This window comes from Nonomuraea zeae (genome assembly GCF_005889725.1).
Classification (GTDB): domain Bacteria; phylum Actinomycetota; class Actinomycetes; order Streptosporangiales; family Streptosporangiaceae; genus Nonomuraea; species Nonomuraea zeae.
On record NZ_VCKX01000007.1, the window covers coordinates 1 to 56,712 of the forward strand.

50 protein-coding genes (1 of these 50 only partly in view) are annotated in these 56,712 nt (G+C 70.5%); 20 read left to right on the forward strand and 30 right to left on the reverse strand.

The features are described 5' to 3' along the window. Positions 1 to 129: 129 nt before the first annotated feature. The 5 genes from ETD85_RS03635 to ETD85_RS03655 form a co-directional block, all read right to left on the reverse strand. Positions 130 to 588 carry a hypothetical protein gene (locus tag ETD85_RS03635; protein WP_138688144.1) on the reverse strand — a complete coding sequence of 153 codons (459 nt, stop codon included), beginning with the start codon at positions 586 to 588 and terminating at the stop codon, positions 130 to 132. Positions 589 to 670: 82 nt separating this feature from the next. After that, positions 671 to 2,062, reverse strand: a complete 1,392-nt coding sequence (locus ETD85_RS03640) for an MFS transporter (protein ID WP_138688145.1) — start codon at positions 2,060 to 2,062, stop codon at positions 671 to 673. Positions 2,063 to 2,088: 26 nt separating this feature from the next. Next, positions 2,089 to 3,090 (reverse strand): zinc metalloprotease, encoded by a 1,002-nt coding sequence (locus tag ETD85_RS03645; protein ID WP_138688146.1) that lies wholly within the window; start codon positions 3,088 to 3,090, stop codon positions 2,089 to 2,091. Positions 3,091 to 3,167: 77 nt separating this feature from the next. Next, complete coding sequence (locus tag ETD85_RS03650; RefSeq protein WP_138688147.1) at positions 3,168 to 3,431, reverse strand: DUF3039 domain-containing protein; 264 nt, start codon at positions 3,429 to 3,431, stop codon at positions 3,168 to 3,170. A 125-nt stretch (positions 3,432 to 3,556) separates the two neighbouring features. Continuing rightward, on the reverse strand, positions 3,557 to 5,152 hold the full coding sequence (locus ETD85_RS03655) for a DHA2 family efflux MFS transporter permease subunit (protein ID WP_138688148.1): 1,596 nt from the start codon (positions 5,150 to 5,152) through the stop codon (positions 3,557 to 3,559). 160 nt (positions 5,153 to 5,312) lie between these two features. On the opposite strand from ETD85_RS03655, the gene ETD85_RS03660 reads away from it, so the two are divergent. Continuing rightward, on the forward strand, positions 5,313 to 5,942 hold the full coding sequence (locus tag ETD85_RS03660; RefSeq protein WP_170246483.1) for a TetR family transcriptional regulator: 630 nt from the start codon (positions 5,313 to 5,315) through the stop codon (positions 5,940 to 5,942). Positions 5,943 to 5,972: 30 nt separating this feature from the next. Here ETD85_RS03660 and ETD85_RS03665 read toward each other — a convergent pair whose 3' ends face one another. Further along, positions 5,973 to 6,551 (reverse strand): YqgE/AlgH family protein, encoded by a 579-nt coding sequence (locus tag ETD85_RS03665; protein ID WP_138688150.1) that lies wholly within the window; start codon positions 6,549 to 6,551, stop codon positions 5,973 to 5,975. A gap of 112 nt (positions 6,552 to 6,663) precedes the next feature. Here ETD85_RS03665 and ETD85_RS03670 point away from each other — a divergent pair, with 112 nt between their 5' ends. Then, positions 6,664 to 7,182 carry a hypothetical protein gene (locus tag ETD85_RS03670; protein WP_138688151.1) on the forward strand — a complete coding sequence of 173 codons (519 nt, stop codon included), beginning with the start codon at positions 6,664 to 6,666 and terminating at the stop codon, positions 7,180 to 7,182. Between the two features lie 42 nt (positions 7,183 to 7,224). On the opposite strand, the gene ETD85_RS03675 is transcribed toward ETD85_RS03670, so the two are convergent. Next, positions 7,225 to 7,851, reverse strand: a complete 627-nt coding sequence (locus tag ETD85_RS03675) for a TetR/AcrR family transcriptional regulator (RefSeq protein WP_138688152.1) — start codon at positions 7,849 to 7,851, stop codon at positions 7,225 to 7,227. A gap of 101 nt (positions 7,852 to 7,952) precedes the next feature. Here ETD85_RS03675 and ETD85_RS03680 point away from each other — a divergent pair, with 101 nt between their 5' ends. The 4 genes from ETD85_RS03680 (at position 7,953) to ETD85_RS03695 (ending at position 12,365) form a co-directional block, all read left to right on the forward strand. Beyond that, positions 7,953 to 8,714 carry an IclR family transcriptional regulator gene (locus tag ETD85_RS03680; RefSeq protein ID WP_379507334.1) on the forward strand — a complete coding sequence of 254 codons (762 nt, stop codon included), beginning with the start codon at positions 7,953 to 7,955 and terminating at the stop codon, positions 8,712 to 8,714. Between the two features lie 71 nt (positions 8,715 to 8,785). Further along, a complete protein-coding gene (gene glpK, locus ETD85_RS03685; protein WP_138688154.1) occupies positions 8,786 to 10,261 on the forward strand; it encodes a glycerol kinase GlpK in 1,476 nt (491 codons plus the stop codon). Between the two features lie 15 nt (positions 10,262 to 10,276). Next, entirely contained in the window at positions 10,277 to 11,827 is a 1,551-nt protein-coding gene (locus ETD85_RS03690; protein ID WP_138688155.1) for a glycerol-3-phosphate dehydrogenase/oxidase, read from the forward strand. A 34-nt stretch (positions 11,828 to 11,861) separates the two neighbouring features. Then, a complete protein-coding gene (locus tag ETD85_RS03695; protein ID WP_240778926.1) occupies positions 11,862 to 12,365 on the forward strand; it encodes a hypothetical protein in 504 nt (167 codons plus the stop codon). Positions 12,366 to 12,543: 178 nt separating this feature from the next. Here the strand turns inward: ETD85_RS03695 and ETD85_RS03700 are convergent, their stop codons facing one another. The 4 genes from ETD85_RS03700 to ETD85_RS03715 are packed head-to-tail and all read right to left on the reverse strand — an operon-like array spanning position 12,544 to position 16,125. Continuing rightward, a complete protein-coding gene (locus ETD85_RS03700; protein WP_138688156.1) occupies positions 12,544 to 13,953 on the reverse strand; it encodes an NAD-dependent malic enzyme in 1,410 nt (469 codons plus the stop codon). A gap of 56 nt (positions 13,954 to 14,009) precedes the next feature. After that, positions 14,010 to 14,639 (reverse strand): cytidylate kinase-like family protein, encoded by a 630-nt coding sequence (locus ETD85_RS03705; protein WP_138688157.1) that lies wholly within the window; start codon positions 14,637 to 14,639, stop codon positions 14,010 to 14,012. A gap of 9 nt (positions 14,640 to 14,648) precedes the next feature. Next, the gene (locus ETD85_RS03710; protein WP_138688158.1) at positions 14,649 to 15,590 is read right to left on the reverse strand and encodes a tetratricopeptide repeat protein; all 942 of its coding nucleotides are present in this window, start codon (positions 15,588 to 15,590) and stop codon (positions 14,649 to 14,651) included. Continuing rightward, the gene (locus tag ETD85_RS03715; RefSeq protein WP_138688159.1) at positions 15,574 to 16,125 is read right to left on the reverse strand and encodes a MarR family winged helix-turn-helix transcriptional regulator; all 552 of its coding nucleotides are present in this window, start codon (positions 16,123 to 16,125) and stop codon (positions 15,574 to 15,576) included. Before ETD85_RS03715 ends, ETD85_RS03710 begins: the two co-directional genes overlap by 17 nt. Before the next feature lie 228 nt (positions 16,126 to 16,353). Between ETD85_RS03715 and ETD85_RS03720 the strand changes: the two genes are divergently transcribed. Continuing rightward, entirely contained in the window at positions 16,354 to 17,880 is a 1,527-nt protein-coding gene (locus ETD85_RS03720) for a hypothetical protein (RefSeq protein WP_206058061.1), read from the forward strand. A gap of 28 nt (positions 17,881 to 17,908) precedes the next feature. Then, positions 17,909 to 18,580 (forward strand): DUF4230 domain-containing protein, encoded by a 672-nt coding sequence (locus tag ETD85_RS03725; RefSeq protein ID WP_138688160.1) that lies wholly within the window; start codon positions 17,909 to 17,911, stop codon positions 18,578 to 18,580. A 170-nt stretch (positions 18,581 to 18,750) separates the two neighbouring features. Here the strand turns inward: ETD85_RS03725 and ETD85_RS03735 are convergent, their stop codons facing one another. The 3 genes from ETD85_RS03735 to ETD85_RS03745 form a co-directional block, all read right to left on the reverse strand. Beyond that, complete coding sequence (locus ETD85_RS03735) at positions 18,751 to 19,986, reverse strand: sensor histidine kinase (protein WP_138688161.1); 1,236 nt, start codon at positions 19,984 to 19,986, stop codon at positions 18,751 to 18,753. After that, complete coding sequence (locus ETD85_RS03740; RefSeq protein WP_138688162.1) at positions 19,986 to 20,639, reverse strand: response regulator transcription factor; 654 nt, start codon at positions 20,637 to 20,639, stop codon at positions 19,986 to 19,988. The genes ETD85_RS03735 and ETD85_RS03740 overlap by 1 nt, the downstream gene beginning before the upstream one ends. Positions 20,640 to 20,708: 69 nt before the next feature. After that, positions 20,709 to 22,199 carry a S41 family peptidase gene (locus tag ETD85_RS03745; protein ID WP_138688163.1) on the reverse strand — a complete coding sequence of 497 codons (1,491 nt, stop codon included), beginning with the start codon at positions 22,197 to 22,199 and terminating at the stop codon, positions 20,709 to 20,711. 300 nt (positions 22,200 to 22,499) lie between these two features. On the opposite strand from ETD85_RS03745, the gene ETD85_RS03750 reads away from it, so the two are divergent. Further along, positions 22,500 to 23,300, forward strand: a complete 801-nt coding sequence (locus ETD85_RS03750) for a hypothetical protein (RefSeq protein WP_138688164.1) — start codon at positions 22,500 to 22,502, stop codon at positions 23,298 to 23,300. Between the two features lie 253 nt (positions 23,301 to 23,553). Beyond that, positions 23,554 to 23,706 (forward strand): hypothetical protein, encoded by a 153-nt coding sequence (locus tag ETD85_RS62855; protein ID WP_170246484.1) that lies wholly within the window; start codon positions 23,554 to 23,556, stop codon positions 23,704 to 23,706. Positions 23,707 to 23,870: 164 nt separating this feature from the next. On the opposite strand, the gene ETD85_RS03755 is transcribed toward ETD85_RS62855, so the two are convergent. Next, positions 23,871 to 26,219 carry a terpene synthase family protein gene (locus ETD85_RS03755; protein WP_138688165.1) on the reverse strand — a complete coding sequence of 783 codons (2,349 nt, stop codon included), beginning with the start codon at positions 26,217 to 26,219 and terminating at the stop codon, positions 23,871 to 23,873. A 179-nt stretch (positions 26,220 to 26,398) separates the two neighbouring features. Between ETD85_RS03755 and ETD85_RS03760 the strand changes: the two genes are divergently transcribed. Continuing rightward, complete coding sequence (locus tag ETD85_RS03760; RefSeq protein ID WP_138688166.1) at positions 26,399 to 26,806, forward strand: hypothetical protein; 408 nt, start codon at positions 26,399 to 26,401, stop codon at positions 26,804 to 26,806. On the opposite strand, the gene ETD85_RS03765 is transcribed toward ETD85_RS03760, so the two are convergent. After that, positions 26,803 to 27,984, reverse strand: a complete 1,182-nt coding sequence (locus tag ETD85_RS03765; protein ID WP_138688167.1) for an acetyl-CoA C-acetyltransferase — start codon at positions 27,982 to 27,984, stop codon at positions 26,803 to 26,805. The two genes, ETD85_RS03760 and ETD85_RS03765, sit on opposite strands and share 4 nt — an antisense overlap. An 84-nt stretch (positions 27,985 to 28,068) precedes the next feature. On the opposite strand from ETD85_RS03765, the gene mce reads away from it, so the two are divergent. The 3 genes from mce to ETD85_RS03780 all read left to right on the forward strand — a co-directional run bounded on the left by mce (position 28,069) and on the right by ETD85_RS03780 (position 31,379). Further along, positions 28,069 to 28,491 (forward strand): methylmalonyl-CoA epimerase, encoded by a 423-nt coding sequence (mce, locus tag ETD85_RS03770; protein ID WP_138688168.1) that lies wholly within the window; start codon positions 28,069 to 28,071, stop codon positions 28,489 to 28,491. A 193-nt stretch (positions 28,492 to 28,684) separates the two neighbouring features. Beyond that, positions 28,685 to 29,977 carry a DivIVA domain-containing protein gene (locus tag ETD85_RS03775; protein WP_138688169.1) on the forward strand — a complete coding sequence of 431 codons (1,293 nt, stop codon included), beginning with the start codon at positions 28,685 to 28,687 and terminating at the stop codon, positions 29,975 to 29,977. Between the two features lie 181 nt (positions 29,978 to 30,158). Then, entirely contained in the window at positions 30,159 to 31,379 is a 1,221-nt protein-coding gene (locus ETD85_RS03780) for an AI-2E family transporter (RefSeq protein ID WP_138688170.1), read from the forward strand. Here ETD85_RS03780 and ETD85_RS03785 read toward each other — a convergent pair. Further along, positions 31,339 to 32,133, reverse strand: coding sequence for an alpha/beta fold hydrolase (locus tag ETD85_RS03785; protein ID WP_138688171.1), 795 nt, complete (start codon positions 32,131 to 32,133; stop codon positions 31,339 to 31,341). The genes ETD85_RS03780 and ETD85_RS03785 overlap by 41 nt on opposite strands. A gap of 194 nt (positions 32,134 to 32,327) precedes the next feature. Here ETD85_RS03785 and ETD85_RS03790 point away from each other — a divergent pair, with 194 nt between their 5' ends. Next, positions 32,328 to 32,816, forward strand: a complete 489-nt coding sequence (locus tag ETD85_RS03790; protein WP_138688172.1) for a CAP domain-containing protein — start codon at positions 32,328 to 32,330, stop codon at positions 32,814 to 32,816. A gap of 12 nt (positions 32,817 to 32,828) precedes the next feature. Here the strand turns inward: ETD85_RS03790 and ETD85_RS03795 are convergent, their stop codons facing one another. The 6 genes from ETD85_RS03795 to ETD85_RS03820 form a co-directional block, all read right to left on the reverse strand. After that, complete coding sequence (locus tag ETD85_RS03795; protein ID WP_138688173.1) at positions 32,829 to 33,587, reverse strand: SDR family NAD(P)-dependent oxidoreductase; 759 nt, start codon at positions 33,585 to 33,587, stop codon at positions 32,829 to 32,831. Positions 33,588 to 33,763: 176 nt separating this feature from the next. Next, positions 33,764 to 39,922: an RHS repeat domain-containing protein gene (locus ETD85_RS03800; RefSeq protein WP_206058062.1), complete on the reverse strand. Its 6,159-nt coding sequence runs from the start codon at positions 39,920 to 39,922 to the stop codon at positions 33,764 to 33,766. A gap of 226 nt (positions 39,923 to 40,148) precedes the next feature. Further along, positions 40,149 to 43,364 (reverse strand): LamG-like jellyroll fold domain-containing protein, encoded by a 3,216-nt coding sequence (locus ETD85_RS03805; protein WP_240778943.1) that lies wholly within the window; start codon positions 43,362 to 43,364, stop codon positions 40,149 to 40,151. A 247-nt stretch (positions 43,365 to 43,611) separates the two neighbouring features. Further along, positions 43,612 to 44,316 (reverse strand): alpha/beta hydrolase, encoded by a 705-nt coding sequence (locus tag ETD85_RS03810; protein WP_138688234.1) that lies wholly within the window; start codon positions 44,314 to 44,316, stop codon positions 43,612 to 43,614. 105 nt (positions 44,317 to 44,421) lie between these two features. Further along, positions 44,422 to 44,712, reverse strand: a complete 291-nt coding sequence (locus ETD85_RS03815) for an ATP/GTP-binding protein (RefSeq protein ID WP_138688176.1) — start codon at positions 44,710 to 44,712, stop codon at positions 44,422 to 44,424. Further along, positions 44,709 to 46,157, reverse strand: coding sequence for a 3-hydroxyacyl-CoA dehydrogenase (locus ETD85_RS03820; protein WP_138688177.1), 1,449 nt, complete (start codon positions 46,155 to 46,157; stop codon positions 44,709 to 44,711). The genes ETD85_RS03815 and ETD85_RS03820 overlap by 4 nt, the downstream gene beginning before the upstream one ends. Before the next feature lie 36 nt (positions 46,158 to 46,193). Here ETD85_RS03820 and nucS point away from each other — a divergent pair, with 36 nt between their 5' ends. The 4 genes from nucS (at position 46,194) to ETD85_RS03840 (ending at position 50,490) form a co-directional block, all read left to right on the forward strand. Beyond that, positions 46,194 to 46,856, forward strand: a complete 663-nt coding sequence (gene nucS / locus ETD85_RS03825; protein ID WP_138688178.1) for an endonuclease NucS — start codon at positions 46,194 to 46,196, stop codon at positions 46,854 to 46,856. Positions 46,857 to 46,964: 108 nt separating this feature from the next. After that, the gene (locus tag ETD85_RS03830) at positions 46,965 to 48,266 is read left to right on the forward strand and encodes a carotenoid oxygenase family protein (RefSeq protein ID WP_138688179.1); all 1,302 of its coding nucleotides are present in this window, start codon (positions 46,965 to 46,967) and stop codon (positions 48,264 to 48,266) included. A gap of 64 nt (positions 48,267 to 48,330) precedes the next feature. Then, a complete protein-coding gene (locus ETD85_RS03835) occupies positions 48,331 to 49,803 on the forward strand; it encodes an aldehyde dehydrogenase family protein (RefSeq protein ID WP_138688180.1) in 1,473 nt (490 codons plus the stop codon). Between the two features lie 102 nt (positions 49,804 to 49,905). Next, positions 49,906 to 50,490: a TetR/AcrR family transcriptional regulator gene (locus tag ETD85_RS03840; RefSeq protein ID WP_138688181.1), complete on the forward strand. Its 585-nt coding sequence runs from the start codon at positions 49,906 to 49,908 to the stop codon at positions 50,488 to 50,490. 124 nt (positions 50,491 to 50,614) lie between these two features. Here the strand turns inward: ETD85_RS03840 and ETD85_RS03845 are convergent, their stop codons facing one another. From ETD85_RS03845 to ETD85_RS03860, 4 genes are all read right to left on the reverse strand, one after another. Then, on the reverse strand, positions 50,615 to 50,932 hold the full coding sequence (locus ETD85_RS03845; RefSeq protein WP_138688182.1) for an STAS domain-containing protein: 318 nt from the start codon (positions 50,930 to 50,932) through the stop codon (positions 50,615 to 50,617). Positions 50,933 to 51,014: 82 nt separating this feature from the next. Beyond that, positions 51,015 to 52,181, reverse strand: coding sequence for a sensor histidine kinase (locus ETD85_RS03850; RefSeq protein WP_138688183.1), 1,167 nt, complete (start codon positions 52,179 to 52,181; stop codon positions 51,015 to 51,017). Further along, positions 52,182 to 53,291, reverse strand: coding sequence for an ABC transporter permease (locus ETD85_RS03855; RefSeq protein WP_138688184.1), 1,110 nt, complete (start codon positions 53,289 to 53,291; stop codon positions 52,182 to 52,184). Next, a complete protein-coding gene (locus ETD85_RS03860; protein ID WP_138688185.1) occupies positions 53,288 to 54,184 on the reverse strand; it encodes an ABC transporter ATP-binding protein in 897 nt (298 codons plus the stop codon). The genes ETD85_RS03855 and ETD85_RS03860 overlap by 4 nt, the downstream gene beginning before the upstream one ends. 141 nt (positions 54,185 to 54,325) lie before the next feature. Between ETD85_RS03860 and ETD85_RS03865 the strand changes: the two genes are divergently transcribed. Then, positions 54,326 to 54,916 carry a cob(I)yrinic acid a,c-diamide adenosyltransferase gene (locus ETD85_RS03865; protein ID WP_138688186.1) on the forward strand — a complete coding sequence of 197 codons (591 nt, stop codon included), beginning with the start codon at positions 54,326 to 54,328 and terminating at the stop codon, positions 54,914 to 54,916. A gap of 36 nt (positions 54,917 to 54,952) precedes the next feature. Here the strand turns inward: ETD85_RS03865 and ETD85_RS03870 are convergent, their stop codons facing one another. The 3 genes from ETD85_RS03870 to atpD form a co-directional block, all read right to left on the reverse strand. Continuing rightward, complete coding sequence (locus ETD85_RS03870; protein WP_138688187.1) at positions 54,953 to 55,333, reverse strand: DUF2550 domain-containing protein; 381 nt, start codon at positions 55,331 to 55,333, stop codon at positions 54,953 to 54,955. A gap of 29 nt (positions 55,334 to 55,362) precedes the next feature. Then, positions 55,363 to 55,764 carry a F0F1 ATP synthase subunit epsilon gene (locus tag ETD85_RS03875; RefSeq protein WP_138688188.1) on the reverse strand — a complete coding sequence of 134 codons (402 nt, stop codon included), beginning with the start codon at positions 55,762 to 55,764 and terminating at the stop codon, positions 55,363 to 55,365. Between the two features lie 98 nt (positions 55,765 to 55,862). Continuing rightward, positions 55,863 to 56,712, reverse strand: the 3' portion of a protein-coding gene (atpD, locus tag ETD85_RS03880) for a F0F1 ATP synthase subunit beta (protein WP_138688189.1). 599 nt of this gene lie beyond the right edge of the window; only the last 850 of its 1,449 coding nucleotides appear in the window; the start codon falls outside the window, past its right edge; the stop codon is at positions 55,863 to 55,865.

Below are 56,712 nucleotides of genomic sequence, written 5' to 3' on the forward strand. Positions count from 1 at the left end.
TTATTTCTTAAAGGAAAGTGAGTACTACATGATCTTGTCCGGTGCAGTGGGCCTTAGAAAATTTATTTTTTTTTTAGCAAAAGACAAGATGCCAGACGTCTTGTCGTCGGGTCGCGTGGGCGAGGAGATTTAAATAAGAGACAGGTCCCTGGGCACCTCCTGGGGGCGCTTGGGGCTCTGGCCGAGGCTGCGGGCCGGCGCGTACGGGACGGCCCTGCGGATCCGCGGGTTCCACGGCTCCTCGTCCTCGTCCTCGGGCTCCAGGTCCAGCGGATGCGACACCCGCCCGCGCCCCCCGGGCTCCGGACGGTCCTCGTCCTGGCGTCCCCAGCGCGGCGGCGGCGACGGCTCCGGGGGGCCGCCCCCGTCCGGTTCGAGCAGGCTCCTGCCGGGTTCGGAAGCGCGCTCCCGCGCCGGCTCCCGGGAGCGTTCCCGGTCTCGTTCGTACGGGCTCACGCGGTCGCGCCGCGCCCGCCGTGGCTCCTCGTCACGGCGCGCGCCCGACGCGGCCTCCGTGTCTTCTGGAGAGGTACGGCGATGCCTGGGCGGCCCCGGCTGAGGCGGCCAGACACGGTGATCACCCTCCATGACACCTCCCTGCCCGCTGTCCTATCACTCCTCGCCACGAGGATCCGGCGAACCGTGATCGCTGTGACAGGAGGGACGGAAATCAGCGCGTGCGCCCGGCCAGGAGTGTGGCGCACGCGCCGATGACGGCCATCAGCAGGGAGATGACGACGAACCCGGTGGCGATCTCGGAATGCCCGATCAGGTTGACCAGCGCGCCGCCCACCCCGATCGCCAGCGCCGACCCGAGCATGTCCGTCACCGAGAGCGCGGCGGAGTTCGCCCCCTGCTCGTGCAGCGGCGACTGCTTCAACGCCGTCACGCTGACCGTGGTCATGCCGAAGCCCATCCCGAACCCGGCCACGATCCACGCGGGCACCGCGATCCACCCGGTGACCCCGGGCAGGACGGACAGCAGGCAGATCAGGATCCCGGCGGTCACGCACCCGGCGCCCAGCCGGATCCTCCGGTAGGCCGCCCCGTCCTGCCGGCTCTGCAGGTACGACCCCGTGGACCAGCCGAGCGCCCCGGTCGTCAGCGCGATCCCCGCGGTCTTCGCGTCGAACGACTTCACCGACTGCAGCGCCAGCGGGATGAAGGAGTTGACCCCGAAGAAGGCGGCCGAGAACAGGCCGCGCATCAGCACGGTCGTGGGCAGCCCGCGCCCTAACCGCAGCGCCCCCGGCGGCAGCAGCCGGTAGAGACCGTAGAGCAGGAACGCCAGCCCGGCCGCCGTCTCGACGGCCCCCGACGCCAGATGCTGGTGCAGCCGGTCCACACCGTGCAGCAGCACCCCGGCCCCTCCCGCGGCGGCCGCGGCGGCCAGCGTCATCGCCACCGGCCTGGACCGCGGCCCACGCGAGGGCTGGGCCTCCGGACCGGAGTGGTGGCCGGCGCCCATCCGCAGCGCGGGCAGGAGCATGGCCAGCGCGGGCACCACGAGCGGGATGATCCCGTAGAAGACGTAGCGCCAGCCGAACTGGGTGCCCACGAACCCGGCCACCGCCGGGCCCACCATCGCGGGCACCACCCAGGCGGCGGAGACGGCCGCGAACGCCTTGGGCCGCACGTCCTCCGGATAGACCCGCGCGATCATCACCAGCAGCGCCACGATGGACGCGCCCGCGCCCAGGCCCTGCACGGCTCGCGCCACGAGGAACAGCGCCGAGGTGGTGGCCGCGCCCGCGAGCGCCATCCCGGCCACGAAGAGCAGCACCCCGGACAGGAACGGCACCGGGTAACCGCGCCGGTCGGACCAGAGCCCGGCCACCACGTTCGCGAACAGGCTGGCGATCAGGAAGGCGGAGAAGCTGATCCCGTAGAGGTCGAGCGCGTCCAGGTCCTTGGCGACGTCCGGCATGACGACGCCGACGGACATGCCCTCGAACGCGATCAGCGTGATTACCAGCAGGATCCCGACCGTAGCCGTGCGGTATTCGGGGCCGAGGATCCGCTGGGGTGTGTGGGGAGTGTCGAGTGCCTTTGGTCCTGTCACTCACACATCGTAGATTCTCGGGACATTCAGGCAGCCGGGGGCTGCCGGTAGGCCGCCCACATCGCGTGCATCCGGTCCGCCTGTCCCTTCGTGAACTCCGACATGCACCGGTCGTGTGCGTAGTCCATGAAGTTGTGCATGGGGTCGGCCCCGGCCAGCGTGCAGGTGTCCTTGTCCGCCGGGCACGCCTCGGTCGGCCGCGCCTCCGCCGGTGTGTCGTCGATGCCGTCGCCGGGCTGCTTGCAGCCGTTCTCGAACGTGTGGAACAGCCCGAGCCAGTGCCCGATCTCGTGTACGCCGGTGAAGCCGCGGTTGTAGTTGGTCAGCGCGCCGCCGGGCAGGCTGCGCCAGTCGATCACCACGCCGTCGAGCTCGGGCGCGCCCTCGTACCAGTAGGGGTAGCTGGCGAAGCCCAGCATGAGCTCGCTGAGCTGGGCGACGTAGAGGTTGAGCGTGTCGGCCCCGCCCTGGTGCAGGGCCTTCTTCATGGCCGCCTCGTTGCGGATCGGGTCGGCGAACCAGGCGGCGTTCTCCTTGACCGAGATGCCGTCGAGCTCGAAGCGCACGCCGGTGTCCACGCCGCCGAAGCCGCCGCCGTACGCGGTGTTGAGCGTGTCGATCTGGGCCTGGACCGCCTGGTCGGTGACCTTGCGCTCGCCCCGGGTGAGGAGATGCACCCGGGTGGGCACGATGACGTGGGCCGGCGGCGTGACCCCGGCGAGCCGCCTGCCGAGCTCGGCCATGACCTTGCCCACGTCGTCGGGCCTGGGCGACCGCGGCCCCGGCCCTCGCGGGACGGTGGCGGCCCTGGCGCACCCGGCCACCTCCCCGGCCTCCCCGGCCTGCGTCGTCGAGGCGGAAAGGCCGGGGGCAACGCGAAGGCCGGTCGAGGCGGTAAGGCTGGTCGAAGCGGAATGGCCGGTCAAGGCAGGGAGGCTGGTCGAGGCGGTGGCCGCCGGGTGGAGCGGCGGCGTCAGCCCGGCCGCGAGCAGGCATGCCAAAGAGACGGCGGTCGCGCGCCGGGCCATTCAGTCCCCCATGACGATATGAGCTGGTCTGGCTACCGACCGTAGCTCTACGCGGAGGAATTACCGCTCAGCAACACTCACTGCTTGTTGTTGTCGCCACCCTCGCCGCCGCCCGAGGGAAGGCCCTCGTAGATCTCCTTGCACTCCGGGCAGACCGGGTATTTCTTGGGGTCGCGGCTGGGCACCCAGACCTTGCCGCACAGGGCGCGGATGGGCGTGCCGGTCACCATGCTCTCAGTGATCTTGTGCTTGTCCGCGTAGTGGGCGAACCGCTCATGATCGCCGTCGCCGTGCGACGTCCGTGGCGTGGTCTCCTGCTCAGGGAGGATCTTCGTGCTCACCCCATTGAGTTTATGCCCGCCGGCGACCGCCTCCCCACCGCGCCGCGTAACCCCCGCCAGGGGCGCCCGGGAAAGCCGTACGGCCCCCGCCGCAGGTGGCGGGGGCCGTACGTGGGAGGAAAAGCTCAGCCCATGTGGACGGGCGCACCCTCGCTCTTCCGGCCGGCTTTGACGAACAGCGTCAGGAGGGCCGTCAGCACCGCGATGCCGGTGCTCACCAGGAAGGCCACGTGCATGCCGTCCATGAAGGCGTGGTGCACGGCGTCACCGATCTGCTGCGGCAGGCCGGGAGGAGCCGCGCCGAACGCGGCGGCCTTCTCCAGCCCCTCCATCTGCGCCGGCGGGATCGCCTGGGCCGCGGGGCCGAGGTAGCCGGGCAGCTTGCTGGAGATCTCGGAGGCCATCACGGCGCCCAGGATCGCGGTGCCGAGCGCGCCGCCGACCTGCATGGCCGACTGCTGCAGACCACCGGCGACACCGCTCAGCTCGACCGGCGCGTTGCCCACGATGATCTCCGTGGCGCCCACGAAGACCGGCGACAGGCCGAAGGCCAGCAGCAGGAACGGGATGCCGCTCTCGATGAACGAGGCGTCGATGCTGAGCTGGGACATGAGGAACATCGAGAACGCGGTGATCAGCAGACCGGCCGCCATCGTGATCTTCGGTCCGAGCTTGCCGATCGCCATGCCCGCCAGCGGCGAGGCGACGATCATGCCGGCGCTCATCGGCAGCATGCGCAGGCCGGCGTCCAGCGGGGACAGGCCGTGCACGCCCTGGAAGAAGAAGCCGAGGAAGAACATCGCACCGAACATCGCGAACGCGACCATCATCATCAGCACGGTGCCGATGGAGATCGAGGCGTTCCTGAACAGCGACAGCGGCACCAGCGGCTGCTTGGCCCTGCTCTGCCAGAGGATGAACGCGGCGATGAGCACCACGAACGCGGCCACGAAGGTCAGCGTCGTCGAGTCGCCCCAGCCCCACTCGGGCGCCTTGATGATCGTCCAGACGAGCGAGAACATCGCGCCGGACAGCAGCACCACGCCGAGCCAGTCGATCCTGGCCAGCGTCTTCGAGCGGCTGTCCTTGATCAGGAAGATGCCCATGACGAGCGCGATGACGCCGACGGGGGCGTTGATGAAGAAGACGGACTCCCAGCTCACGTTCTCGACCAGCACGCCGCCCACGATGGGCCCCGCGGCGCTGGACAGGCCGATGATCGCGCCCCAGGCCCCCATCGCCTGGTTGAGCTTCTCACCGGGGAACGCGCTGCGCAGCAGGGCCAGCGCGGCCGGCTGGAGCAACGCACCGAAGAGGCCCTGCAGCACCCGCAGGCCGATCAGGGCGCCGACCGGCGAGACGCCGGGAATGATGTCGGCCAGGTTCGCGCTGAGTCCGATGCCCACAGAGGAGATCGCGAACCCCGCCACGCCGATCAGGAAGATCCGCTTGTGGCCGAACAGGTCGCCGAGCTTGCCCGCGGTGATCAGGAACACCGCCAGCGCCAGCAGGTAACCGCTGGTCACCCACTGCAGGTCGGACAGAGAGGCTTTCAGGTCGGTCTGGATCACCGGGTTCGCGATGCCCACGACCGTGCCGTCGAGCATCACCATGATGACGCCCAGGCTGACCGCCAGCAGCACGAGCCATGGATTGCCCCCGGTCCCCGTCTTCGCCGGGCCGGGCGATGACGGCGCGTCGACCGCCTTCGCGTGAGCCATGAAGTCCCCCTAAGTACACGTACAGCCCCACACCGGGGCATAGATCTCCGTAAGCCTCAGGTAATCTATGACAGCTGGTGACTTATGACAAACGGGTTTTATTCGTCCGGCTATGACTTATGGCACACTGTGACAGAAAGGTTTCGAGGGAGTGACCGCTGTGGGTCTACGGGAACGCAAGAAGGAGAAGACGCGCCTCGCGCTTCTTGACGCGGCGCTCAGCCTGTTCCTCGAACAAGGATACGAGTCGACCACCGTCGAGCAGATCGCGGGGGTCGTCGACGTCTCCCCCCGCACCTTCTTCCGCTACTTCACCAGCAAGGACCACCTCGTGCTGTGGTTCCACGACCACGCGGAGGAGATCCTGCTCGAAACCCTGGAGTCCAGGCCACCCGAGGAGTCGCCGTTCACCGCGATGATGCACGCCATCCGCGCCGTGATCGACGACCTGGAAGGCGCAACACCTGAAGAGTCGGATAGATTCCAGAAACTGCGCCGATTGATGGACGAACATCCACACCTCGTCGGCCAGTCGGTGGCCAGAGGCGCGCACACCGAGCGCCGCCTGGCCGAGATGGTCGCCGCCCGCCGGGGCACCGAGCCCGACGCCGACCAGCTCTCCTACCTCATCGTCGCGTTCGCCATGTCCACGATGCGGGTGGGCTTCGAGTGCCCGCGCCGCGACGGCACGCTGGAGGAGGTCATGAACCGCATGAGCGAGACCATCGACCTGGCCGAGCGCTCGCTCCGGCCCGGGTGGGACCTCCAGAGCTCCTCCAGAGCCCGCTGAAGCTCCGGCCGGGTGGAGGCGCTGGACGGGTCAGTTCATCGTGGGGTCGTCGGGGCATGTCGCCACGAAGGCCAGCTCGCCGGGCTGCCGCCGCAGCACGTGCCGCCAGAGCGAGCCCGGGTCGCCGTGGAAGGTGTCGCCGACCTCGGAGTCGACGACGTACCAGGCGCCCTCGGCGATCTCGCTCTCCAGCTGTCCCGACGTCCACCCCGCGTAGCCGGCGAAGATGCGCATCTGCGCGATCTCCCCCTGCAGGATCTCGGGCGGCGCGTCCAGGTCGACGGTGCCCAGGCGGGAGACGGCCGGGGTGCCCGCGTGCAATCGGCGCCAGCCGAGCGGCTCCTCACCGCTCGGGACCGCCGCCAGCGCCAGCGCGCTGTCCGTTTGCACGGGCCCGCCCTCGAAGAGCACGGAAGGCCCGGTCACCAGCGGATCCCACACGGGCAGGACCTGCGTCACCGAGATGTCGCTCGGCCTGTTGAGCACCACACCCAGAGTGCCGCCGTCGAGGTCGTGTTCGAGAATCAGCACGACGCTACGCCGGAAGTTGGGGTCGTCGAGAAGCGGCGTCGCCACCAACAAACCGCCGACGTAGATCGCTTCCGCCATACATCCATCATGAAGGGTAATCCGGGGCGCGCGCTCCCCCCGCCCGTTCATGTTACTTTCCGTGTCCGCTTGGGCACCTTAAGTAGCAAAGATCACGCATTGGGAGGAGCGCATGCGCATCGGAACCCGTCTCGCCCTGGCCATATTGCCGATGGGCGCGGCGCTGCTCCTTCCCTCCGCCCCCGCGTGGGCGTGGCCGTGGCCGCAGCCCGACTCCGGCGACCCCTTCACGATGAAGGTGGACGACGTGGGCTGCCGCTCGGGACGGGCGGCCGTCACGCTGCACAACCAGACCCGCCAGATCGTCCGCTTCGACCTCCAGGCCGACGCGGTGAGCGTGGCCACCGGCTCGATCCCGGCGCGCAAGACGATCGTCCGCCAGGTGCCGGTGGGCAAGGGCAGCAGGGCCGAGATCGAGGCGTACTCGGTCACCGAGCACCACCCTGACACGCTCATCGACTCCACCCACGTCGAGAACGACTGCCCGTGGGGCCATCGGCGCCACGGGCACCTCCCGTTCACGGGGCCGCCCGCCGACCTGATGGGCAAGCTGGCCACGGCCGGCGGGCTCGTCGTCATGGGCGGGATCCTCTGGTGGTACGGCTCCATCTGGCCACGCTCGACCCCCTGAGACCCCCACCCGTACGGCCCTGCCGTACGGGTGCGTGCGTGCTCAGGCGTCGTCGCCGGGGATGACGAACGCCCCGGCCTTCGCGGCGGCGAGTGCGCGGGCGGCCGAGCGTTCGGCCGCCTCGCGGGTCACCGGCTCCCTCGTGACCACCAGCCGGTAGTACAGCGGGGCCGAGACCGCCCGGATCACCTCCGTGCCGTCCGTCCCCTCGGGCAGCTCACCCCGCTTGACCGCGAGGTCCACCACGTGCGCCCATTCCCCGATGCGGCGGGAGTAGAAGGTGCGCAGCGCCTGCGCGGCCTCCTCGTCGCACGTGGCGGCGGCGATCACCGCCTGGAACGTGGCCCCGAGCCGCCCGTCGGTGAGCGCCCCCAGGACCGACAGGGCGTTGGCCCGCAGATCCCCCTCGATGCCACCCGTGTCCGCGTGCGGCGACGACTGGTTGGCCAGCTCGGTCATGAGGTCGGCCACCAGACCCGCCGTACTCCCCCACCGCCGGTAGACGGTGGTCTTGCCGACGCCGGCCCTGGCCGCCACCTGGTCCATGGTCAGGCCGTGGAAGCCGTGCTCGACCAGCTCGTCCTGCGTGGCGTCCAGCACGGACGCGCGCACCCGCGCGGTGCGGCCCCCCGGCCGCACGGTTCCCGCCGAGCGGGAAGGTTGTTCCATCTAGTCTCCTCGTCAGAGCTGCCGTCCCGGACATAGTGACGGAACTCCCGCTCCAGCCGTGAATTCAGCACCCGTTCGGCAATACCGAACCAATCTGCGTTATGGTTTCGGGCGTGGGAGAGACGATTCAATCGGTCGAGCGCGCCGCCGCGATCCTGCGGCTGCTCGCCTCCGGTCCGCGCCAGCTCGGGGTCGCCGAGCTGGCCAGGGCACTGGGCCTGCCGAAGGGAACGCTGCACGGCATCCTGCGCACGCTGGTCCACGTCGGGTTCGTCGAGCAGGACCAGGCGAGCGGGAAATACCGCCTCGGGGCCACGCTGCTCCACCTCGGCAGCAGCTACCTCGACGTCAACGAGCTGCGTACGCGCTCCATCAACTGGGCCGACGCGCTGGCCGGCCGCAGCAGGGAGAGCGCCTGGATCGGCACCCTGCACGAGGGCCACGTGCTGGTGATCCACCACGTGTTCCGGCCCGACGACAGCATGCAGACCCTCCAGGTCGGCACCTACCTGCCGCCGCACGCCAGCGCCCTGGGCAAGGTGCTGCTCGCGCACGACCCGTACGGCGAGACGTCCGTCCCCCCGCTGGAGCCGTTCACCAAACGCACGATCGTCGACCCCGACGCGCTCGAAGCGGAGCTCGACCTGGTCAGGACGCGTGGCTGGGCGGCCGAGACCGAGGAGCTGACGGAGGGCGAGGTGGCCATCGCCGCGCCCATCAAGGACTCGCGCGGCATCGTGGTCGGCGCGATCGGCATCCGGGGCGCGGTCGAACGGCTGGCCACCGACGGCGCCCTGCACATGGAATACGTCTCCTACGTGCGCGACGCGGCCAGGGCCATAACGCGCGACCTGGCCCGATGACTTGTACACCACCTAGGCCACCGAATAGCATTCGTTCGGCATTGCCGAACCTGAACGAAGCGAGGAACCAAGTGCCTCGACCGGAATACGTCGCAGCCATCGACCAGGGCACCACGTCCAGCAGGTGCATCGTCTTCGACCAGGCCGGCAACATCATCTCCGTCGCCCAGCGCGAGCACCGCCAGATCTTCCCCAAGCCCGGCTGGGTCGAGCACGACGCCGAGGAGATCTGGCAGGCCGTGCAGAGCGTGCTGGACGAGGCCGTCAGCGGCGCCGGCATCGAGGACGGCCAGATCGCCGCGCTGGGCATCACCAACCAGCGCGAGACGACCGTGCTGTGGGACCGCGAGACCGGCCGGCCCGTGTGCCCGGCCATCGTCTGGCAGGACACCCGCACCGACCCGCTGACCCGCGCGCTGGCCGAGCACGAGCAGCTGTTCAAGGAGAAGGCCGGGCTGCCGCTGGCGACCTACTTCTCCGGGCCGAAGATCCGCTGGCTGCTGGACGAGACCCCCGGGCTGCGCGAGCGGGCCGAGCGCGGCGAGGTGCTGTTCGGCACCATGGACAGCTGGCTGCTGTGGAACCTGACCGGCCGCCACCTCACCGACGTGACCAACGCCAGCCGCACGATGCTGATGAACATCCACACGCTGGCCTGGGACGACGAGCTGCTCGCCGCGATGGGCGTGCCCCGGGCGATGCTGCCGGAGATCCGCCCGTCCGCCGAGGTCTACGGGCGCACGCGCGGCGGCGTCCCGGTCGCCTCGGCGCTCGGCGACCAGCAGGCGGCGCTGTTCGGCCAGACCTGCTTCGCCCCCGGCGAGACCAAGAGCACCTACGGCTCGGGCAGCTTCCTGCTGATGAACACCGGCCAGGAGCCGGTCGTCTCCAAGCACGGCCTGCTGACCACGGTCGGCTACCAGATCGGCGACGGCCCGGCCACCTACGCGCTCGAAGGCGCGATCGCGGTCACCGGCTCCCTGGTGCAGTGGCTGCGCGACAACCTGGGGCTGATCTCCAGCGCCGCCGAGATCGAGACGCTGGCCAAGACGGTCGACGACAACGGCGGCTGCTACTTCGTACCGGCCTTCTCGGGGCTGTTCGCGCCGCACTGGCGCTCGGACGCGCGCGGGGTGATCGCGGGGCTGACCGGGTTCGTCAACAAGGGGCACATCGCGCGGGCGGTGCTGGAGGCGACCGCCTGGCAGACCCGCGAGGTGGTGGACGCCATGAACGCCGACTCGGGCCTCGACCTCACCACGCTGCGCGCCGACGGCGGCATGACCGCCGACAACCTGCTCATGCAGACGCTGGCCGACGTGCTCGCGGTGCCGGTGATCCGGCCGATGGTGGCGGAGACCACCGCGCTGGGCGCCGCCTACGCGGCGGGGCTGGCGACCGGCTACTGGCCCGACATCGACAGCCTGCGCGCCAACTGGCACAAGGCCGCCGAATGGCGTCCGGCGATCGACGAGTCCGTACGCGGACGCGAATACCGCAACTGGAAGAAGGCCGTGGCCCGAACCCTCGGCTGGGTAGAGCAGTAGGGGACTGGAGCAAGCATGACGATCACGATCGGGACCGACAGGGCTGAGATCCGGGCGGAGCTTTCGAGCACCACCTACGACCTGCTCGTGATCGGCGGCGGCATCCTCGGCACCTCGGTGACCTGGATGGCCGCTCAGGCGGGGCTGCGGGTGGCCATGGTCGACGCGGGCGACTTCGCCGGCGCCACCTCGAGCGCCTCCTCCAAGCTCGTCCACGGTGGCCTGCGTTACCTGCAGACAGGCAACGTCAAGCTGGTCGCCGAGAACCACCGCGAGCGGCGCGCCCTCGCCGCCGACATCGCGCCGCACCTGGTCAAGCCGCTCACGTTCGTGGTGCCGATCTACAAGGGCGGTCCGCACGGGGCCGCCAAGCTCGGCGCGGGCGTGTTCCTGTACTCGGCGCTGTCGGTGTTCGGCGACGGGATGGGCAAGGTGATCACGCCGCACCAGGCCCTGGCCAAGGTGCCCGCGCTGCGTACCGAGGGCCTGCGCGCCGCCGCCGTCTACGGCGACCACCAGATGAACGACAGCCGGGTCGCGGTCATGACCGTGCGCGCCGCCGTGGACGCGGGCGCGGTCGTGCTCAACCACGCCGAGGTCGTCGGGCTGCGCAAGACGAACGGCAGCGTGACCGGGGCCGACCTGCGCGACCGGCTCGACGGCGCCGAGTTCGGCGTCACGGCCAGGCTCGTGCTGAACGCGACCGGGCCCTGGGTGGACCACCTGCGGCGGATGGAGGACCCGGGCGCCGCGCCGAGCATCCGGCTGTCCAAGGGCGCCCACCTGGTCATGCGCCGCCACGAGCCGTGGAAGGCCGCGCTGACCACGCCGATCGACAAGTACCGCGTGTCGTTCGCCATCCCGTGGGAGGACCACCTCCTGCTCGGCACCACCGACGAGGCGTACGAGGGCGACCCCGCCGACGTGCGCGCCACCGACGCCGACATCGCGCAGATCCTCGACGAGGCCGGGCACGCGGTACGCGACTCCCAGCTCAGGCGCGATGACATCACCTACGCCTTCGCCGGCCTGCGGGTGCTGCCCGGCGGGCCCGGCCAGGTGACGTCGGCCAAGCGGGAGACCGTGGTCACGCGGGGCACGGGCGGCATGCTGTCGGTGGCGGGCGGCAAGTGGACGACCTACCGGCACATCGGCCGGCACGTCCTCGACACGCTCGCCCACCTGCCGGGCCGGCCCCTGGGCGACGACCTGGCCGCCATCCTGCCCGCCGTGCCGCTGCCCGGCCTGGCCAGCCCCGACGCGGTGGCCATGCGGCTGTGGACCGAGCGGGACCCGGGCACGCGCATGGACCCGCTGGTGGCCAGGAATCTGGCCACGCACTACGGGACGATCGCGTTCGACGTCGCCCGGCTCATCCGTGAGGACCCGGCGCTGGGCGAGCGCATCCATCCCGACGGCCCGGACATCTGGGCCCAGGCCGTCTACGCCCGCGACCACGAGTGGGCGGCCACGGTGGACGACGTCGTACGCCGCCGCACGACCCTCACCGTGCGCGGCCTCGACACGCCTGACGTCAGGACCCGCATCGCATCCCTGCTGGCCTGAGGCTCATCTCCCTTTTCGGGGGAATGTGACAGGCATGAGCACTGCGATGAACGAAGCCCTGATCCGTCACTGCCGCGACCTGCGTGACGGCACCCACGGCCAGGCCGTCTCGCGGGAGGACAAGGAACGCCTGTTCGTCACGGCGGTCGAGCTCCTGGACCCGGTGGCCCGGACGGCTCTCGGCGAGCTGGACGCCGACCTGCTGCTGGGCACCGGGGAGGTGGTGGCCAGCGGGGTCACCAGGTCGCAGGAGGGCGGGCTCAACGCGATGTGGTCGCTGACGTGGCCGGAGCAGCGCGCGAGCCGGATCCAGCCGATCGCCGTCGTCGCCCACTACGGCACCGGCTTCCACCATCCGCACCTGCGGGGCAACACGGTCGGGGACTGGCCGCTCAACGTCTTCGACGCGGCGGACGCGGCGGCGCAGCTGGACACGCTGCGGGTGATCGCGGCGGGGGACGCCCACAACCTGGTCTTCCAGGAGAGCTATCGCCTGATGCCCGCCATCACGGCCTCCACCGGCGACCACCCCGCCTAGCCACGGCCAGGGCCAGGGCCACCCCGCCTAGCCACACCCACACCCACGGCCACGGCCGTCCACCGGCCTCCCGGTCAGCCCGCGCAGGGCACCGTCCAGACGGCCCGGGGATGCGGCGTCGCCCGCCGGAGGCCACCGGCCCTGTACGGCGGTCCCGCCGTACAGGGGGTGGAGGAATCTACGCCTCGGTGAAGCCGCGCGCCCGGCCACCGGCCGACTCGCGGACGGCGGCGGCGACGGCGGTCGCCACGTCGGGGTGGAAGACGCTGGGGACGATGTAGTTGGGGCCGAGCTCCTCCGGCGTGACCACGGCGGCCAGCGCACCGGCCGCGGCCAGCAGCATCTCCTGCGTCACCCCGCCCGCCTGCGCGTCCAGCAGCCCGCGGAAGACCCCGGGGAAGGCCAGCACGTTGTTGATCTGGTTGGGGTAGTCGGAACGCCCGGTCGCCACCACGGCGGCGTGCTCGCGGGCGTCGTCGGGCGACACCTCCGGCTCCGGGTTGGCCAGCGCGAACACCACCGCGTCCTTGGCCATCGTCGCGATGTCGTCACCGGTCAGGATCCCCGGCGCGGACACCCCCACGAACACGTCGGCGCCCTTGACCGCCCCGCGCAGGTCGCCCGCGTAGCCCTCGGCGTTGGTGTGCTCGGCGATCCAGCGCAGCGACTCGTCGAGGTCGTCGCGCTTCTGGTGCACGGCGCCGAGGTAGTCGCACACGATCACGTTGCGCGCGCCGGCCGCCATCAGCAGCCGCAGCACGGCGTTGCCCGCCGCGCCCGCGCCCGCCATGGTGATCTTGACGTTTTCGATGCTCTTGTTCACGACCCGCAGCGCGTTGGTCAGCGCCGCCAGCACGCAGATCGCGGTGCCGTGCTGGTCGTCGTGGAAGACGGGGATGTCGAGCAGCTCGCGCAGCCGCCGCTCCACCTCGAAGCAGCGCGGCGCGCCGATGTCCTCCAGATTGATCCCGCCGAACCCCGGCGCGATCACCTGCACGGTGCGGACGATCTCGTCGACGTCCTGGGTGTCCAGGCAGATCGGCCAGGCGTCGATGCCCGCGAACCGTTTGAACAGCGCCGCCTTGCCCTCCATGACCGGCAGCGCCGCCTCCGGCCCGATGTTGCCCAGCCCCAGCACCGCCGAGCCGTCGGTGACCACGGCCACCGTGTTGCGCTTGATGGTCAGGCGCCGCGCGTCTTCCTTGTTGCGGGCGATCGCCATGGACACCCGCGCCACGCCCGGCGTGTAGGCCATGGACAGCTCGTCACGGTTGCGCAGCGGCACCTTCGACTTCATCTCGATCTTGCCACCGAGGTGCATGAGGAACGTGCGGTCGGACACCTTGTGGATGACGACGCCCTCGACGGCCTCAAGCTGGTCGACGATGGCCTGGGCGTGGTCGGTGTCACGGGCCGCGCAGGTGACGTCGATGCGGAGCTTCTCGTGACCCGCGTTGGTGACGTCGAGTGCGGTCACGACGCCCCCGGCCGACTCTACGGCGTGGGTGAGCTGGCTGACGGCCTTGCCGCCGGCAGGCACCTCGAGCCGCACAGTGATGGAATACGACACACTCGGGACGGTGGCCACGTCAATCGCTCCTTCGGGACTGACCAAGAATCCATCCCATGTTAGGGGGCGTTCGGTCAATCCAGTGCCTCGGCCGCGGTGACGATCAGCTCGACGCAGGCGGGAACGGGAATCGTGGTGCTGTCGACGACCAGATGGTATTGGCAGGGATCGGAGGGATCCGTCCGGTAGAAGTGGCGGACGTAGGCCATCCGGGCGCGGTCGTTGTCCTCGATGATGCGCCGCGCCTCGCGCTCGCTCAGCTCCGCCAGCGTGGCCGTCTGCCTGATCCTGCGCTTGACCGGGGCGTCGAGGCGGACGTGCAGCGCGCCGGGGTGGTCGGCCAGCACCATGGCCCCGGCCCGGCCCAGGAAGACGCCGCCCTGGTTGGCGGCCATCTCCTTCATCATGCGCTCGGTACGGCGCACGAACTCCTCGGGCGGCAGCGGCATCGCGCCGGCGACGTACATGTCCACCCCGCCGAAGGTGACCGTCGGCAGCCGCATCGCCCCCGCGAGCAGCCTGCCGAGGCCGTGCTCGGCCCGGTCGTCATGGGCCAGCGCCTCCTCGACGCTGCAGCCCAGCTCCTCGGCGACGGCGCTGGGGATAGCCCGGTCGACGAAGGGCACGCCAAGACGCTCGGCCACGGCCGGGCCGATCTGGCTGCCGGCCGTGCCGTACGTCGCCGAGATGGTGACGACCCGCATAACCTCAGGTTAGAACAGTGCGCTCGCCAAAGCTCTACGTGCTTTGGCCAAAGATGGGTCGTCTGCCGGCAATGCTTCGAACAGGCCGAGCAAATGACGCCTGGCCTGGTCGCGCTCGTCGCCCGAGGTGCGCTTGACCACGGCGATGATCCGGTCGAAGGCCTCGTCGACCGAGCCCGACAGCATCTCCAGGTCGGCCGCGAGCAGCTGCGCGGCCACGTCGGCCGGGTCCTGCAGGCGCCGCTGCACCTCGGCGGGGTCGACGTCGGCGGTCCGCTTGATCAGGCTGACGCCGGCGAGCCCCATCTTGGCGTCCTCATTGCCGGGGGCGCGGGCCAGCAGCCGCTGGTAGGCCTCCGCCGCCGCGTCCATGTCGCCGCTGTCGATGGCCTGCTCGGCCGCCAGCAGGTCGGGGTCCACGGGGGGCGCCGCAGCGGCCGCATCCTGCTCGCCCTCGGCCGCGGGGGGCCGGGCGTCGGGGTTGGCTTCGTAGAACTGCTCCACCGCGCCCATCAGCTCGTCGAGCCAGCGGCGCACCTCCTGCTCGGGCAGGACCTGCTGGAAACCGGTCACGGCCTGCCCCTGGAAGATGGCCAGCACCGTGGGCACCGCCTGGACCCGCAGCGCCTGGGCGATCTGCGGGCTGGCGTCCACGTTGACCTTGGCCAGCACGGCTCGGCCGCCCAGGTCGCCGACCACCTTCTCCAGCACCGGGCTAAGCTGCGCGCTGCCCGGCGCCCGCGGCGACCAGAGATCGAGGATGACCGGCACGGTCATCGACCGGTCGATGACGTCGGTCGTGAACGTCTCCTCGGTGACGTCGAGGACCGTGGCCGCGTTGGCCGCCTGGGGACCCGCAGTCTCCCGCCGGGCCTGCGCGTCGAGTGCCTGCTTGCGCGCGCCCAGGTCCACCGCACCATAGAGTGACCCGGGTCTAGAGAAGTCCGCCATGCTCTTCATCTTGCCGCATGGACGGGCCGGTGAAGTCACCCGCCGCCACCCGCAGCGTGCGCAACTGGTCGAACATCTGGTGAAGTTCGTCCTCGGCGTACATCGTCAGGCCGAACTCGGCCGCCATCAGATCGCCCGTGGCCTGCCGTACGACGTCCCGGCCCGAGTCGGTGATCTCGGCGAGCACGCCGCGGCCGTCGCGGGGGTTGGGCAGGCGGCGGACGAATCCGGACTTCTCCAGCCTGTCGACCGTGTTCGTGACACTTGTGGGGTGGACCATGAGCCGTTCGCCGATCTTTGACAATGGGAGCGCGCCCGTCTTGCTGAAGGTCAGCAGCACCAGCGCCTCGTATCTGGCGAAGGTCAAGTCATATGGCTTCAGGAGCGAGTCAAGTTGCGACAGCAGGATCTGGTGCGCTCTCATGATCGAGGTCACCGCGGCCATGGCGGCGGAGGCCCCGAAGTGGGCGCGCCAGCTCTCCGCGGCGCGGTCGATCGGGTCGAACGGCAGGTTGAGCGGCTTCGGCTGCGACACAGCGCTACGGTAGCGCGGCCCTCGTCCCGGTTCGTCTGATTACTCTGTGCGACAGGCATCCTCGCTTGACCAAGAATCCGGACATCAATCATCACGCTCAGTTATGGTTCTCGTACGAATGGTGACGGTGAAGCCAAGTCCGCAGCCGTGGGGACCGGCCAGGACTGATCGCTTCCACCTCGCCGAGTGGGCACGGGGGGTGCTTGATGAACGTCAACGGGGAAAAGGGTGCGTGAGCACGCGGGCGTTTCACGAGAGGAGCTGAAGCAGAGCGCGGCGGTCACTGTGGCCGTGCTCCTGGCTCTCGGCCTGGTCGCGGCGTGGAACGTCCTGATACCTGGCGTGGACGCGTGGGAGAACATCGTGGCCGCGGTCATAGGCTCGCTCCGGCTGACCGGGCCCGTGGCCGCGGCCTTCGCGGCCTGGGTGGCGCTGCGCAAGCGCAAGGCGCTGCGCGGCCGCTCGCTCACGACGTGGCGGGCGCTGAAGGCGCCGCTGGCGATCGTGGTGGTGGTGCTGGGCTCGTTCGGTGCGACGGTGCTGGTCCTGGCGGTCAAGACGGTGCTCACCGACCAGGCGGGCCGGCTGAGCCTGTCCGGCCTGGGCATGGGCATGGCGGGGCTGGCACTCTACTCGGTGATCGGGTGGGTGGCCGGCTGGGTGCTGCCCAGGGCCTACACCCCGCCGCTCGCGGGGCTGGCCTGCTACGGGCTGTTCTCGTGGCTGGCCGACGACCGCGGCTGGGCCGACAAGCTGGCGCCGGGCACCGGCGAGCCGTACGACCTGTTCCAGGGGCTGAACGGGGCGCCGTTCTTCGACCAGACCATCTGGCTGCTCGGCATCACGGCGGCGCTGCTGCTCGGCTGGGCGGCGCTGGTGACCAGGCAGGCCCTGGTCCTGGCGTGCGCGCTGCTGGCGGTGCTGACGGCGGGCATGGGCGTGTCCAGGGTGCTGGCGCAGCCGAAGCCGGCCGCCGCCGAGGACATCGCCTACAGCTGCCAGGAGTGGCCGATCACGGTGTGCGTGCACCCCGGGATGCGGGCGGGGCTCACCGAGCTGGGGGCGGCGTTCACGCAGATCGCCTCCAGGCTGGCCGGGACGCCGGCCGCGTTCACCCGGGTGGAGCAGCGTCCGCTGGACGACGGGCTGAAGCCGTCCAGCGGGCTGGCACCGGTGCACGTGCCCGACCTCTCCGCCGGGTTCGCGGAGGAGGCCGCGTACGAGTACATCGAGTCGCTGGCCGCCCGGTGCCCCGGCACGGTCGCGGACGGCTACCGGGAGATCGTGATGGCCTGGCTGCGCGGCGAGCCGCTGCCCGGCGGGCCGATGCCGGAGCACCAGTACGCCGCGTCGTGGTTCTCCGGGCTGAGCGAGCACCAGCGGCGGGAGTGGCTGCGCATGTTCTACAGCGACTTCCAGCGCTGCTCCCTGGCCAGCACGCACTTCGGCGGCGGCCCCGCGCGGGTCCAGCTGGCGCCGTCCGCGCGCCCGACGCCGGAGTCGAGCCACGTCTACCCGGTCTATCCCGACCCCGCCGCCACGCCTTCGGCGAACTCGGCCCCTGGCACGCCGGGCGCCGGTTCAACCCCCGGGCGGGCCCCGGTCAGCATGGCGCCGGAGACTCCCACCAGGGAACTGCCTGGTGGGGAGGCGCCCGGCACCGGGTGGACGCCGGCGGCGCTCGCCGCGAATTGGGCGGCTGAAACACCCGAGACCGGCTGGGGACCGGAGATGTCACCAAACAGCTGGCACTGATGATCGACGAGCGGGTAGTCATGCTCGCATGACGACATCCCAGACGACGCTGCCCGACCTGGCTCCCGGGCGACGGCGCAGGTGGCGATATGTGGCGGGGTTCCTGGTCCTGGTGGTCCTGCTCGTGGTGGGGGGCCGCCTGGCCTGGCCCTGGCTCAACCCGATGGGCGAGCAGACCATCGACCGCAGCCAGCCCGTGCTCCTGCAGTCCATCAAGGACCTGAGCAGATTCGAGGCCGCGACAGGGAACTTCCAGGTGGTCGTGGACCTGGAGAAGGACGCGAACTTCCTGCCCGACGCGATCAAGGGCACCCGCACGCTGTTCGTCGGGGCCGGCGGGGTGGACGCGTACGTGGACTTCTCCGCCATGGCGACGGACGCGCTGACCGTCTCGGAGGACCGCAAGGAGGCGACCGTCCGCCTGCCGCGCGCCCAGCTGGAGAAACCGAACCTGGACAACAGCCGCTCGTACGTGTTCGCGCAGCAGCGCGGCCTGTTCGACCGGGTGTCGGACTTCCTGTCGGGCTCGCCGGGTGACCAGCGGGAGCTGTACCTGCTGGCCGAGAAGAAGATCACCGAGGCGGCCGTCGCGAGCGATCTGCGGGCCAGGGCCGACGCCAACACCAAGGCGATGCTGTCGGGCATGCTCAAGTCGCTCGGCTTCGCGAAGGTCACGGTGAAGTTCACCGACGAGCCCTGAGAGCCGCCAGAGCCGCCGGCCCTCACCGCGTCCGGGAAACGCAGGACGCCCGGCGCCGAGCGCGGTGCGGCGGCCGGGCGCGGTGCGGCGGCCGGGCGCGGTGCGGCGGCCGGGCGCGGTGCGGCGGCCGGGCGCGTACGGCCATCTCCGGGTGGTCCCGTGCTGGTCCGTCACGCCCCGGTGGGGGCGCGGGCCTGATCGCGCCGGGATGTGGCCCGCGGCGCCGGGGCGATCGACCGCGGGAAGGTCACCGTGAGGGTCAGGCCGCCCTCGGCCCTGGGGGTGGCGGTGACTGAGGCGTCGTGCGCGGTCGCGATGGCCTGGACGATCGACAGGCCGAGCCCCAGTCCATCGCCGTGCCGGGTGCGGTCGGCCCCGAGCCGCCGGAACGGCTCGAAGAGGTCCCGGGCGGTGTCCGGAGCGACGACGGGGCCGGTGTTGGTGACGGTGAGGACGGCGTGGCCGTTCTCGGTCCGGGTGGTGACCTCCACCCAGCCCCCGGGCGCGTTGTACCGGATCGCGTTGTCCACGAGGTTGACCACGAGGCGCTCGGCGAGTGGCCGGTGGCCCGTCGTCGGAGCGGCGGAGAGCGACTGCCTGATCTCCACGCTCCGGCGGCGGGCCTGCGATCGACGCGCTTCGGCGACCTCGCCGGCGAGCCGGGCGAGATCGACCGGGTGGCGGACCTCGATGCCGGCGTGGCTGCGGGCCAGGGTCAGGAGCGCTTCGATGAGCCGTTCCTGCTGGGCGCCGGTGACCAGGATGCGCTCGTGGGCCAGTTTGAGCGATTCGACGGTCATGTCCGGGTCGGACAGGGCGATCTGCCCAAGTGCCCGCTGGCGGGTCAGGGGCGTGCGCAGCTCGTGGGAGGCGTTCGCGACGAACTGGCGCTGGGCCTGGAAGGAGGCTTCGAGCCGGGCGAGGAGGCCGTCGATGGTGTCGCCCAGCTCCTTGAGCTCGTCCGCCGGGCCGTCGAGCGCCAGCCGCCGATGCAGGTCGGTCGCGGAGATCTCCCGGGCGGCCGCGGTGATCGTCCGCAGCCGGCCCAGGACGCGACCCGCGACCACCCAGCCCAGCGCCATCGAGAGCACCGACGTGAGGGCGAACGCGATTGCGGAGTTGACGAGGAGCTGCCGCATGGCGTCGGCCTTCTGCTGCTCCATCGCCGCCTGTATCCGGGGCGAGAGAATCTGCAGCAGGTGCTCCTGGGCGACCGGCGGCACGCCGGCCCCGCCGGGCGCCGGGATGAAGCTCTTGACGGGCTGGGCGGCGACGGCGTGGCGGACCAGGAAGTAGGTGGTCGCCAGCAGGATGACGCCGGAGAGCAGGAACAACCCTCCGTACAACAGGGTCAGCCGCAACCGGACGGTACGGCGCGGACGGGCGCCGGCCGGCGGGGCCGCCATCAGATCCGGTACCCGCTCTTGGCCACGGTCTCGATGATCGGCGGATCTCCGAGCTTGGCCCGCAGCCGGCTGATCGTGATCTTCACGGCACTGGTGAACGGGTCAGCGGCCTCGTCCCAGACTCTTTCCCGCAGCTCCTCGGCCGACACGACCCGGCCACCGGAGGCCAGCAGCAGCTCCAGCACCCCGAACTCCTTGGGCGCCAGCTCCAGCGGCCGGCCCGCCCGCCCCGCGGTGCGCCGGGCCGTGTCCACCACGAGGTCGCCGAGGCGCAGCACCGGCGGCACAGCCGGATGGGAGCGGCGGGCCAGCGCGCCGATCCGCGCGACCAGGACGGGGAAATCAAAGGGTTTGGGCAGATAGTCGTCGGCGCCCAGGCCCAGCCCGTCGACCAGGTCCTCCGTCGTTCCCGCGGCGGTCAGCATCAGCACCCGGCTCCGGCACCCGGCCGCGATCAGCTCTGCGCAGACGACGTCGCCGTGCAGGCCCGGCAGGTCCCGGTCGAGCACGATCACGTCGTAGTCGTTGCAGAGCGCGCGTTCCAGGCCGCCGTCGCCGTCGGTCGCCACGTCCACGGCCATCTGGGCCCTGCGCAGGCCGATGGCCACCGTCTGCGCCGTCTCCTCGTCGTCCTCCACCACCAGCACGCGCATCGCGCCGCCCCCTTGATCGACCTGGACCGTCCTGTCCAGGATGCGTCACCTGACGTTCGCCCTCCGCCGTCACTTGATCAGCGTGAGCGCCTTGGCCAGGCCGGGATCCTTACCGGTGGAGACGTCCTCGGCGGTCAGCGGGACGTAGTGGTCGGGTGCCACGCCGATGTCGTTGACCACCTCGCGGCCGGGCCCCCGGTGGTGCAGGGCCGGCAGCAGCAGGACGCTGTTGTCGTCGAGCAGGTACGGGATCGCCACCCCGGAGACGACGCCGGAGGTGCGGGTGCCGACGACGGGCGCGATCTCGAGGTCCTTGACGGCGGCGACGAAGTGGTCGCAGGCCGAGGCGCAGTCGCGGTCGGCGAGCACCACCAGGGGCAGGTTCAGCAGGGTGACCTGGTCGTCGGTGCGCCCGGCGGTGCAGGAGTCGTCGATGTCGCACTGGTAGGCGGTGACCTTGCCGTGGGCGAACGCGCTCAGCAGCCGGTCGGACTCGCCGGGCATGCCGCCGGTGTTGCCCCGCACGTCGATGACGACTCCCGACAGCTTCTTCGTCGCACCGAGATCGGAGATCGCCTTGAGCGCGGTGTCCGCCCGGCCGCGGCCGAAGTCGGGGACGCGTACGTAGGCGACGTCGCCCTTGAGCTGCGAGGTCACCTGAGGCGCGGTCTCCGGGTCCGGCTTGAACGAGGCGGGCGTCAGGGTCACCGTCCAGGTGCGGCCGGTGGCGGGGCGGGTCAGCCGCAGCCGGACCGGGGCGTGGTCCGGGTAGCTCTGGAAGAGCGGGTGCACCGCGCCGAGGGAGAGGATGCCGCCGGGGAACGGCGGCGCCCCGTTGATCGACCGGATGACGTCGCCCGGCCGCAGCCCCGCCTTGGCGGCCGGGCCGCCCCACAGGGTGGTGACGTACAGCGGCCCCGTGGTCTGGTGCGGCGCGCTGAGCAGCGGTCCTTTGAAGGGAGACGTGTCGAATCCGAGCCCGTACACGGTGCCCGCGGCGCCGGTCGGCGGCTCGCTGCGGTCCCATCTGACGTGGTTCTCGTGCAGGCCGGCCGCCATGCCGTTGATCGCGGCCGCGCCGGCCGCCTGGCGCAGTGCGGCGTCGGGGAGCAGGTCGATCACGCGCTCGTAGACGGCGGCGAAGGCGGCCCAGTCCTTCTGCCGGTCGCCGGTCAGGGCGGGCATCGTGGCCTCGGCCACGTCGCGTCCCCGCCGGTGCAGCTCGTGGGCGAGCCTGGAGAAGGCCGCCGCCAGCAGCAGGCGGTGGTCGAGCCTCTTGCCGCCGTAGGACTTGTCGAGAATGCAGTTGTACGCCTGCTCGACGGTGCTGACCGTGGTGGCCTTGAGCGCCTGCGGCGGCCCCGCGGGTTCGGCACACGACACGGCGGCACCCTGCACCGCCAAAACGTGCCGATCCGGCACGGCGTGCGCCTTCGTGCTCCCCGCGAAGCCCATGATCGTGCCTAAGCACACCGCCACGCCCAGGATCAGCTGCTTCCTGGCCTTCGGGAGGCGAGGCAGGCGGTAAACGCGATGGCTGAGTTCCACTCTGTCGTCCATGGTCGCCTGTTGTATCGGCAGGACGGTTTCGGGACCGTATCGCCGATTCACCAGGCCGGCGGACCCGGAAGATCGTTTCAGCTGCCTTCAGCTCGGCTTCAGGTTCGGCTGACGAAGCTCTGCGATCAAGAGCTCCGCCCCCCTCGGCATCGTCGAGGTGCGGGACGAGTCTCCGGACGGCCGCATGCGCATCGCATGGGACGACGCCGTCAAGCCGCATCGCTCCGCCTGAGCCGGAGCCACCGGGGCGCTTCCCGAGCCGTCGCCTCATCTCTCCTGTCAGAAAAGAAAGGTCTCATCATGCTGCTCAACGCCCTGCTGGCGGTCGCCGTGACCGTCTCCCCCGCCACCCCCTCCCCCGAGTACGAGCTCGCCTACTCCCATGCGGTGCAGCTGCAACAGGTGCAGGCCTCGTGCATGAAGGCGGCCGGCCTCCAGTACGCGCCGGACACCATCGTCAAGAGCGTCAGGACCGAGACCGAGCGCAAGGCGCTCAACGGCGACGTCAAGGCCATGCGCGACCAGCGGGGCGAGGACGGTTTCGGCGTCTGGTCCGAGGTAGGCGAAAGCGGGCCGAAGGAGCACCCGAACGACAAGATCGTCAACAGCCTTCCCGAGCCGAAGCGGAAGGTCTACCAGGCCGCCCAGGACCAGTGCTTCGTCAAGGCGGTCAAGACCGTCCTCGGCAAGGACGTCATCTCGAAGGAGGACTACGAGAACCAGCTCGACACCGCACTCACGAAGTCGGCGGGCGAGCTGGACAAGGACGTGAATCTGGCCCGCCTGAGCAAGTCCTACGCCTCCTGCATCAAGGTCAAGGGGAGCGACAAGCCGACAGAGGTGGCGCAGGCGCGACGTAAGGAGATCATCGAAGCGCGCACGGAGATGGCCCGCGAGCAGGGCGTGGCCACCACGGACGAGGAGCGGCTGCTGATCCCCAAGGCGACCGCGGCGCAGGTCAAGTCGCGCCTGAAGAAGGAGATCAAGGCCGCGCTCGACGACCTCGAGTGCGGTGCGGACTTCTACGCCGCCTACGAGCCCAGGCTGTGGAAGATCAAGCAGAAGGTCTACGCCGAGTTCGGCGTGCCGTTCGCCTGGTGAACCGAGGTGCGGGCCGCCCCGGCGAGGGGTGGCCCGTGCCTGCCGCGACGGGTTCGGCGGCCGTCCGCGAGCCGACCTAGGTGCCCTAGGGGTGCCCTCACCTGCGCCTTAGTCGCCCTGTGCACTCGCCTAGGTACCTCCCTAGCTGCCCATACGTCAGTAGATAAGGCATACGCCCGATGTGGCGAGGAGGGCCTTAGGAGGAGTCTTAAGAGTGCAAGGAGCAGGAAACACCAAAACAAGGGGCACTCGGATGAACGCCGAACTCGAATACACCATGATGCAGCACCACGCCTCCGAGCTTCGCCAGGCCGCCGCCGAGCAGCGGCGCGTTCGCGAGGCGCTGAAGGACCGGAAGGGCGAGCGCCGTCACCGCTCGGTCTTCGCCAAGTTCCTCGCGTCATGACCGTCCACAAGCAGCCCGGCCGCATCCTCCCTCGCGGCCGGGCTGAATCGCCTCCTTAGGGAGGCACGTTCCGGGCCACATTCCTGGTCGGCCCCGAGCGCAGCGTCACGGAGCCCCGGTCCATATTCCTGGTTGGACCGGGGCATCGCGCTGTCCGCGTACCGTCAAGTCGCCACCCGATCCCGCGACGCCTGAAGGCCCTGGTCGCTGGGCGCCGGGGCCGCGCTGACGAGCCCGGGCGGGAGGCCGGTGTTCCTTGGGACCCTCGGCACGGCCCTCGCGCCGGGATCGAGATAGCGGCGGTTGCCGACATGCCAGGCGATGTTCCCGCACATCCAGTCGCGGAGCCCCTCGACGTACGCCGCCACCTCGGCCCCGCGGGCCAGGTCGTCGCGCACGATGCGCTCGAAGCTCCGCACGCAGGCCGTGAGCTGGTCGTTGACGATGTCCACGGCCGTCTGCAGGTCGCAGCCCAGGAAGCTGCCGACGGTCAGGACCCCGTTGTTGGGCTGCCGTTCGACCTCGGTCTCCAGGCGGTAGGACACGATGTCGTTGACCAGGCCGATGTGGTCGGCCCAGGCGCGGCGCAGCTCCCGCATGGAGTCGCTGTCGAGCAACTCGTCGGGCAGCTCCAGTCGCTGGATCACCAGCAGCAGCCGCGCGCCGAGCCCGCCCGCCCCCTTCGCCGCGCGTGAGGTCTCGATGTAGTCGATGGGGTCGGGGATCCGGCGCCGCACGCTGTTGCCCAGCTGCCACAGGTTGCCGGCGCAGCACGCCAGCACCTCGTCCCTGAGGCCGGAGCGCCGCCCGGGCGGCAGGTGCGGGGCCGTCCTGGCCCACAGGTCCGCCAGCCCGCGCTCGACGCAGCCGCCGGGCTCGGGCGTGGCGCCGCCGTCGAGCGGCATGAACAGGGGCAGGCGGCCGGCGAAGAGCCGGGCCGCCACCAGGTCCGCGCGGGCGTGGTGCTCGGCGACGAAGTGGTCGCCGAGCGCCAGCACCCAGGTGAACCACAGCGCCATCAGCTCCAGCAGCTCGGCGGGGGCGCCGGGGTTGGTCATCGCGCACCACCTGGCGAACTCCATCGCCTCGAACCTGTCGCCCGACCACAGACCGCCGGTCGCGCCGACCATCCCCATCTCGTCGGCCCACGCCCGGCTGGCACGGTGGGCGGCGGCGTGATGCGGGTTCAGGCGCACTGTCCACGGCATGTGGAAATCGGGCAGGAGGAAGGGAAACCCGGGCGTCACCACGGCGCCCGGGATCGGCTGCGGCGCATCCCCCGGAGCCCACAGCAGCGCGGGCCCCTGGGCCCGCGACGGCGTGGCAGCACCGGGAGCCTGCGCCGGCACCGCACCCTGAGCCTGCGCCGGCACGGTGCCGGGCACGGCGGTTACGGCGGGCACGGCGGTTACGGCGACTGCGGCGGGCGGGACGGTCGCAGTCGGGGCGGTCGCGGACGGGACGGTCGCGGACGGGACGGTCGCGGACGGGACGGTCGCGGACGGGACGGTCGCGGACGGGACGGTCGCGGACGGGGCCGGGCGGGGCGGCTCGGTGCGACGGCCGCAGCGCTCGTGCCACTCGCGGCAACCGGCCTGGTACTCCCGCAGCCCCCGGACGAACCGGACGACCCGCATCCGCTGCTCCGCGTCGAGCCCGTGCTCCTCCATCAGCGCGGGTAGCTCGGTGAGCGCCGTGTTCTCGAACCGCCGCAACCGGGAGGTACGCAGGTCGTTCACCCGGTCGGCGGCCGTCTGCGGGTCGCAGCCGAGGAACCGCTCCAGCACCACCACCCCGTTGCCCGGCGCGCCCTCCCCCCGATAGGAGTAGAGGTCGCCGCACAGGTGCACGGCGTCGGCGAACGCGTCGAGCAGCATTCCGATCGGCCGCGTGCCGGCGATCTCGGCGGGCAGCTCGGCCGCCAGCGCGTGCTCGATCAGTCCGGCCGCCCAGGAGGCGGTGCCGGAGCCCCGGCGCAGGGCGACGTACTCGATGGGGTTGGGCACCCGCCCGCCCGCCAGCAGGTCGCGCTCGCGCAGCAGGCCCCGGACGAGGACCCGCGTCCCCGCGGCGAACCGGCGCCGCCAGCCCGGCGAGGTGCCGGGGACCGTACGCGCCCAGAGCTCGGCCAGGGCGCGCTCTCCCGGGTCCGCGGGGGCCGGGACGCGGGCCGATCCCTCGGGGGTGAACCGGGCGAGCCCGTCGAGATAGGCCCTCGCCGGCCGCTCCGGCACCAGGCGGACGTGGTCGGCGAGCCAGAGCCTCCAGGCGTGCCAGCCGGTGAGCAGATCGAGCTCCTCCGGGGAGGTGTCCGGATGGCAGTAGGCCGCCAGGAGCGCGATCCTCATGGACTCGAACGCCGGCTCGTCCCAGATCCGCGTGCCCCGGCGGTCGAGGAGGCCCATCTCCGTCGCCCAGCTCCTGGAGCGTTCGCGGGCCGTGGCGGCGTGCGGGCTCAGGCGGGCGAAGTCGGGCTGGAAGAGAAGGGGGAGTTCGTACGGGTGCGCCGCCATCGAGCCCTGCCTTTGCGACGAGTTGCTGGAGCTTATGAAGTTGTGGCGGCCTCTTGGGACGCAAGCGCCCCTTGAGTACGCTGAGTCACCATTATGCACACGGAGCGTAACGAGATCGCAACCCTACGAATACGGGCATCTCGTAGTCAGACCCCGGACGAGAGGTGATGATGACCGGTATGAGCAAGCGCGCGCTCGTGTGGACAGGGGCCGTCGTCGCGGTGGCGGCCCTGGTCGGATTGGGCGTCTACTTCGCGCGGGTGGGGCTGGCGGACGCCGACCAGCTCGCCAGCGTGATCGGGGTGTTCGTCGCCCTGGCCGGGCTGGGCGTCTCGGTGTACGGACTGATCACCGCCCGCCCGCCCGCACAGCCGGAACCGCCGGAACCGCCGGAACCGCAGACCCCACCGCAGGACCGGCGGCCCCAGCGACCGGCGCCACCGGACCAGACCCCGGCCAGGCCGGATGTGTCGGCCTCCGGGCCGCGCTCGATCGCCATCGGGGGCGACAACACCGGCATCGCCTCCACCGGAGACGATGCCGTGCACCTTCACCTGCCCCCAGAAGAGGGCGGCGAGAAGACCTAGGGAACGCGGATGAGAAGGGCGTCGCCCTGCCCGCCGCCGCCGCACAGTCCGGCCGCGCCCAGGCCGCCGCCCCTGCGCTTCAGCTCGTACGCCAGCGACAGCACGATCCGCGCCCCCGACGCCCCGATCGGGTGGCCGAGGGCGATGCCGCCCCCGTTGACGTTGACCTTGTCCAGCGGGACGCCGAGCTCCTTGGCCGACTGCAGGACGACGCTGGCGAACGCCTCGTTGATCTCCACCAGGTCGAGCTCCCCGGCCGTGACGCCCTGCTTGGCCATCGCCTGCTTGATCGCGTTCGCCGGCTGCGACTGCAGCGAAGCGTCGGGGCCGGCCACGTTGCCGTGCCGGCCGATCTCCGCCAGCCACGGCAGGCCCAGCTCCTCGGCCTTGGCCTTGGACATGACCACGACGGCGCAGGCGCCGTCGGAGATCTGCGAGGCGGAGCCGGCCGTGATCGTGCCGTCAGCCGCGAAGGCCGGGCGCAGCTTGGCCAGCGTCTCCACGGTCGTGTCGCCGCGGATGCCCTCGTCCTCCTTGACCACCACCGGCTCGCCCTTGCGCTGCGGGATCTCCACGGGGACGATCTCGTCCTCGAAGACGCCGTTCTTGGTGGCGGCGGCGGCGAGCTGGTGGGAGCGGGCCGACAGGGAGTCCTGCTCCTCACGGCCGATCCCGAGCCTGGCGTTGTAGCGCTCGGTCGACTCCCCCATCGCGCACTGGTCGAACGCGCAGAACAGGCCGTCGTGGGCCATCGAGTCGAGCACCTCGGACGAGCCGTACTTGACGCCCTTGCGCAGGCCGGGCAGCAGGTGGGGGGCGTTGGTCATGGACTCCATGCCGCCGGCCACCACGATGTCGAACTCGCCGGCCCTGATGAGCTGGTCGGCCAGGGCGATGGCGTCCAGTCCCGACAGGCAGACCTTGTTGATGGTGATGGAGGGGACGGTCATCGGGATGCCGGCCTTGACGGCGGCCTGGCGGGAGGGGATCTGGCCGGCCCCCGCCTGGAGGACCTGGCCCATGATGACGTACTCGACGGCCTCCGGGGCCACCCCCGCGCGCTCCAGGGCGGCCTTGATCGCGATGCCGCCCAGATCCACGGCCTGCAGGCCGGACAGAGCGCCGAGCAGCCGGCCGATGGGGGTGCGAGCTCCGGCAACGATGACGGAACTGGACATGACAACGGCCTCCTGTGCTCGCGTCGGGTTCTTTGACACCATACCCACGAGTAGTACGCGGCTCGCTATGGAGGTAGGCCACACATGTTCATGCGGATCGACCACATCGGCATCGCCTGCAGGGACCTTGAGGAGAAGATCGCCTTCTTCTCCGAGACGTTCGAGCTGACCGTCGTGGCCCGCGAGGTGAACGAGGAGCAGGGCGTGAAGGAGGCCATGCTGCACATCGCCGACGGCGAAGGCGGGGGCTCCTACATTCAGCTCCTGGAGCCTCTCTCCGAGGACTCGCCTGTGGGAAAATTCCTGGCTAAGCGTGGCGAAGGCGTCCATCATGTTGCATTCGGTGTACGCGACGTCACGGAAACCATGGCTAAGATCAACGAGAAGGGCGTGCGGCTGCTGGACCAACACCCCCGGCACGGGTCCATGGGCTCGGAGATCGCGTTCCTGCATCCCAAGGATGTCGGAGGAATGCTGACGGAGTTGGTCCAGGCGGCCAAGCGCTGAAACCACGCAAAATCGGTCATATGTAACTAGTCACGCAGAAAGTTGGACGGGGCTTCTCAGGCGGCACCAGCGGAGTACGCTTGACCTTCCACCGGACAAGGAGCCTGCCGAGAGGCACAGGCTTCTGGCTCGGATGCCCCGAACCCCCCGTCCGGCCCGTGTAGCCGTCTCGACAACCCAGGATCGAGCCTCCATGCAGTCCGACATCGACGCCCAGCTCAACAATTTCTTCGAAGACGCCCCAGCGCGCGAGTTCGACGTGGTGCTTCGCGGTTACGACCGGCATCAGGTCCACGATCACCTGAAGCAGCTCGACGGAGAGCTACGTCAGGCTCGCGAGCAGGCCGCCGGCCTGCAGCGCGATCTGTCCGACTCCCAGCGCCAGCTACAGGAGCAGGAGCGTCCCACCTACTCCGGTCTCGGCGCGCGCATCGAGCAGCTGCTGCGCCTGGCCGAGGAGCAGGCCACGGAGCTCGTGCAGGCCGCCAGGTCCGAGGCCAACGAGATCAAGGCCGCGGCCAAGGTCGAGGCGGCCGACCTGCGTGCGGCAGCCGAGGCTGAGGCGGCCGACAAGCGCGCCCAGGCCACGCGCGAGAGCGACGACATGCGCTCGACCGCGGAGCGGGAGGCCGAGGAGATCCGCTCGACCGCCCGTCGCGAGGCCGACGAGCTGACCAACACCACCGAGCGCGAGGCCGCGAAGCTGCGGGCCACGGCCGACCACGAGGTCGCGGAGAAGCGGGCCGACGCCGAGCGGGAGATCGCCAAGCTGCGCACCACCACCGAGCGCGAGGTCGCCCAGCTCAGGGCGTCGACCAAGCGCGAGCGTGACGAGGTGCTGACCACCGCCAAGCGGCAGGCCGACGAGATGCGCGCGCAGGCTCAGCGGGTGCTGGAGGAGTCGGAGGCCAAGCGGGCGCAGGACGAGGCCGAGTTCGAGATCCAGCTCGCCTCCCGCCGCGAGGACGCCGAGCGCCAGGAGGCCGAGCGGCACGCCACCGCCCAGGCCGCCACACAGAAGCTGGTCGCCGAGGCCGAGCAGCGCGCCGCCACGGCCGAGTCGAGGGCCACGAAGGCGACGCAGCAGGCCGACCAGACCCGCCGCGAGGCCGATCTGCACGCCAAGCAGCTCGTCGCGAACGCCCGTAAGAGCTCCGAGACGATCGTTTCCGAGGCCAAGTCGAGCGCCGAGACCATCGTCACCGAGGCGAAGAACGAAGCCGAGCGCACGCGCACGGCGATGCAGCGCCAGGTCGACGAGCTCACGCGCCAGCGCGACAGCATCACCAGCCACCTCGCTCAGCTCCGCCAGCTCCTCGGCGGCGCCGCCCTTCCGGGTCTCGAGCCGGAGCCCGCGGTCACCGCGGCCCCGCCGAAGCCCGCGATCGCCGCGCCCGTGATCGAGGCCCCGGCGGCCCCGGCCACGACGCCCGCGCCCAAGGTGCAGGCCAAGTCCGAGGACGACGCCGAGTGGTGGCAGGAGTAACGGCCGCGCACGAGCAGCGCGTACACGGGGCATGTGCGCGCTCGGGGGCAGGCACGGGGGCTGACTGACGGCTGTTTGACGGCTGGAGAGAGCCTGGCGATCTGATGGTCGCTAGGCTCTCTCTTTGTTGTCGGGCTCGTACGAGCCCGGCGTGGTTTGTCGCCGACCGTGGGAGCCCCCCTTGTCCGCAGACGTCGAGCCCCCGAAGGCAGCGTCCTCGAAGACAGCATCCTCAAAGGCAGCGTCATCGAAGGCCGGATCCCCGGAAGCAGAGGCCCCGGAAGCAGAGACCCCGGAAGCCGGGCCCGCCACGGATGCCCCGCGCAAGGACGGCACCGGCGGCGACGACACCGGCCAGCCCTTCGGCCTGCCGGGCAAGCCGCTCGCCCGGGGCCCGTTCCTGTTCGGGCTGGTCGGTGGCCTGGGCGTGCTGACGGCGATCGCGATCGCCCAGATGGTGGTCAACTCCCTGAGCACGATCATCCTGGTCGTCGTGGCGATGTTCCTGGCCGTCGGGCTCAACCCGGCCGTCGAGGCGTTACAGCGGCGCGGCCTGGCCAGGCGGGGCGCGATCTCGATCGTGTTCGCCGGGGTCATCGTGGCGTTCGTGCTGTTCGGGCTGGCCGTGGTGCCGCCGGTGAGCAAGCAGCTCTCGGAGTTCGTCGCGGCGGTGCCCGGCTACATCACCGACCTGAGCAACCACCCGACGTTGCGCCAGCTCGACGCCGACTATCAGATCCTTCCGCAGCTGCGGACGTTCGTGACCAACACCCTCGGACCATCGCTGGCCACCGGAATCATGGGCGCGGGCCTGGTCGTGCTCAACGGCGTGTTCACCACGGTGACGCTGCTGGTGCTCATGCTCTACTTCCTCGGCTCGCTGCACACGATCAAGGCGTACCTGCTCAAGCTCGTGCCGGCCTCCCGCAGGTCGCGGACGAGCGCGCTCAGCGAGCAGATCCTCAGCGGCATCGGCGGGTACGTGGCCGGCAACGTGCTCATCTCGGTCATCGCCGGCCTGCTGACGTGGATCTTCCTGTCGATCGTGGGCGTCAGGTACGCGCTCGCGCTCGCCCTCGTCGTGGCACTGACGGACCTGATCCCGCTGGTGGGCGCCACGATCGGCGCGGTGCTCGTGTCCGGTGTCGCGCTGCTGCAGTCCGTGCCCGCCGGGATCGCCTGCGCGATCTTCTTCATCGTCTACCAGCAGGTCGAGAACTACTTCATCTACCCGAGGGTGATGAAACGCTCGGTGGACGTGACGCCCGCCGTGACGGTCATCGCCGCGCTGTTCGGCGGCGCGCTGCTCGGCATCGTCGGCGCCCTGCTGGCCATCCCGGTGGCCGCCGCCATCGCACTGATCATCCGCGAGGTCGTGCTGCCCCGCCAAGATCAGTCTTGAGGAACTCGGTCACGGCGGCGTTGAACGCCTCGGGCTGCTCGACCGCGCTCAGGTGGCCTGCCTTGGGGATGATCTCCAGCCGGCCCTCAGGCACGGCCCTGACCATGGCCTCGGCGTCGGCGGGCGGGGACAGCTCGTCCTCCTCCCCCACGACGACCAGGAGCGGGACCTTGAGCGCGGCCAGCGTCTCGAACGAGTCGGGCCGCGCGGCCATCGCCCGCTGCGCCCAGGCGACGGCGCCCGGCGGCGCGGACTGCACCAGCCCCTTGACCCGCCCGAACACCATGGCCCGCCGCTCCTTGGTCGTGGGGCCGATGAGCGCCGGGAGCACCTCGCTGACCAGCACCTCGCTGCCGTCCGACAGCACGGCCTGCGCGATCCGCTCGCGGTTCTCCCTGGCCGCGGGCGGATCGGGGCCGGCCTTGGTGTCGGCCAGCACCACGCCCAGCATCCGGTCCGGATGCCGGCGGCAGAACGCCATGGTCACGTAGCCGCCCATCGACAGGCCGCCGACCACGGCCCGGTCTATGCCCTCCTCGTCCAGCAGCCTGGCGACGTCGTCGGCCATCAGATCGAGTGACGGCTCGTCCTCGCCCAGCCGCGAACCGCCGAAGCCGCGCAGGTCAGGCGTGATGACCCGGCAGGCCCTGGCCAGCCCTTCCCGCTGGGCCAGCCACATGGCCGACGACAGGGGGAACGCGTGAAGCAGTACAACCGGGAGCCCGGTCCCGGCCGATCTCGTGTAGAGCTGCACGGACACACGTTAGCCCGGTTGGCGGCGACAATCACTCAATGGCGTATCCCGATATCCCCCGATAAACCTGACCACTTCTCTTCTGGCTCAATAAAGTGCGCAATTAGCCGTTCGCGCACAGAAATCGGATATTGTCCGGCAGATCCCGCTCGCGCACACTCAAAGAGACAGTCCGCTCGCTACGAGGTGACGCGATGGCCGGTACCCGTCCCGCACTGCCCGACGCCACCAACGCCGGTTTCCTGGCCGAGGCGCTGGCCGAGGTGAACGCCTACCGCGCCAAGCACCACGCGCCGCCGCTCGCCATGGACCCGCTCCTGGTCGAGTACGCCAGGTCGCGCGCCGCCTCCCGCTCCGAGCACGAGCAGTTGGAGGCCGGGCACGACGGCCTGCGCGCGGGCACCGGCGAGAGCCTCTTCTGGGGCGCGGGCCCCGAGATGAGCGGCGCCGGGGAGGCGGTCGCCGGCTGGTACGCCGAGATCGCGGCCTACGACTGGGCCGCCCCGCCCGGCGACGGCGCGAGCGGCCACTTCGCCCAGCTCGTCTGGAAGGGCAGCACGAGGATGGGCGCGGGACGCGTGGCCGGTCAGGGCTCGGAGCACTTCGAGACCTACATCGTCCTGGTCTTCGAGCCCCCGGGCAACGTCGGCGGCGCGTACGCCGAGAACGTCCAGCCGGCCTGATCGGCCACCTGGTCAGATCGCGGTGGCCCCGCCGTCCACGAACAGCACCTGACCCGTCATGTACGCCGCCGCCTGGCTGGCCAGGAACACGGCGGGCGCGGCCATCTCGGCCACGGTCCCCCAGCGCCGCATGGGCACGGTGGCGACCGTGGCGGCGCCGGACGTCTCGTCCTCCCAGAGGTTGCGGTTGAGGTCGGTGGCCGTCCAGCCGGGGCACAGGGCGTTGACCCGCACCCCCGCCGCGGCCCACTCGACGGCCAGGGTCTTGGTGAGCGCCACCAGGCCGGCCTTGGCGGCCGCGTAGGGCGCGAGGAAGGGCGCGCCCAGGGCGGCGACCGAGGCCACGTTGATGACCGTGCCGCCGCCCCGGGCCAGCAGGTGCGGGGCGACCGCGTGGCAGACGATCATGGCGGAGTCGAGGTTGAGCCGCATCAGCTTGTCCCACCCGGACAGCCGCAGATCCTTGAACTCGACGAGGAAGTTCGACCCGCCGGCGTTGTTGACCACGATGTCGAGGTGGCCGAGCCCGTCGATCGCCGCGGCCACGGAGGCCGCGGCGGCCTCGCGGTCGGTGAGGTCGGCGGGGATGACCACGGCCCGCCTGCCCAGCGCCTCGATCTCCTTGGCGACCTCGGCCAGGGCGTCGGCCGACCTGGACACCAGCGCCACGTCGGCCCCGGCCTCGGCGTACGCGAGCGCGATGGCCCGTCCGATCCCCTTCGACGCCCCGGTGACCAGAGCCTGCTTGCCACTGAGATCGAACGCGCTCACGCCGCCTCCTCTTGTCGAAACCGAACAAGATTCTATGGATCCGCGGACGGGAGCGCCACTGTTCGCGAAACCCTACGTACCGGCGAATGCCGCCCCACCGCGCGGGGCCGGACACGCCACCGGCGCGGGGCCACGAGGGCCCCGCGCCGGTTTCGCGGGTCAACGCAGGGAGATCGTCAGCCGCCCAATCCCCAGATGATGATGTCTATCGCGTCACCCAATCCACTCTTGTCGATCCAGCCGGTGACCCTTCCGCCGGCCTCGGCGATCGTGCCGGTCCTCGTGTTCTCCGGCTCGACTCTCTCGGGCCGGTAGATCTGCCGCTCGCCCTGACCGGAGCCACCGGGCCGGGCCGCCGGCGGCGGACCGTCGGGGTAGGTCCGGCCGTTGCGGTAGACGGTGTAGGACTGGGTCGGCTGCGTGGTGCCGTCGTTGCGGTAGATCTGACTCGGCCTTGGCTGCATCGGCTGCCGGCTGTCCCTGGGCGGGGACTGCCGCTGCTGCGCCCGATGGCTCGTCGGCCGCTGCGCCGGACGCTGCCGGGCCCGCGCGATCCCGCTCGGGACCCGCCCTGCCCGCCTGTTGCGCGCCCTTGCCGCCGCCGAGGCCCGCCTGGCCGCCGCCGCGTCCTTGGCCTTCCTCTTCGCCTCTCTTCTCGCTGCCGCCGCGGCCCGCCGCTGCGCCCGCGCCGTCGCCGCCTTCCTCGCTCGTTCGGCCGCCTTCTTCTTGGCCTGCTCCTGGAGCTTCTTCCTGGCCGCCGCCGCGGCCCGCTTCTTCGCCGCCTCGGCGGCCCGCTTCTTGGCCTCCGCCGCGGCCTTCCTCCTGGCCGCCGCGAGTGCCCGGCGACGTGCCGCCGCGAGAGCGGCCCGCCTGGCCGCCGCCCGTGCCGCCGCGATCGCCGCGCGCCTGGCCGCCGCGATCGCCAGCCTCCTGGCGATGATCTGCGCCGCGACCCGGACCGCGATGGCGGCGACGAACCAGAACAGCTGCCCGTCGGGGTCGCTCATGGTGACGGGGCTGTTGTTGGCGTAGGCGTAGGCGTTGAGCTGCTGCGGGTTCTGCTCCTCCATCACGGGGTCGACCGAGATGAACCGGCCGTTCTTGGGGTCGTACTCGCGGGCGCCGAGGTGGACGAGCCCGGTCGTGGGATCCTGCGTGCCGCCCACGAACGCGCGCTGCCCTGGCCAGAACGATGGTGGCGCGCCCCGGTTCTCGCCGAACGGGGTCAGCCTCCGCACGGCCAGCTCACCGGTCGTGGCGTTCACCGCGGCCTGCGAGGTGCCCTGGTGGTCGTTGGCCAGGAAGTGGACCTGGTTGTCCGGCGTGCGCACCGCGATGGGCTCGCCGCCGATGGTGTAGTAGCGGGTCTGCTCGACCGCGTCCTTGGCGAAGTCGAAACGCAGCTCCATGTCGTCGATGTAGAGCGTGGAGTCGGTCGAGGTCTTGCGGATCAGCCGGTCGCCGTCCGCGTCGTAGACGAAGGACGTCGTCTTGCCCGCCTCGGTCACCGACTCCAGGTTGCCCTCGGCGTCCCAGACCAGTGCCTGGTCGGAGGTGCCGACCTTGCGCCGGGTGGTGTTGCCCGCCGCGTCGTACTCGAACAGGTCGGAGCCGACGGTCTGGAGCGCGTGCGGCTGCTTGCCGCCGGCCGCCGGGTAGGTGGAGGTGCGGACCGTCTCAGCGGCGCCGCCCCAGGCGTGCTTGGTCTCCTTGGTCCGGTTTCCGACGGAGTCGTAGGTGTAGCTGACCGCGTACGGGGCCACACCGCCGATCTTGCCCGCCGTCGGGGTGCCGCTGGCGCAGTCGTCGGTGGCCGTCCACGCCGAGGTCATCCGGCGCAGGTGGTCGTACTTGAAGCACTGCGTGTCCTGGCCGCCGGCCTTGTCGGCGATCTTGGTGATGTTGCCGACCGCGTCGTAGGTGTAGTTGATGTCGAGGTCGGTGGCCGCGGCGCCTTCCCGGTCCAGCCGCATGCTGGTCAGCCTGCGGGTGGCCTCGTCGTGGGTGTAGGTGAGCCAGGCCTTCTTGCTGCCGCTGCCCAGCTCGTACTGGAGGGTCTCGCCCATCTTGGAGTAGCGGGTCGCGCTCACGTACGCCGACAGGCCGGTGACCTTGGTCGGCTGGCTGAGCTCGTCGTAGGAGTAGACGACCGACTCCTCGGCGAGCCCGCCGCCGGCCGGGAAGCTGACGGACTGGACCTGGTCGTCGAGCGTGTAGCGGGTGTTGAGCACGTACGAGCCGGCCAGCTTGCCCTCCCGCTCGGGGACGGTGACGGTCTGGCGCAGCGCGCGGTAGTCGGTGTCGATGGCGTTGATCTCGGCCTTGTACGCCTGCCCGCCCACGTAGCGGATGCTGGCGTTCATGTGACCCTTGGCCAGCGCGTCGTACTTCCACTCGGCGAGCAGCGTGCCGGTCGCGGAGCCGTCACGCAGCTCCTTCTTGCGGCCGAGCTCGTCGTAGACGTAGTACAGCGTCTTGCCGCGAGAGTCGGTGCTGCTGACCAGCTCGTCGGCGTCGTTGTACGTCATCGTGGTGACGCCCTTGTCGGGGTCCTCCAGCTTGATCTCCCGGCCACGCAGGTCGTAGTGGTGGCGCCACACGTTGCCCGCGTTGTCGGTCACCGTGGACAGGCGGCCGGCGTGGTCGTAGGTGTACTTGGTGGACTCGTACTCGCCTGTCGGGGTGGCCCCCTTGTACTGGCGCAGCTCGATGAGCCGGTCCTCGGCGTCGCCGATGCGGGTCGTCGCGGTGCCGCCGGGCGGTGGCGTCACGTGCATCCTGTCGCCCTGCTGCGTGGTGCTGACCCGGAACTTCTCCGCGCCCTTCGCCTTCAGGATCTGGGCGTTGACGTCCCCGGTGCCGTCGAAGGTCGCCACGATCTGGTTGGGCACGTCGGTGTCGGCCACCGCCAGCAGGTCGGTGGCGGGCGTCCCGGTGGCGAAGTAGCCGGTGTTCGACTTGTACTGCTCGCCGAGCGAGTTGTAGAAGGTGTCGGTGATCGTGCGCCCGTCACGCAGCGCGGGGTCCTGCGTCTGGTCGTCGCGCGGCGCGGGCTCCTGCGTCTGGCGCTCGCGCATCAGGCCGTCGTACAGCTCGTGGCTGGAGCTGTAGGCGCCGTCCGCGCCCAGCGTCTTCGTGGTGACGTAGCTGGGGCCGTCGGTCCGCATCGTGTAGGCGTACTCGGTGCTGGGCGACTGTCCCGCCGACTTGCTGCGGTCGGGCTGCCAGACCTTGGTCAGGCGGCCGAGCGCGTCGTACTCCATGTCGATGCGGCGGTTGTTCGCGTCGATCTCGGCGTACGGCTCGCCCCAGGCCGGTTCGAGCAGGGTGCGCTCGACGTGCCCGAGCTGGTTGGTCTCCTTGATCTCGGTCGCGGGGGCGCCGGCCGCCGGGGTGTAGATGGTGGTGGACTTGGTGCCGACCGCGTCGGTCTCGCTGGTCTCGCGGCCGTAGGCGTCGTAGGTGTGGGTGCTCTCGGTGATCGTCGCGCCGTCCCCGGAAACGGTGTGCTGGACCAGGGTCACGTCACCCTTGCTCGGTGCCTGGCCGTACGCCTTGCCGTCGTACTGGACCTTCTCCTCGGAGATCAGCTCACCGGCGGCCAGCGTGGACACGGCGGTGCCGCAACCCGCGGCGACCTTCTGGATGCTGCTGGTGTAGTCGAGCATCCAGGTCGTGTCGTTGCGGGCGTAGGTGTAGCGGGTGCACTGGTCGTCGTCGGTCGTCGCCAGGTCGCCCTTCTCCTCGACCTGGGTGAGCAGGCCCTTGGCGTCGTACGCGCGCTCCTCGCCGGTACGCCGCCACTTGCCGCCGTCCAGCGCCTGGCGGGTGACCATGCTCTTGGGCTCGACCACGTACGCGGCCTTGGTGACGCCGCCCTGCGTGGACTCCGCGGTCTTCAGCGACCACGGCTCCTCGACGGTCGCGGTCAGGAGGGTCCCGCCGTCCCCGTCGTAGAGGATCTCCTCACGCTCGACGCCCGCGAGCTGGTCGAGGTCGTCCAGCTTGACGCCCTCGGTGTCCTCCACCTGCACGCTGCGCTTCGTGCCGTCGGCCAGCTTGTCACCGTGCATGCCGCGGAAGTACCTGAACTCCGTGAGCGTGCGCTTGGTGTCCTGGCCGTCGCCCTGGCGCACCCGGACCCTGCCGAACCCGCGGAAGTCCGCCCAGGTCCGGTGCTCGGCCTTGATCAGCGCGTTGTCGGCGTAGTGCCAGGCCGCGCCGTCCAGGTACTCGTAGTCGGTGACGACGTTCGGCGAGCCGGCGACGCGGTCCACCTCGATCGTCTGGGTGACCACGTACTTGTGGAACCAGTCGGTGACCTCGGCCTCGTTGGGCGGCGCCCAGCGCTGCGGGAAGCAGCGCCTGGTGTTCTTGTCCGCCGTGGGCACGTCGCCCGGCTTGCAGTCGGCGGCCGCGTAGTTGACGCGCAGCTCGCCGCCGCTCTCGTTGTTCACGGCCTGCACGCGCCACTTCACCAGCGGGGCGCGGCCTTCGTTGGCGTCCACCCGGTTGGCCAGCTGGACACCGATGAACGTGGTCTTGGGCAGCGTGATCGTGCCGCCCACGTGCCCGGTCTGCTGGACCGAGGCCAGCCACAGCGACGGGCTCATGCCGTCACCCGAGGCGGGGAACTGGTGCGTCAGCGTCCAGGAGTCCACCGCGCAGTACTGCGCACCCGAGCACTTGGTGGTGTCGGTGTTGAGGATCTGCGTGGTGATCTTGGCCAGGCGCTTGCGCGTGAAGAACGTCGGCGACAGGCGGTCGGTGCACTTCACGCCGGAGTCGCAGATCTGGTCGAACGGGACGTCCGGCCAGCTGCTGGCGGTCTCCTTCTTGAGCTCGCTCGCGGCACAGGTGATCGTGCCGCTGGGCAGGCAGCGCTCGGCCACGTCGAAGACGACGCGGGCGGCGGGGGCCTTGGTGAACAGCTCGCCCTGCAGGTAGCCGTAGTCGATGCGGTTGAGGTAGCCGGCGCGGTCGTACACGGTGCCCAGCTCGGGCTTCATGTTCCGGCCGTAGTAGTTCTTCTCCTGGGTGTACCAGTACGTGGTGGCGTTGCCGTGGGGGTCCACCGCGTAGTCGAGGTTCCACCGGTAGGCCTGCTGGCACCAGGCGTTGGCCGGGGTGCTGTTGTAGCAGGGCTCGCCGCTGTTGTTGCCGAACACCGGCGCGGTCTGCACCGACTTGGTCTCCGGCTTGCCGGTGGCCCAGCCGGGCAGGCGGTTCAGGCCGAAGGTGTACTGGGAGCCCTCGGCGGAGGTGACCCGCCAGTACTCGCCGTTGTTGTCACCGTTGGTGGCACCGGTGAGGTATTCGATCCGGGTGCCGTCGTCGCGCTTGGGCCGCCACTGCTTGGTCGTCGCGTCCTTGATCAGCTCGACGGCGGAGTTGCCGAGCGACAGGGTGACGTTCTCGCCGTCCCAGCACAGGTCGCCGGTCTTCTTGCCGTCGATCATGCAGGACTTGTAGCGGCGCTCGACGTAGCCGCTGGGGTTCAGCTCGAAGCCCTCACCGGCCCAGGACGGCTGGTTGTTGGTGGAGGCGGTGCGGCCGTCCACGCTCTGCGAGGAGTAGTCGAGCGAGATCTCCGGCTCGTCGCCGCCCAGCGCCGGGGGCGTGCGCATGCCGTAGCCCCAGTTGAAGTCGCCGGACTGGGCGCCGACGCTCCAGCTCGCCGACGGGGCCAGCGAGGTGGCCGAGTGGTCGCCCGACGGGCCGGAGGCCGCGGCGGTCACCGCGTACAGGCCGGTGGTCTCGACCTCGGCGGTCAGGGTGCCCGCCGTGGCGTTGTTGTCGCCCTTCACCGGCTGCGGCGGCGGGCAGTTGGTGGCGGCGGCGTCGAGCGCGCACTCTTCCAGCTTCACCATGCGCAGCCGCGAGCCGTAGTCGCCGCCGTAGGCGTAGCGGAAGGCGGAGTAGTCGACCTCCAGCCGGGTCTTGCCCGAGCCGGCCTTCTGGTCCGCGCCGGCGGTGGCCGCCGCGGCCTGTCCGGGCGACACTCGCATCGCCAGGCCGAGCCGGCCGGACTTGGCCGTGTCGAGCAGTTCGACGCGGACCGGGTCCTGCGCCGCCGCCTTGGCGGCCACGCCCTGCTGCGGAGCCAGCCGGACGGGGAATCCGGCGGCCAGGGTCGTGGCCGCGGCAGCGGTGCCTCCCAGCTCAGCGGTCTGGGGTTTCGGCCAGGCCGTCCCCGGCGGCGCTTTCCACGCCTGTTTCTGTACCGGGTCGGCCATCGGGGGAAGTACGGGGACTTTTCCGCCCTTGACCGGGGTCTCCTTCTGCGTGATAGGAGCCGGGCGGGCGGCGGCGGACGCAGGCATCGCGTACGCCATGGGGATCATCAGGACGACGGACAGAACGGTGGCCAGCCGCCGGGGCCAAGGGGACTCGGGCTTGAATTCCTGGAAGCGATTCCAGCGAGAATCTGGAATGTCCGGTTCGTCGGGTTGCTGAAAACGGTTCCAGCGGGATTCGGGCAGGTCTAACTCACTCGGCAGGTCCATGACCTCTCCCAGTCGGGGGTGCTAACGGGACGGTTACTGGGACACTTTGCGGGGGTTATTGAGCGGCTAGTTGGGCGATCTGCTCGGCACTCAGGACGCCGTCATAGGTGCGGACGTCGTCCACGCTTCCCGGCCAGTAGCCGGTGAAGGCTCCGGCCGTCTTGGTCCGGCCCAGTTGCAGCGGGCCGGTGGCGTTCCACGCGCTGACGTGGTCGGTGATGGTGGTGGTGGACAGCTGGCCGTTGACGTAGATGCGGAGCTCTCCGGCCAGCGGGTCGTACACGCCCGCCACGTGCGTCCACTCCAGCGGCGCGGGAATCGCGTCGGACCGGGTGCGGACGAGGGCGGCGGCATCGGTGTCGGCGGCGGCCATCCCCAGGGCCCACCGCCCTTGTGTCTTGTCGTAGCCGAGCTGGAATCCGGCTGCCCGGCTGCCCGGCTGGGCCACGACGGCGGTGTCCGCGGTGGGCAGGTAGTCGAGCTGGGTCCAGGCGCTCACGGTGAAGCCGGACCGGGTGTCGATCGCCGGCGCGGTGGTCTGGGCGTAGCCGTTGACGCCGTCGAGCGCGAGCGCGCCGTCCAGCCAGCCTGACGTCCACGAGGCGGCTCCGGACAGCGTCGCGGCGGTCGCCCGGCCCGAGGATTCGGCGGCCGACAAGCCGGACTCCTCATCCAGCTTCCAGTGGCCGACCAGCGTGGCAGCGCTGTTGACCAGATCGGCCACCTCGTCGGCGAACATGGCGCGGCCGTAGACCCGCACCTCGTCGACATCCCCGGGCCAGTAGTCCGAAGCCGCCCCGTTGACCTTTCCGCGGCCGATCGTCAGGGGGCCTGTGGCATTCCACGGTGGTGTGACGGCGGCCGTCCCCTCCAGCTTGCCGTTCACGTAGAGCGAGATCTGGCCGGCCGCCGAGTCGTAGACGCCGGTCAGATGGGTCCATTCGTTCAGCCTCGGCGCCGCCGCGGACAGGGCGCGCACGGCCGGCGCGCCGTCCGTGTCCGAGCCCGTCACGGCCAGCGCCCAGCGGCCGTCGGTCTTGGAGTACTGCAGGGAGAAGGCTCCGTTGCGGCTTCCTTCCTGGGTGACCGCGGTGGCGGAGGCGGCGGTGCCGGTCAGCCTGGCCCAGGTGGTGACGGTGAAGTTGCGGCTGGTGTCGACGGCCGGTGCGGCGGTCTGCGCGTAGCTGTTGGCCAGGCGCAGGGCCATGCCGGTCTTGCCGTTCGTCCAGGTCGCCCCGTACAGGGTGGCGGGGTGGGCGCCGGCGCTGTCGGCGCCGACCGTGCCCTGGCCCTCGTCCAGCGCCCAGTGGCCGGCGGCCGGGCGGCCCGAGTTGACGTTGAAGACGTAGGTGCGGATCGGGCCGAGCTGGCCCGCGCGGTCCTTGCTGCGCACCGACAGGACGTTGGGTCCGTCGTGGCGCGGGGTGAGCTGGATCGTGGCCGTGCCGTTCGAGCTGGGGGCGACCTCGGTCTTGGGCGTGGTGTCGAGCCCGTAGACGTAGGCGGCCACGTCGGTGATGCCGTTGGGGTCGAAGGTGAACGAGCCCGTCAGGCCGACGCCGTCGCTCCAGCCGTTCTCGGTGAACTGGGGCGAGGTGACGATCGGTTCGCGGCCGGGGGCGGTGGCGTCCACGGTGGCCTCGCACCAGGGGCTCCACGCGCTGTTGGCCTTGCCGTCCTCGCCGCGGACGCGCCAGCGGACCAGTGAGCCGTCGGCGTAGAGGCTCTGCGGGATCGTCGCGTAGAAGGCGGTGCCCGTCGAGCCGAGTGCGGTGACGTACTCGCCGGTCTTGGTGCCGGCCTCGTTGTACCACTCGAAGCGGCCCTTGACCGAGTTGTCGGCGTCCTTCAGCTTGGCCCACAGCTTCGGCGTGGCGGTGCTGATGACCGGCCGGCCGTCACCGGAGACGCAGGGGCCGCCCGGGTCCGACCAGGCGTCGGCGGCCACGGGGTCGGCGGGCAGCGAGTTGTACTCGATGACCAGGCTCGGGTTGTTCTTGAACTTCTTCCAGGCGTACACGTCGGTCTCGCTCGTGGCCCGGATGCCGATGGTGATGTTGGCCCACTTGTTGGCGGCGGCGTTCACGACCTGCGGGGTGACGTCGAACTCGACGCCGCCGGGCAGGCAGGCCGAGCCCCAGCCCTTGGCCACGTTGACCGTGGACAGCTTCGTGACCCAGGCGGGCTGCTTGTTCCAGGTCGTGGCCTTGCTGATCGTGTTGGTCGCCCACGCCTCGACCTTGCGGGCGCTGCACGAGTACGACCACGTCTCGTACATGCGCAGCGTGCCCTTGATGATCTGCTTGCCGTGGATGGTCGCGCCGGTGTTCATCTGGAAGAACGAGCGGTTGGTCTGCGAGTTGACGTGGCCGGCCCTGGCGACGTCGCTGGAGTTGAGGTAGTTGGAGTTGGGCCAGTTGCTCCAGACGGCCGTCCACGCGCCGCGCGCGGCCGAGAAGTACGGGTCCAGGTAGACGGGGAAGCGCGTCTTCGGGTCGGACAGCATCTTCCGGTCCGGCCGCAGGCGCATCTTCCTGCCGCTCAGCTCCACGCCCATCTGGGCCTGACGGGCCTCCGGCGCGCGGCCTTCCTTGACCGCCTGCCGGCTCGGGGCGCCCTCGGAGTCCCACATCGTCGGGGTCGGCGCGATGAAGATCGTGCCGCCGTTGTCGTCGACGGCCTCCAGGTTGCCCGCCTTGTCCGCCTCCAGCGACAGGCCGCTGGCGGACAGCGGGAACGTCAGCTCGGTCAGCGCGCTGCTGAGCGCGGCGTCCCGCGTCTTGACCACCAGGAGGTGGGAGAAGCCGTCCACGTCCGCGGTGACCTGGAGGTCCACGCCGGGCAGGACCTCGGGGTAGGTGGCGGTGTCGCCGTTCAGCGTGGGCTTGGGCAGCGTGCCCTGCCAGCCGAGCTCGAGTGTCTTGCTGCCGCGCGCCAGGCGGGCCAGCGGGGCGTTGCCGCCGCCGGAGAAGGTCAGGCCGACCGCCGCGGCGACGGGCTCGATGGCGCCGTCGGGGCGCAGGCGGAGGGTGGTGTCCACGGGGACCCAGCGGTCGCCCTGGCGCACCCGCACCGGCCGGACGTGTTGTTCGAGGGTCATCGTGCCGTCGGGCTTGGCGAAGACCTGACGGGTCTCGCTGCGCAGCGACTCCACTTCGACGGGCTTGCCCGCTCGGCGGGCCTGCGCGATCGCGCTCTCTTCCGGCGGGCCCGGTACGGGCTCCACCGCCGGTGTCACCGGCTCCGGCTCGGCGGTGGCCGGAAGAGGCACCGCCAAGGCCGATAATGCCAACACTGCCGCAACCAACCCACGCACTACCCGCATCGATCCTCGCCCATGGTGAGCAGGGGTTACGCGCGGGACAACAGTCGCCCGGCGTCTCCACGATCTTCGGTTGACGATCGGATTCTCACCCGCGTCAGTGCATGCGTCCAGGTTTTGGTCATTCTGCTCAAAGTTTCTTTCAAAACTTCGACATGTCCAAAAATATCCGTCAGATCAGCAGGCCGTCTCCGTTTCACACCTCGGTCGGCAGCGGATGCGCGGCCGGGTTGACCCGCTTGACGATCTCGTCGAGCGCGATGCGCACGTACGGCTCGCCCACCCACAGGTGTTTGGCCCCGTCCACCCCGATGACCTCGGCCTGCGGCACCCGGGCGAAGCGCGCGCGGGCCTCCTCCGGCCGCAGGTAGTCGTCGAACTCGGGCACCAGCGCCACCAGCGGCCGCCCGAACCGCGCCCAGGCGTCCAGGTCCGCGTCGGTGGCCCGGTGCAACGGCGGCGAGAGCAGGATCGCTCCTTCGACCAGCGGATCGTGGGCCCACTTGAGCGTCAGCTCGGTGCCGAACGACCAGCCGACGACCCACACATGCGGCAGGTCGTGATATTCGGCGTATTCGAGCGCCGCGGCGACGTCGAACCGCTCACCCTCTCCCCCGTCGAAGGCGCCCTCCGAGGTGCCGCGCTCCGAGGAGGTACCGCGGGTGTTGAAGCGCAGCACGGCCAGGTCGGCCAGCGCGGGCAGGCGGTTGGCCGCCTTCTTGTAGACGTGGCTGTCCATGAAGCCGCCGTGGGTGGGCAGCGGGTGCAGAGTCACCAGCGTCGCCACGGGGGGCCGGTCGGCGGGCAGTGCCAGCTCGCCGACGAGGGTCAGGCCGTCGCCCGTGTGCAGCTCGATCGGCTCCCGCCGGGCGGGCAGCACCGTGGCCGCGCGAATCTCCACCATGGATCCCTTCAGATTGCGGCTGCGGCCCGGGCCGCGGCCTTCAGTAGCGGCTGCGGCCCTGGCTACGGCCTTCGGTAACGGCTGGAGCATGGGCCACGGCCTTCAGTAGCGGCTGCGGCCCGGGCCGCGGTCGAGTCTCTTACGCCAGCAGGCCGTGTGCCAGTGGCGGCGCTCATCGTCCCCGCCCGTCCAGTTGGGCCAGGCGACGAGATGCGGCTGGCCGCCGCGGATCTCCTGGTCGCAGCCCGGGCAACGGTAGTTCTTCGTCGAGGAGGCGCCGCTGAGCATGCGTACTTTCCACTCGCCGTCCGGCCATTCCTCCACCTTGTCCAGGCCGGTGGGGAAGCCGAAAGGGCGGGAGGACTCCCTCCGGCGGGCGCGACGGGGGCTCATCGACGGGGGAAACCGCTCACACCGGCCGTGACGAGCTGATCCAGCAGGGGCACTGGCGCGTAGGAGGGCTCTCGATGCTCGGCGTAGAGTGCGCGCAGGCCTTCTCTGACCCGGGCCAGGCCCAGTGACTCCAGCATCTCGAATGGGCCCGACGGGTAGCCGCAGCCCAGGCGCATGGCCACGTCGATGTCGTCGATCGAGGCGTAGCCCGACTCGTACATCCTGACGGCGTCGTTGAGGTAGGGGTAGAGCAGCGCGTCCACCACGAAGCCCGCCCTGTCCTTGCACGGGACCGGCGTCAGGCCGGCGACCCGCATCAGGTCGCGGGCGGCCCGGGCGGCCGCGTCCGAGGTCAGCGCGGTGGCGGCCAGCTCGGCCACCCGGTCGCCGACGAGGTGGACGCCGACCATCGTCGAGGGGTCCTGGAGGCGTACGGCGTGCTCGATCACCGGCCGGTCGGCCGGGCGCAGCACGACGGCGGGGTCGCCGGACGGCTTGAACCCCGCGGCCAGCAGCCGATCGGTGAGCTCCTCCGCGCCGGGGCCCACGACGTCGAACGTGGCGGACTCGGCGCGTGGCCCCTGCTCCTCCCGCGGCTCCCCGTCGTAGAAGCCGCGCCCGGACTTGCGGCCGAGCAGCCCGGCGGTGACCAGCTCGCGCAGCAGCGGCGCGGGCGCGTGCCGCCGGTCGCGCGTCTCGTCGAACAGCACCCCCATGACCTCGTACGCGGTGTCCAGCCCGATCAGGTCGAGCAGCGCGAACGGCCCCATCGGCAGCCCCACGCCCAGCCGCATCGCGGCGTCGATGCCGTCGCGCCCGGCCACGCCCTGGTCGGCCAGGACGGCGGCGTGGTTGAGATAGGGCAGCAGCAGCCGGTTGACCACGAAGCCCGCCCGGTCGCCCACGGCCACGGCCGTCTTCCCCAGGCGGCCCGCCAGCTCGGAGATCTCCTGGAGCACGCCCGGCGCCGTCACCACCGTCCCGACTACCTCGACCAGCTTCATCACCGGCGCGGGGTTGAAGAAGTGCATTCCGACCACCCGCCCGGGACGCCCGGTGGCGGCGGCGATGGCGGTGATCGACAGCGAGGAGGTGTTGGTCGCCAGCACCGTCTCCGGCTTGCAGATCCGGTCGAGCTCCTCGAACAGCGAGACCTTGTAGCGCAGGACCTCCGGGATCGCCTCGATCACCAGGTCGGCGTCGCGCAGGTCGGCACGCGAGGTGGTCAGCGTGACCCGGCCGAGGATCTCGGCCTGCCGCTCGCGGGTCAGCCGGCCCTTGTCGACCGCCCGGGCCGTGGAGCGCTCAAGATGCCCGCGCCCCCTGGCCAGCGCCTCGGCATCGGCCTCGACCCCGATCACGCGCAGCCCGGCCCGCGCGAAGACCTCGGCGATGCCGGCACCCATCGTGCCCAGCCCGACCACTCCCACCCGTTCAAACGCCATGCGTCCAGTTTTCCAGAGCCGCTAAGGTTGGGCGTCATGCGGCTGGTCATCGCGCGGTGCAGCGTGGATTACATCGGACGGCTCACGGCGCACCTGCCGATGGCGCCGAGGCTTGTTCTGATCAAGGCGGACGGCAGCGTGAGCATTCACGCCGACGACCGCGCCTTCAAGCCGCTCAACTGGATGAACCCGCCGTGCAAGCTCAAAGAGGACGGCGAGACCTGGACGGTCACCCACGGCAAGACCGGCGAGAAGCTGGTCCTGACGATGGCGGAGATCATCCATGACTCCAGCCACGAGCTGGGCGTCGATCCCGGGCTGATCAAGGACGGGGTGGAGGCCCACCTTCAGGAGCTGCTCGCCGAGCACATCACGACGCTGGGCGACGGCTATTCGCTGATCCGCCGCGAATACATGACGGCGATCGGGCCGGTCGACATCCTGTGCCGCGACAAGGTCGGGGCGACCGTGGCGGTGGAGATCAAGCGCCGCGGCGAGATCGACGGGGTGGAGCAGCTCACGCGCTATCTGGAGCTGCTCAACCGCGACCCGCTGCTGTCGCCGGTGCGCGGCGTCTTCGCGGCGCAGGAGATCAAGCCGCAGGCCCGCGTGCTGGCCGCCGACCGCGGCATCGACTGCGTCACCCTCGACTACGACGCCCTGCGCGGCATCGAGCCCGAAAACCCGACCCTCTTCTGAGCGCCTGGCCACCCGGCCTCTGGCTCTTCATGCCCCGACGTTCCAATGTTGACAGGTCTATAGTGAACGTTCTAGTTTTGACCTATCACGATTGGAGCCCGTTTTCTCATGACTCTTCCCGACTACCTCACCGGCCCGCTGGCTCCCGTTCCCGACGAGGTCGACGCCCACGACCTTCCCGTCACCGGTGCGCTGCCGCCCGAGCTGACCGGGCGCTACGTCCGCAACGGGCCCAACCCGCGGCCCGGCGAGGACCCCGGCCACTGGTTCGGCGGCCACGGGATGCTGCACGGCGTGCGGCTGCGCGACGGCCGGGCCGAGTGGTACCGGAACCGGTGGGTGCGCACCAGCAAGTTCACCGAGGGAGCGCCGTTCGTCGGCGAGACCGGGGTGGACCGGGCCGCCGTCTCCGCCAACACGCACGTGATCCGGCACTCCGGGCGCATACTCGCGCTGGTCGAGAACGGCTTCCCCTACGAGGTGACGCCCGAGCTGGAGACCGTGGGCCCGTGCGACTTCGGCGGGCGGCTGGCCACCGCCATGACCGCGCACCCGAAGCAGGACCCGCTCACCGGCGACCTGCACTTCTTCGGCTACGGGTTCTTCCCTCCCTACCTCACCTACCACCGGCTGTCGGCGGGCGGCGAGCTGGTCGAGAGCAGGGAGATCGAGGTGCCGGGCTCGACGATGATGCACGACTTCGCCGTCACCGAGCACCACCTGGTCTGGCTCGACCTGCCCGTCGTGTTCGACCTGGGGCGCGGCGGCATGCCGTACGACTGGGAGGACGGCTACGGCGCGCGGATCGGCGTGACGCCCAGGGCCGGCGGGCGGACCCGGTGGTTCGACATCGACCCCTGCTACGTCTTCCACGTCGGGAACGCCTGGGAGGACGCTCACGGGCGCATCGTACTCAACGCGGCCCGGTATACCCCCGGGGCCTTCACCTCGCTCTGGGGCCGGATCAGCGGCTCCCCGGACCCCGCCAGGCAGGCGGCCGCCGCCGGTGAGGCGGTGCTGCACCGGTGGACGATCGACCCGGAGACCGGGGCCGTCAAGGAGGAGCCGCTGGACGACCGCGGCGTCGAGTTCCCCACGTTCAACGAGGACCTGCTGGGGCGCGAGAGCCGCTACCTCTACACCGTGGGCCACGACGCGGTGGTCAAGTACGACCAGCGCGACGGAGCCGCGCGGACGAGGAGGACGGGAGGCGACACCGGGGAGGCGGTCTTCGTGCCCGCGGAAGGGGGCACGGGCGAGGACGAGGGCTGGCTGCTGTCCGTCGTGACCTCGGGCGACTCGTCCGAGCTGCTCGTGCTCGACGCGCGCGACCTGTCGGACGTGGCCTCCGTCCGGCTGCCCCGGCGCGTCCCCGCGGGCTTCCACGGATCGTGGCTCGCGGAGGAGTGAGCGAGGGCCGCTTGAGGGGGTCCTGACCCTAGTAAGCGATGGCTTACCGGTTTATCGTGACGCCATGACGACGCTGACGTTCGACTCACTCAACCCGGCTACCGGCGACGTCGTCGGCAGTCACCCCAAGCACACACCGGACGCCGTCCACGAGGCCGTGGGCCGGGCCGAGCAGGGCGCCGCCTGGTGGGCCGCGCTCGCCCCCGCCGAGCGCAGGACGCGCCTGCTCGACTACAAGGCCGTACTGACCCAGCACCTCAGAGAGCTGGCCGGCCTGGTCCACGAGGAGACCGGCAAGCCCACCGGTGACGCCACGCTGGAGATCGTGCTGGCCATCAGCCACCTCGACTGGGCCGCGCGCAACGCGGCGAAGGTCCTCGGCCGCCGCCGCGTCTCCGGCGGCATGATCGGCCTCAACCTCGCCGCCACCCTCGAATACCTCCCGCTCGGCGTCGTCGGCGTCATCGGCCCGTGGAACTATCCGATCTTCACCCCCATGGGCTCCATCGCCTACGCGCTGGCCGCGGGCAACGCCGTCGTGTTCAAGCCGAGCGAGCTCACCCCTGGCGTCGGCGTGCGGCTGGCCGAGCTGTTCAAGGAGTCGGTGCCCGAGCACCCGGTGTTCCAGACCGTGACCGGGCTCGGCGAGACGGGCGCAGCGCTGGCGGCCGACCCGCGCGTGGGAAAGGTGGCGTTCACCGGCTCGACCGCCACTGCCAAGCGCGTCATGGCGGCCTGCGCCGAGAACCTCACCCCGATCGTGGCCGAGTGCGGCGGCAAGGACGCGTTCATCGTGGACGCCGACGCCGACCTGCGGGCCGCCGCCGACGCCTGCCTCTGGGGCGCGATGTCCAACGCCGGCCAGACGTGCGTGGGCGTCGAACGCGTCTACGTGGTCGACGCCGTCTATGAAACTTTCATGCGCGAGCTGTCCGAGCGGGTGACGAAAGTGAAGGCGGGCGAGGACTACGGCCCGATCACGATGCCCGGCCAGGTGGACATCATCAAGCGGCACATCGACGACGCCACCAAGTCGGGCCGGGCGGTGACCGGCGGGCCCGATTCCGTGCGGGGGTCGTACGTGGATCCGGTGATCGTCGAGGACGTGCCCGAGGACTCCCCCTCGGTGCGCGAGGAGACGTTCGGGCCGACCATCACCGTCCGGCGCACCCGCGACAGCCAGGAGGCACTGGACCTGGCCAACGCCTCCGCGTACGGGCTGGGCGGCACGATCTTCTCGCGCGACCGGCGCAAGGCCGTCGAGCTGGCCCGCAAGATGCGTACCGGGATGACCGCCATCAACTCGGTCATTTCCTTCGCCGGAGTTCCGGCTCTGCCGTTCGGCGGAGTGGGCGATTCGGGGTTCGGCCGCATTCACGGGGCCGACGGTCTGCGCGAGTTCGCCAGGCCCAAGGCCATCTCGCGACAGCGCTTCGCGATGCCGGGGATGAACCTGACTTCGTTCACCCGGGGCCCCGGAGAGCTTGAGCGGCTGATCAGACTTGTCACGTTCTTGCATGGGCGACGTAAGAGATAATCTTCGCGCCCTTTCCCAAAACCGATCATCCGTCCATAATTGTGTGCTCTGGGGGCCACGATCATGTTGGACGGGTGGAATGTGAACCGGTCTTACCGGGGAATGTCGGCTGAGCAAAGGCTGGCAGACAGACGCGAGCGGCTGATGACAGCCGCGTACACGCTATACGCGAAGCCGGGTTTCACGGCGACGACCATCGAAAGGCTGTGCTCGGAGGCCAGGATCTCCAACCGCGCCTTCTACGAATGTTTCGGCGGCCGCGAGGAGCTCCTTCAGGCGCTGCACGAGCGCTGTGTGGAGGAAAGCCTCGCGGTCGTGGCCAAAGCGTTACAGGAGGCGCCGAACTCGCTCGACGGCAGGGTCAAGGCGGGGATTCGCGCCTATATCGAGTTCACCACGGCGGACTGGCGCCGGGCACGCATCATGCACGTGGAGGTCCGCAGATCGGGCGACGTACTCACGCTGTCCCGCCAGCGGGCGGTGGACGCGTTCGCCCGGCTCGTCGAGGACGCGTCGGCGGATTTCCCGCAGGCCGCCCGGTTGAATCGGCGGCTGGTAGCACTCGGTGTAATTGGTGCGCTACAAGAACTGCTCATCGAATGGCTCCTCTCCGACGATCAGCCGGAGATCGACCAACTCGTGGACGTCGCCGTGCACATCTTCATCAGGAGCCTCGGCACGACCTGAGCACCGGATAATCACCGCCATTCGCCGACAGTTTTCCCTACTCCACGGGACAACCGAAATCTACATTTTGTCTAAGTCGGGAAAGAGCGGGCTACGGCTGATCGTCGCCCGCTCCGATATGTCATCAGGCCACCGCGGCTGCCGGCGCCTCTACGTGCAGGACCCGATTCAGCCGGGTCACCGCGAGAATCCGCATGATCCGTGGTGGCACCCCCCGAAGAACGAGGCGGCGTTGCTCGCTGATCGCGCGCCGATGCGAGCCCACGAGCACCCCGAGACCGGTGGCGTCGATCATCTCCAGCTTGGAGAGATCCAGGATCAGGTCGCCTTCGCCTGAGTCGAGAGCCTTGTGCAGCCGCTCACGCACTCCGGCGGAGGTCCCGGCGTCCAGCCGGGCACCTATCCGCACCACCTGGGCTCTCGGATTGCCCCGGACGCGCATGCCACCTCCTCAGTTACGCACACAGCGTAGTCAAACCCCTGCGCAAAGCGCTGACCGCGGGTAAACCCCCGGCATGACTCCCCTACCCACCAATCGGGAGTGACACGACTGCGCTGAGCACGAACTGCCCGTCCGCTGTCGGACGGGCCTCCACCTCGCCTCCTACGGCGGCCAGCCGCTCTCGCATGCCGGCCAGGCCGGTGCCGAGATCGGCGGCCTGCCGCCGGGCCGCGCCGTCGTTGACGACGCGCAGCTCCGCCTGCCGGTCGGTGAAACGGAGCGTGATGTCGCAGAACGTCGCTTCGCTGTGCTTGAGCACGTTGGTGACCGCCTCGCGCACCGCGTAGGCGAACACCGGCGCGGCCTCCCCGGGCAGGTCGCGATAGGGCAGATGCACCGCGCAACGGACGCCGGCCGCTTCGAGCACTCCCTTTACGCTATTCAGCTCGGCCGTCAAGTCAAGCTCGCGGTAGCCGCGCACGGCCTGCCGCAGCTCGCGCAGGGCCTTCCTGGTGAGGGCGTTGACCTCGGACATCTCCGACTTGGCCGCCTTCGCGTCCACGTCCGACATCCGTACCGCCAGCTCGGTCTTGACGGCGATGGCGGAGAGCTGGTGTCCCACGAGGTCGTGCAGGTCCCTGGCGAACCTCAGCCGCTCCTCGGCCACCGCCAGCCGGGTGTGCGCCTCACGTCCCTCATGAGCCTGTACGGCCAGCACCCACATCCAGGCCCACAGCCGGTTGGTCAGCGGGAGCGTCACGCAGAAGATCCCGTACACCACGGCCTGCGCCAGCAGCGACAGACTGAAGATCAGACCCATCTCGCTGAATACGGCGCCTCCCGCGGCCAGCCCCAGCGCGCCCAGCCCGACGCAGCCGGCGAACGCCGCGACCGACAGCAGCACGGCGGTGCGCCGCGTGGTGCCGACCACCGCGATGGACAGCCAGGTCACAGGCACGAGGCCCCAGCCGATGGGATCGCCCCCGCCCGCGGCCGCCGAGAGGAAGGCCAGAGCGCCGGCCCACACCATCTCCCTGGTGGGGTACCGGCGCTCGATCACGGCGTTCACGATGCGCACGTAGAGCCAGGTGAAGCAGACGGCCGCGATCAGGGCCAGCGAGGTGAGCCAGTACGCCGCCCCCTCACCGGCCGAGACCGCGAGCCTGGTGGCCACCAGGGACCACATCACCACCAGCGCCAGGTTCAGCAGCGCACGGGTGAGGAGCCGAGCCCGCTTGACCGGGTCCATCTACTTCGAACGGAGCACGTCGCCGAGCTTGAGCCGGGCGCCCGTCCGCAGCACGGCCCGCTCGTAGACCTTGGAGCCGAACGCCAGCACCACGAGCACGGCGACGACCATCGCCGCCATCGACACGCCGACCTGCCACATCGGCACCTCGGTCGCCGCCATCCTGACCGGCATGACCATCGAGGAGAACGGCGGGATGTAGGACATGATCGTGGCCAGCGTGCCCGTGGCGTCGTTGGTGGCGTAGAAGGCCACGAAGTAGGTGATCATGATGAGCATGGTCAGCGGCGTCATCACGCTGCCGACCTCCTCCTGGCGCGAGACCAGCGAGCCGAAGGCCGCCGACAGCGCGGCGAAGAAGGCGTACCCGAGCACGAACCACACCAGCACCGCCGCCACCAGCCCGGGGATGCCGGGAGGGAAGTCGGCGGCGACCCCCGAGGCCGTGGCCGAGAACAGGCCGACCACCAGGATCGTGACCAGGTTGATCAGGCCGAGCGCGCCCAGCCCGAGGATCTTGCCGCCCAGGAGCTGCCACGGCCGCAGCGTCGAGAGCAGGATCTCCACGATCCGGCTGCCCTTCTCCTCGACCACGCCCATGGCGACCATCATGACCTGGCCCATGAGCAGCATGAAGAGCACGAGGACGAGCACCACGGCGATCCCGGTGCGCGCCGCCTCGTAACGCGTGTCCGCGCCGACGGACTCCATCTGCAGCGGCGGGATCGTCACGCCGGCGGCGCCCAGCTTCGCCTCCCGGTTGACGCTCTGCAGCAGGACGCCGAGCTGGCCGTCGATCTCCCCGTCCGTGAGCACCTTGGCGCCGTTGACCAGCACCGCGTCCACGTCCCCCGCCAGCACCGCCTTCTTGGCGGCGGCCTCGTCGGGGAAGCTGCGCCACTCGAACTCGGCCTCCGGCGCCGCCGCCTGCAGCGGCAGCTGCTGGGAGTTGACGGTGCCCATCGTGTACGAGTCCGGCCCCGCCATGAGCCGGGCCGCGAAGGGCACCACCGCCACCAGCACGGCCGTGATGGCGAGACCGATCAGGAACGCCTTCGTCCGCACCTGCGTCGCGACCTCGCGCCGGGCGACCAGCATCAGTCCGTTCACGCCACGGCCTCCTTGAAGATCTCGGTGAGGGTCGGCTGCTCGACCCCGAAGTGCTCGACGCGCCCCGCCTTCACGGCGCGGCGCAGGATCTCCTGGTCGTCGCCGTCGGTGCTGCGCAGGACATGCCGGTCGCCGGAGACGGTGACCGTGCCGGGCAGGCCGTCGGCCCAGCCGGGAGCCGGGTCGCGTACCACCACCCGCAGCGTGTTGCCCTCGGCCGCCCGCAGGTCGGCCACCGTGCCGGTGGCGACCATCCGCCCGGCCGAGACGATGCCGACCGAGTCGCACAGCCGCTCGACCAGCTCCAGCTGGTGACTGGAGAAGATGACCGGCACGCCGCCCCTGCACCGCTCCTCCAGCGCCGCGGCCAGCGCGTCCACCGCGATCGGGTCGAGCCCGGAGAACGGCTCGTCCAGGACCAGCACCTCGGGATCGTGCACCAGCGCCACGGCCAGCTGCACGCGCTGCTGGTTGCCCAGCGACAGCGCCTGCACCGCGTCACCCCTGCGCTCGGTCAGCCCGAGCCGCTGCAGCAGGTCGTCCGTGGCCTTCTTCGCCGCCGGCGCGCTCAGCCCGTGCAGGCGCCCGAAATACTCGATCTGCTCGGCGACCCGCATCTTCTGGTACAGCCCGCGCTCCTCCGGCATGTAGCCGAACCGCCGCCGGTCCTCGAAGCCGAGCGGCCGGTCCTGCCAGGTCACCGAGCCCGAGTCGGCCTGGAGCACGCCCATGACGATGCGCATCGTGGTCGTCTTCCCCGCGCCGTTCGCGCCGACGAACCCGAACATCTCGCCAGGACGCACGGCGAAGCTGACCCCGTCCAGTGCGACCTTTCCGGCCGGGGCGTCGGGGCCGCCCGCGAAGCGCTTGCGCAGCTCGCTGATCTCGAGCATCAGGTCCTCTCCTTCATCATGAGGTCAATAGTGTCGTTTGCCGCGTTCGTCCAGCCAGTCGCCGAAATCATGGGCCGCATATGGATCCCGCGTCCGATCCAGATGACATTTGTCATTACGCTCCGGCATTACCCTGATTTCATGACGCGCGCCGACAAGGACAAGCCGGTCGTCCTCTCCCGCATCTACACCCGCACGGGCGACGACGGCACCACAGCGCTGAGCGACATGAGCCGCGCCTCGAAGACCGATCCCCGGCTGGCGGCCTACGCCGACGTGGAGGAGGCCAACGCCCACCTGGGCGTCGCGCTCTCCCACGGGACTCTGTCCGCCGACCTCGTGGCGGTCCTCGTACGCGTCCAGAACGAGCTCTTCGACCTCGGGGCCGACCTGGCCACCCCTGTGGTGGCGGAGCCGGAGTTCCCGCCGCTGCGCGTCGAGCAGTCCTACATCGACTGGCTCGAAGAGCAGTGCGACCTGTTCAACGCCGAGCTCAAGCCCCTGCGCAGCTTCATCCTGCCCGGCGGCGACCCCGCCACGGCGGCGCTCCACGTCGCCCGGGTCGTGGTCCGGCGCGCCGAGCGGACGACCTGGTCGGCCCTGCACGCCCACGACGACATGAACGATCTGACGGCGAAATATCTCAACCGCCTGTCGGACCTGCTCTTCATCCTCTGCCGGGTCGCCCACGCCGGCCAGGAGATCCTCTGGAAGCCCGGCGGCACCCGCTAGCCCAGCGGGCCTGAGCGGTGGTCGCCCGCCGCCCGCTCAGGCGACGTCCAGGTAGGCGCTGGGCGGCGCCGACTCCAGCCAGGCCAGGAAGCCCGTGAGCGCGTCGGCGCTCATGGCGAGCGACAGCCCGCGCGTCGTGCCGCCGCAGTCCACCGCGTAGAGCCCGCCGTCGATCTCGCGACGGGCGGAAACGACGAGGCCGCGCCTCGCGATCGCGTGGCGCGGCCTCAGTCGGACGCCCAGGAGCGGAATCCAGTGGAGCTCCCCGTCGGCATAGCGGGCTACCCCGCTCTGCCAGCCGCGCTCCCCCACCCGCAACCGGCATGGCACGCTCCCCCGCGAGCGAGCCAGTGTGACGCCGCGCAAGACTATGAGGGCGGCAAGTAGCAATATGAGAACCACAATCGTCGCCACCATGCCGCCCCCCAGAGCCTGTATGTACTTTATTAAACCTCTTCGCCTGCCGCGCGCAGCCGAGCCCTGGCACGTTTGGCCTCGATTGCCGCGTCAGAGTCCTCCTGATTGGCCTCGATCGAGGCCTGGGCCCGGTCGAGAGCGTCACGGGCAGCCGCCACATCGACCTCGGAACCGAGCTCGGCGACCTCGGCGAGCACGGACACCTCATCATCGGCCACGGAGATGAACCCTCCGTGAACGGCCGCGACGAGCTCGGGCTCCCCGTCCCGCTTCACGCGCAGCACGCCGCCCTCGACGAGCACGCCGAGCACAGGTGCGTGTTGCGGCATAATACCGATCTCGCCGTCCACGGTCTTGGCAATCACCATGTCGGCCTCGCCCGACCAGATCTCACGCTCGGGTGAGACAACCCCTACGCGTAGCTTGGCCACTTGTGTAGGTTCCTTTCCGATCAAGTGGTGGTACGACCGTGAAGCCGTACCACCACCATAGGTCCGGGCTCGCAGAGCTCGCCCATTGGGCTGGCGACTTAGCGGCGCTGGAGTTCCTCGGCCTTGGCCACGGCCTGCTCGATGCCACCGACCATGAAGAACGCCTGCTCGGGCAGGTGGTCGTATTCACCCGCGCAGAGGCCCTTGAAGGAGGCGATGGTCTCGTCCAGCGGCACGTTCTCGCCGGGCTGACCGGTGAACGCCTCGGCGGCGTACATCGGGTGCGACAGGAACCGCTCGATGCGGCGGGCCCGCTGCACGGTGACCTTGTCCTCTTCGGACAGCTCGTCGATACCGAGGATCGCGATGATGTCCTGGAGCTCGCGGTACTTCTGCAGGATCCGCTTGGTCTCCTGGGCCACCCGGTAGTGCTCCTCGCCCACGATCTGCGGGTCGAGGATCCGGGAGGAGGAGTCGAGCGGGTCCACCGCGGGGTAGATGCCCTTCTCCGAGATCGGCCGCGAGAGCACGGTCTGCGCGTCGAGGTGCGCGAACGCGTTGTGCGGCGCCGGGTCGGTGATGTCGTCGGCGGGCACGTAGATCGCCTGCATGGAGGTGATCGAGTGACCACGCGTCGAGGTGATGCGCTCCTGGAGCACACCCATCTCGTCGGCCAGCGTCGGCTGGTAACCCACGGCGGACGGCATGCGGCCGAGGAGGGTAGAGACCTCCGAACCGGCCTGCGTGAAGCGGAAGATGTTGTCGATGAACAACAACACGTCCTGCTTCTGCACGTCACGGAAGTATTCGGCCATGGTCAGCGCCGACAGGGCGACCCGCAGACGGGTGCCCGGCGGCTCGTCCATCTGACCGAAGACGAGCGCGGTGTCCTTGAGGACGTCCGCCTCCTCCATCTCCAGCCAGAGGTCGTTACCCTCACGGGTGCGC

Coding starts and splice junctions, on each gene's coding strand:
- ETD85_RS03635 (WP_138688144.1), bottom strand. CDS start 588: ATGGAGGGTGATCACCGTGTCTGGCCGCCTCAGCCGGGGCCGCCCAGG.
- ETD85_RS03645 (WP_138688146.1), bottom strand. CDS start 3,090: ATGGCCCGGCGCGCGACCGCCGTCTCTTTGGCATGCCTGCTCGCGGCC.
- ETD85_RS03655 (WP_138688148.1), bottom strand. CDS start 5,152: ATGGCTCACGCGAAGGCGGTCGACGCGCCGTCATCGCCCGGCCCGGCG.
- ETD85_RS03665 (WP_138688150.1), bottom strand. CDS start 6,551: ATGGCGGAAGCGATCTACGTCGGCGGTTTGTTGGTGGCGACGCCGCTT.
- ETD85_RS03670 (WP_138688151.1), top strand. CDS start 6,664: ATGCGCATCGGAACCCGTCTCGCCCTGGCCATATTGCCGATGGGCGCG.
- ETD85_RS03675 (WP_138688152.1), bottom strand. CDS start 7,851: ATGGAACAACCTTCCCGCTCGGCGGGAACCGTGCGGCCGGGGGGCCGC.
- ETD85_RS03680 (WP_379507334.1), top strand. CDS start 7,953: ATGGTTTCGGGCGTGGGAGAGACGATTCAATCGGTCGAGCGCGCCGCC.
- ETD85_RS03690 (WP_138688155.1), top strand. CDS start 10,277: ATGACGATCACGATCGGGACCGACAGGGCTGAGATCCGGGCGGAGCTT.
- ETD85_RS03695 (WP_240778926.1), top strand. CDS start 11,862: ATGAGCACTGCGATGAACGAAGCCCTGATCCGTCACTGCCGCGACCTG.
- ETD85_RS03705 (WP_138688157.1), bottom strand. CDS start 14,639: ATGCGGGTCGTCACCATCTCGGCGACGTACGGCACGGCCGGCAGCCAG.
- ETD85_RS03710 (WP_138688158.1), bottom strand. CDS start 15,590: ATGGCGGACTTCTCTAGACCCGGGTCACTCTATGGTGCGGTGGACCTG.
- ETD85_RS03725 (WP_138688160.1), top strand. CDS start 17,909: ATGACGACATCCCAGACGACGCTGCCCGACCTGGCTCCCGGGCGACGG.
- ETD85_RS03735 (WP_138688161.1), bottom strand. CDS start 19,986: ATGGCGGCCCCGCCGGCCGGCGCCCGTCCGCGCCGTACCGTCCGGTTG.
- ETD85_RS03740 (WP_138688162.1), bottom strand. CDS start 20,639: ATGCGCGTGCTGGTGGTGGAGGACGACGAGGAGACGGCGCAGACGGTG.
- ETD85_RS03745 (WP_138688163.1), bottom strand. CDS start 22,199: ATGGACGACAGAGTGGAACTCAGCCATCGCGTTTACCGCCTGCCTCGC.
- ETD85_RS03750 (WP_138688164.1), top strand. CDS start 22,500: ATGCTGCTCAACGCCCTGCTGGCGGTCGCCGTGACCGTCTCCCCCGCC.
- ETD85_RS62855 (WP_170246484.1), top strand. CDS start 23,554: ATGAACGCCGAACTCGAATACACCATGATGCAGCACCACGCCTCCGAG.
- ETD85_RS03755 (WP_138688165.1), bottom strand. CDS start 26,219: ATGGCGGCGCACCCGTACGAACTCCCCCTTCTCTTCCAGCCCGACTTC.
- ETD85_RS03760 (WP_138688166.1), top strand. CDS start 26,399: ATGAGCAAGCGCGCGCTCGTGTGGACAGGGGCCGTCGTCGCGGTGGCG.
- ETD85_RS03765 (WP_138688167.1), bottom strand. CDS start 27,984: ATGTCCAGTTCCGTCATCGTTGCCGGAGCTCGCACCCCCATCGGCCGG.
- mce (WP_138688168.1), top strand. CDS start 28,069: ATGTTCATGCGGATCGACCACATCGGCATCGCCTGCAGGGACCTTGAG.
- ETD85_RS03775 (WP_138688169.1), top strand. CDS start 28,685: ATGCAGTCCGACATCGACGCCCAGCTCAACAATTTCTTCGAAGACGCC.
- ETD85_RS03790 (WP_138688172.1), top strand. CDS start 32,328: ATGGCCGGTACCCGTCCCGCACTGCCCGACGCCACCAACGCCGGTTTC.
- ETD85_RS03800 (WP_206058062.1), bottom strand. CDS start 39,922: ATGGCGTACGCGATGCCTGCGTCCGCCGCCGCCCGCCCGGCTCCTATC.
- ETD85_RS03815 (WP_138688176.1), bottom strand. CDS start 44,712: ATGAGCCCCCGTCGCGCCCGCCGGAGGGAGTCCTCCCGCCCTTTCGGC.
- ETD85_RS03820 (WP_138688177.1), bottom strand. CDS start 46,157: ATGGCGTTTGAACGGGTGGGAGTGGTCGGGCTGGGCACGATGGGTGCC.
- nucS (WP_138688178.1), top strand. CDS start 46,194: ATGCGGCTGGTCATCGCGCGGTGCAGCGTGGATTACATCGGACGGCTC.
- ETD85_RS03830 (WP_138688179.1), top strand. CDS start 46,965: ATGACTCTTCCCGACTACCTCACCGGCCCGCTGGCTCCCGTTCCCGAC.
- ETD85_RS03835 (WP_138688180.1), top strand. CDS start 48,331: ATGACGACGCTGACGTTCGACTCACTCAACCCGGCTACCGGCGACGTC.
- ETD85_RS03840 (WP_138688181.1), top strand. CDS start 49,906: ATGTCGGCTGAGCAAAGGCTGGCAGACAGACGCGAGCGGCTGATGACA.
- ETD85_RS03845 (WP_138688182.1), bottom strand. CDS start 50,932: ATGCGCGTCCGGGGCAATCCGAGAGCCCAGGTGGTGCGGATAGGTGCC.
- ETD85_RS03850 (WP_138688183.1), bottom strand. CDS start 52,181: ATGGACCCGGTCAAGCGGGCTCGGCTCCTCACCCGTGCGCTGCTGAAC.
- ETD85_RS03860 (WP_138688185.1), bottom strand. CDS start 54,184: ATGCTCGAGATCAGCGAGCTGCGCAAGCGCTTCGCGGGCGGCCCCGAC.
- ETD85_RS03865 (WP_138688186.1), top strand. CDS start 54,326: ATGACGCGCGCCGACAAGGACAAGCCGGTCGTCCTCTCCCGCATCTAC.
- ETD85_RS03870 (WP_138688187.1), bottom strand. CDS start 55,333: ATGGTGGCGACGATTGTGGTTCTCATATTGCTACTTGCCGCCCTCATA.